The sequence below is a fragment of the Lysobacter antibioticus HS124 genome, from assembly GCF_000336385.2.
Lineage (GTDB): Bacteria > Pseudomonadota > Gammaproteobacteria > Xanthomonadales > Xanthomonadaceae > Lysobacter > Lysobacter firmicutimachus.
Genome location: NZ_HG424458.1, coordinates 1 through 57,671, shown reverse-complemented (window position 1 = coordinate 57,671; position 57,671 = coordinate 1). Strand labels below are relative to the sequence as shown.

Sequence of the window (57,671 nt, the reverse complement as noted above, 5' to 3'; positions counted from 1 at the left end):
TCCGCACCGGCAGGCCGAAGTAGGTGGCGAGGATCTGCTGCAAGCCTTCCGGATTGCGGGTCTGGCGGCTCAAATGCCCGGCCATGAACAACTTGGCGTGATCGGGCACGCGGTCACGCTCGCGCAAGCCGGGCTGGCCCAGGTGGATCAGGCTGGCCACGTAGTCGCCGAAGCGGGCGCCGCCGCGCAAGCCGCGGTCGAGGCTGGTGGTCGCCTGCGCGTCGGCCCAGGCGCGATAGAACAGCAGGAGCAGACGATGGTGGAACAGATCGGCGAAGCGGCTCATCGTCGGGTCGTTGTGGTGCCGGGCGCGATCGCGCGCGTACTCGGTCAGGTGCAGCGGCAGCGGGCCGTTGGGGCCGAACAGGCCGAAGCTGAAGACCGATAGCCTGGGGACCGAACCGACGCCCCGTTCGACTCCGGCCAGGGTCGAGGGCGCGAAGGCCAGGCTGGGCTCCTGGCCCAGACGCAGCGGTTCTTCGGCCGGGCGTGCCGCGCGGCCCAGCGGTGTGCGGTGCTCCATGCGCGCATCCAACCAGCGTAGCAGGTGATACAGGTCGTATTCGTGCGGCGCTTGCGCGAGGCGTTGCCAGACGTCGGCTGAGCACGCACCGGCATTGCGGTCGATGACCGGCGCGGGATCGAGCGGAGCCCATTCGGTCGCGGCGTTCATGCCACCGGCCTCCGTCCCAGCCGCGGCGGCCACTGGTGCACCGGACCGCGCTGCAAGCTGTGCAAGGCCAGCTCGACGAAACTGTTCAAGGCCACATGGCGGGCCAGGAATTGCTCCAGAACCGAGCCGAACAGGTAGGGGCTGGTGCCGCTGAACGCGGTTTCGTCCAGGCTCAGCTCGATGCGCACGCCGCGCGCCAGCACGATCGGCCCGAGCGCGGGCATCGGCCGATGCACCGGTTCCAGGCGCACGGACCGCAGTCCTTGGATCTGCCGATCCAGCGCCGATCCGGGCCGGCCGGCATAGAGTCCCAGCAGTTCGCGCAAGGCTTGCGCGCCCTGAACCTCGTCCAGGTCGGTCAAAGTCAGATGATTCAGGCCGAGATGGCTGATCAGGCGCCACGCCGCTTCGCCTTCGGCCAACGCCGGTCGCGGCGGGGTCGGGCCGTGCAGAAGTCGGATCGATGCCACCGGGGCCGACACGCGCAAGCTCAAGCCGTGTTCGGCCGGTCGCAGGCGCATCGGCAGGTCGCGATTGCTGCACCACATCTCCACCGACAACTGACGCAAATCGTCGGCGTGCGGGGCTTCCTGCGCATCGACCAGGCTCAGGAACACCTCGCTGCCGGCATAGCCGGAGCGGTGCTGCGTCGCCTGCGTGGGCGCACCGGCGATGCGCGGCTCGCGACGCAGGGAGAAGAACCGGCCCTGCTCGCTGCCGTCGCGCAGGCAACTGTAGAAGGGGTGGAACGCCCACTTCTCGCCGCTTCGGGCGCCGTGGCCGACCACCTTGTCGACGCTGTAGACCTCGTAGTCGAGCGGCTTGGTCCGGTCCGGGACCAAGTGGTGTTCGTAGCGCTGAGTCGATACCGGAATACGGTCGCTGGTCCTGCGCTGCAGGTTTATGACCGGGGTGCAATGCAGGGCCAGGCTATGCGTGCCGATGCTCGCCTCCAACTCGGCGTCGGCGGCGTCGAACAGCACGCTGATCTCCATCGCCTGGCCCTGCGCGCGTTGGATGGCGGCGTCGAGCCCATGCAGGCTGCAGAACAGGCCACGCGCCGGCATGGCGAAGTACTCCTGCAGAATCCGATAGCCCTGGAAGCCGCGAGGCCCGGTCGGCAGCAACGCTTCGTCGGCGTCGAAGCCATCGTGGCGCAGCGTGTCGGCGGCCAGGGCCTGGTGCCAGCGCAGCGGGCGCTCCGGATCGTGGCAGACCACCGCTACGGTGCGGCACAGCAGCCATTCCAGCAGGCGCGAGGCCTCGCGGTCCGGGCCGCTGAGATGCAGTGCCAGGCGTTCCAGCGACAGCTCGCGCAAGGGCATCGAGCCCTGGGTCTCCAGACGCAGGCGCAGGCAACCGCGCACCCGTCGCGCCAGCCCAAGCGCCGCCAGCGGCAGGTCGCCCGGCTCGCCCGAGAACGAGACCGCGCTCAGCCGCAGTGGCCACATGGTGACGGCATGAGCGGTCCGGAACTCACAGGCGGTCTGGCGTTCGTTGTCGGGCTTGGCCTGCACGGCGGTGCCGGCGGGCAGGGTGAAGCCGGCGCGCAGATTGCCTTCGCGCACATTCGGTTCGAATGCGACGATGGCCATCGACGGCGTCGGCGCCAGATAGCCGGGGTAGACCACGTCGAGCAGGCGCTGCGAGAAGCGCGGGAACTCCGCATCCATCTTCAGCTGGATGCGCGCGGTCAGGAAGCAGAAGCCCTCCAGCAGGCGTTCGACGTAAGGGTCGGCGCTTTCGCCCTCGCCCAGGCCGAGCCGTCCGGCGACCTTGGGATGGAGCTGCGCGAACTCGGCGCCGAGTTCGCGCAGATAGCCCAGCTCGCGGTTGTAGTAGTGCAACAGGCGCGCGTCCATGTCACTCGGCCCGTTGTGCGCGCAGGGAAATATGACCGCTTTCCAGGTCGATCTCGGAGCGGAACGAGAAGGCGGTGGCGCGGTCGGGCGATATCACGTCGCCCTGGATCAGCAAGCTCAGTACGTTTCCGGTCGCGCGCGGGCCGGTTTCCGACAGGCAGCGCACCTGCAACGAGCGGGCGCAGATGCGTGGTTCGAAGCCGACGATGGCCGCGCGCAAGGTGCGTTCGATGTCTTCCCACTCGACTTCGGACATGCGCCTGCCGGCCAGGGCGCTGATGCCGAAATTGACCACCGAACGGCGCGCATGCGGATACGCGGCGAAGTCGACGTCCGCTTCCAGATTGCTGGTGTTGAGCAGCCAGCTCAAGTCGCGCAGCAGCGCATCGCGCAGCCGCGATGGCGCCGACGGGTCGATGTCGGGCGCGCCCTGGCGCTCGACCGAGCGATCGGTGAGGCGGTCGAGCAGGCTGGCCTCGCCGCCGGCCTTGCGGGCCGGAACGGTCGGGGTCGGTGCTGGCGCCAATGGATTCATGCGATCGACTCGGATCAGGGCGGGACGGATGGGGGAGGGCGATGGAGCGACGGGGAGGGAGCGAAACAGGATCCGGAACGGTGCCGACGGCAGCCTCCGGCGACGCCGGATCGGGTCCGGCGGTCGGCGACCGTCTTTTCGGGGCGGCCGCAAGATGCGGCCCGGCGACACCGTCCCGGAGTCCCGGAACGCACTGGACCCGACCCGGTCCAGCCTTCGATGCATGTGCGGCAGCGGGGGGCCGATGCCGTGCGGGTCGGAAACAGCGGTACTTACATTTCGCGGTTCTGCTTGATGTCCCAAGTCAGCACGCTTTCGCCGCCGCGAGTGCCCTGGTCGGTCTGCTCCCAGTACTGCTTGGTGACCTTGGCGGCCTGGAAGGTGTAGTCCATCAGGATCGCGTCGCTGTCGTGATCGGCGTTGTGCTCGACCGCGGTCACCAGCACTTCGTTGAGGGTGATGCGCAGGTACTCGACCTGGGTGCCGCCGGCCTTGCATACCGAGATCTCGACCGACGGCAGATGGCGGCCGTTGGCGCAGTACTTGAGGATCGCCGGCGAGGCCTTGTCGATCACCGCGGTGACCTTGAGGTCGTTGAAGCTGGCCTTGCCGGTGCCGCCGCCGGAGCCGGTGGCCATGCTGCCGGGCTGCTTGGCGCCCCAGGCATAGGAGCGCACGTTGCTCCAGCCGCGGTGGTTGGCGTCTTTGGCTTCGCCGACGACGCCGTCGACGCGCAGATACATGTCGATTGCCATTTCGTTTCCTCTTCAGTGAGTGATTGCTTGCAATGGCGTCTCAGGCGACGCCTTCCTTCAGCGAGGGGAGCTTGGACACCAACCGCAACGAAACCGTCAGGCCTTCCAGCTGGTAATGCGGGCGCAGGAAGAACTTCGCGTTGTAGTAGCCAGGGTTGTCTTCGACTTCCTCCACGATGACTTCGGCCGAGGCCAGCGGCTTGCGGGCCTTGGTGTCCTGGGACGAATTCGCCGGGTCTCCATCGACGTAGCCCATGATCCAGTCGTTGAGCCAGGTCTCCATCTCGGTGCGCTCGCGGAATGCGCCGACCTTGTCGCGGACGATGCACTTCAGATAGTGGGCGAATCGGCAGCAGGCGAACAGGTAGGGCAGGCGCGCGGACAGCTTGGCGTTGTCGGTCGCCTCCGCATCCGTGTATTCGAACGGACGCTGCAGCGACTGGGCGCCGATGAAGGCGGCGAAATCGGAGTTCTTGCGGTAGACGAAGGGCATGAAGCCGTTCTTCGCCAGTTCGGCCTCGCGCCGGTCGCTGATCGCGATCTCGGTGGGGCATTTGATGTCCACGCCGCCGTCGTCGGTCGGGAACGTATGGGTCGGCAGATTTTCGACCGCGCCGCCGGATTCGACGCCGCGGATCGAGGTGCACCAGCCGTAGGACTTGAACGAGCGGTTGATGTTGGTCGCCATCGCGTAGGCCGAGTTGATCCAGGCGTAGCGGCCGTGGCTGGCGCCCTCGGTGTCCTCTTCGAAATCGAAGTCGTCGACCGGGCTGGTGCGGATGCCGTAGGGCAGGCGGGCCAGGAAGCGCGGCATGGCCAGGCCGATGTAGCGCGAGTCCTCGGATTCGCGCAGGCTGCGCCAGGAGGCGTACTCGGTGTTCTGGAAGATCTTGGTCAGATCGCGCGGATTGGCCAGTTCCTGCCAGGAGTCCATCTGCATCACCGCCGGCGACGCACCGGCGATGAAGGGACAGTGCGCGGCCGCGGCGATCTTGGCCATCTCGCCCAGGGTCTCCACGTCCTGCGGACTGTGGTCGAAGTAGAAATCGCCCACCAGGCAGCCGAACGGCTCGCCGCCGAACTGGCCGTACTCTTCTTCGTAGATCTTCTTGAAGATCGCGCTCTGGTCCCAGCCGATGCCCTTGTAGCGCTTGAGCACGCGGCTGAGTTCCTTCTTGCTGATCGGCATGCAGCGGATCTTCAGGGTCTCGCTGGTCTCGGTGTTGTTGACCAGGTAGTGCAGGCCGCGCCAGGCCGATTCCAGTTGCTGGAACTCCGGGTGGTGGAGGATGGCGTTGATCTGTTCGGACAGCTTGCGATCGATCTCGGCGATGATCGCCTGCACGGTCTGGTAGGTGTCGGAGGACACGGTGACGGTGTTCTCCAGCGCCTGCTGCGCGAGCGTGCGCACAGCGCTTTCCACGGCCTGCTTGGCCTGATCGGTCTTGGGTCGCAGTTCGCGGTACAGCAGGCTGGAGAAGTCGTCCGCCTGCAGGGCGTCGGCGGCGTGCGCCGCCTGGGCGACGGCGTTCTTCTCGATCGATTGGGTCTGGGTCTTCATCGGCGGTGTCCTGGCTCAGCGGCGGTGGCGCAGCGGTGCGTGGTTCAGTCGACGCTGTCGTCGCCGGCGGGCGCGGAGGCATCGACAGCGGCCGCGGGCTTGGGCGCATTGGCCAGGGCCGCCAGCAGCGCCGGTTCGCGCAGCGCGCGCGCGATCAGTTCTTCGGCGGCGTTTTTGCCGTCCATGTAGGACAACAGATTGGCCAGCTGCACACGGGCTTCGAGCAGGCGGCTCAGCGGCTCGACCTTGCGCGCGACCTGGGCGGGCGAGAAGTCGTCCATGCTTTCGAAGGTGACGTCGACCAGGAGGTCGTCGCCTTCGGTGAGCTTGTTCGGCACCTGAAACGCCACGCGCGGCGCCACTGACTTGAGCCGCTCGTCGAAATTGTCGACGTCCACTTCCAGGAACTGGCGTTGTTCCAAATTCTTCGGCGGCGTTTTAGACTTGCCGGCCAGATCGGCCATCACGCCCATCACGAAGGGGATCTCGACCTTGCGCTCGCTGCCGTACAGTTCGACGTCGTACTCGATCTGGACGCGCGGCGCGCGATTGCGGCCGATGAATTTCTGGCCGCCGGACTTTTGCTTGAGTCCCTTCTTGACGTTGGTGTTGACCACGGCGATTCCTCTGGTTCGGCTTGAAAGGGCGGGGTGGAGCGGTACGAGCGCCGGTCAGTCGGCGGGCGCGGGTGCGATGCCGGCGACGGTTTCGATCTGGGCCAGCGAGGCCGGGGCGAGTTCGCGCACGATGTCGTAGAAGCTCATGTCCATCAGCCGCAGCGCGCGGCGGATCAGCAGCGGAGCGGGGTGGCTGGGTTCGTGGCGTTCGAGGTAGGCGCTCGCCATCTCGAGCACCGTGGCGACGTCGCGACGCGAGCGCAGCTGCAAGAGCGCGGCGTTGGACGGCGCCGCGGCGGCGTCGGCGGCGATTTCGCTCTCGCAGTTCGCGACGGCGTCGGCGGCGATCGAAGCCGGCGATTCGTCGGCAACGGCGCAAGCGGTTTCGATCGCATGCAGCGGTTGCTCGATCGCGCCGAAATCGGGAATGAAGCCGGTGCCGAGTTCGAGCGCGAAGCGGGCCTTTATCCGCGCCAGCGACGCCAGTACGGCCGGAATGCCGGCGATGTCGGCTTGGCCGTCGGCGTGGGCGCGGCGCAGTTGCCCGATCAGCATGCCCTGTTCGGTAGTGGCCACGGCGGTCGAGTTGACCAGCGCGATGGCGGCTGCAGCGTCGCGGACGCTGACCGTAGCGCCGCGCCGGTCGCGCAACAGCGTTGCATTGCGCAGCGAACGCACCATCCCTTCGGGCGCGTTCAAGGCGGCGACGGCGTTGAGGCGCGGCAGAGGATCGTGCTCGTCGAGCGCGTCCAGGCGCGGATGCAGTTCGGTCCAGTAGCGGTCCAGCCAGGCGGCGGTCAGTTCCAAGCCTTGGGCCAGCCCCGGCACCCCCTCGCATTCCAGCTTGGCCCGTGCGATCAGCAGGGCGATGCGCAGATCTTTGGTGCGCGCGCTGAGCTGCAGTGCGCGCCGTTCGACCTCGTTCCAGTCCGGCGGCTCGGCCGGAATGACCGCCGTGCCGGATTGGCGCTCCTCGCGGCCGGCGGCGAGGCGGAGAATATGCAGATATTCCTCGTCATATTCCAAGTCGTCCCCGCACGGGGAGTCCGAGCGGGAATGTTCGTTGATCAGCGTATTCCACTCGCTGCCGTCGTGAAGCGACATCTCCTTTCCCCTGTCCGCGCCGTGATCGAGCAATCGGTCGTCTGTTGGTATGGATAACAATCGCGGTGTCGGCTCGGCAATGAGTGCGACGGGGTGGACGAATGCGACGCAAATCACCCTTCATGAGGCTGAATGTATATTGTTAGCTAGTGATGAACTTGGTTGATTTATTGCTTATGGTTGAAGAAGTGCGCACTTTAATTTGAAATTAATGGCATTTATTAGATCGACATTGCTCGTTGAAGAGGCTGGGTCAGGGCGCACGCCGATCTTGTCAAATTTGGTCATATGAATTTCTACTGAATAGTCATTGATGTCTATTATTTCCCTGCGCCAGCGCACGGTGGCGTATTTGTGATCGAGTAAGTAATTAATTATTCGGCACATATTGATTGGGCTCCAGCGCTATTTTCTTTCCGATTAACTGAGGCGCTCGGTCGTCGTCGGGGCTATCGGTTTGGCCGACAAGCCGATCGGCGAGCTGCATGCCGCGTTGCGGGCGATGGGGCCCCAGGTCTTGCAGGAGGTCGCGACCACCGGCATGCCGTTGCGCGATCGAGACCCCGCGGCCGAACGTGGTGGTCGTCGAGTCGGCTCGCCCTCGCGCGATGCGCTGCAGCCGTCGGCGATGCATGCGAATGCGAATGCGCATGCGCCCATGCGCCCATGCGCAGCCGGCGGTGACGTCCTCCGCCGACGGCGGCGAGGGTTTGATCCATCGTTCGATATAGAACCGGTACAGGTAGGAATCGATCCAGTCGCCGTCGCCGAATCGCAGGACCATGCCGTCTTTCAGCGAATCCGCTGTTCGTCGATGCAGCCTTCGTCGATACACAGGCCGGCCGGGCGCAACGGCGGCCGCGCAGGTCGCGGACGGCGTGGTTGCCGACAGGGCGCCAAGCATGCGAGTGCTGCGCCGGATCGTCGGCAGCGGCGTCGAGCCGATGCATAACGGCGTCGAAAATCGTCGAACTCGGGCCCGCGGGGCGCGCCGGCCCGCGCATCGGCGCTGGCGCGAGCGGTGCCGGCGCAGATGGCGGTGCGCTTGCGCCGCGGTGCGGCGGCGGCTAGCGTGGCGGCGGCCCGCGCTATGCGCATTCGCTCGCTGATCCTCATGACGTCACGTCGCCGTTTCCTGCAACAGTCCTTGCTCGCCGCGTCGGCCGCCGCTTTGCCGGCCGCGCTGCCGGCGTCCGGCGGCGCGAGCGCTGCGCTGCGCGACGGTGCCCGCGTGGTCTCGACCTGGGATTTCGGCGTCGGTGCCAACCAGGCGGCCTGGCCGGTACTGGAAGCAGGCGGTTCCGCGCTCGATGCGGTCGAGGCCGGTGCGCGTTGGGCCGAGGCCGACCTGTGCAACAGCACGGTCGGCCGCTGCGGCAATCCCGATCGCGACGGCGTGCTGACCCTGGACGCCAGCATCATGGACGGCGACGGCCGCTGCGGCGCGGTCGCCGCGCTGGAGGACATCGCCCATCCGGTCAGCGTGGCGCGGCGGGTGATGGAACGTACCCCGCACGTGTTGCTGGTCGGCGCCGGCGCGCAGCAGTTCGCGATCGAACAGGGGTTTCCCAAGCAAGCCTTGCTGACCGACAAGGCGCGCGCGGCTTGGAACGAGTGGCGCAAGACGTCCAAGTATCAGCCGGTGATCAACGCCGAGCGCCTGGACAACGCCAAGCCCGGCGACAAGAGCAACCACGACACCCTGGGCATCCTGGCCATCGACCGCCAAGGCAAGCTGGCCGGCGCCTGCACCACCAGCGGCATGGCCTGGAAGCTGCGCGGCCGGGTCGGCGACAGCCCGATCGTCGGCGCCGGGCTGTACGTCGACAACGAGGTCGGTGCGGCGACGGCGTCCGGCGTGGGCGAAGAAATGCTGCGCAACGCCGCCAGTTTCCTGGTGGTCGAACTGATGCGCCAGGGACGCAGCCCGGACGAGGCCTGCCGCGAGGCGATCGAGCGGGTGGTGCGCAAGCGGCCGCAGGCCAGCAAGACCCTGCAGGTCTGTTTCCTGGCGATCAACAAGCACGGCGAGGTCGGCGCGCACGCTCTGCACCGCGGTTTCGTCTATGCGGTCTGTGACGCGGGCAGGCGCGACGCGCTGCGGGACGCGCGCTCGGTCTACACGACCGAGCAGACCTGAGGCCGGCATGGGCGCCAAGCTGCTGGAAATCTCGGCCAATTCGCTGGCCTCCGCGCTGGCCGCGCAGGCCGGCGGCGCCGACCGGGTCGAGCTGTGCGAGAACCTGGGCGAGGGCGGCACCACCCCGTCCTACGGCGCGATCGCGATCGCGCGCGATCGCCTGCGGATTCCGCTGTACGTGCTGATCCGCCCGCGCGGCGGCGATTTTCTCTACTCCGCCGATGAGCGCGCGGCGATGCGCGCCGACGTGGAAGCCTGCGTACGGCTGGGGTGCGACGGAGTGGTGATCGGCGCGCTCGACGCCGACGGCGAAGTGGATACCGCGGTGTGCGCCGAGTTGATCGCCGCCGCCGGCCCGCTGGGCGTCACCTTCCACCGCGCCTTCGATGCGGCGGCCGATCAGGGCCGCGCATTGGACGCGGCGGTCGCGCTGGGTTGCGAACGCATCCTGACCTCGGGCGGCGCGGCCGACGCGGTCGCCGGCGCGCCGCGCATCGCCGCGCTGGTCGCTCAGGCGGCCGGACGCATCGCGCTGATGGCCGGGGCCGGCCTCACCGCCGACAACATCGTCGCCACGGCGCAGCGTTGCGGCGTCGAACAAGTGCACGCCTCGGCCAAGGCGCCGCGACGCTCGGCGATGCGCCATCGCAACGACGATCTGCCCGGCCTGTCGGCGGATTGGGTGCAGAGCGACGAAGCCCGGGTACGGGCGCTGGTGCGGGCGCTGCGCGGATAAGAGGCCGGAGCGTCGGACGATGGGTTACGAATACAAGGCGATGCCCGACGATCCCGCCGACTACCGGCGGCGGCGCGAGGCCCTGTTGCTGCAGGTCGCGTCCCTGCCGACCTTCGCCGGCCGCGGCGGACCCAATCAGGTCGGGCTGGACGACGCTCCGCAGCCGCTGCGCAACCGGCGCTGGGGCGATCCGGTGCAACTGTGGTTCGAGCCCGATCACGTGCACGTGCTCTGTGCCGGCGCCTTGAGCGAGGCCTTGCGCGTCGATTTGCGCGAGCTGTTGCGGATGATCGGCGGGCGTTACTTGGACGACGACGGCGAGCCTGCGGCGTTCTGAGTCCGACCCGAGGCAGGGGGCGAGGACCGTCGCGGCTGCCAACGGTTCAGGCCGGCGTCGCGAACGGATCCGCCGCGCCCTCCCAGGTGCACAGGATCAACCAAGCGCCTTCGTCGCCGGCATCGGCGACGAAGGCGTCCCAGACCGCGCCCAGCGCTGGACGCAGCGGCGCGTGGATATCGCGCGACAGACGCCGCCAGCGCGGCGCTGCGCCGGCCAGCGCATCCAGGCGAGCGACGAACTCGTCGAACAGCGCGCCGTTGAGCCAGGACTGGGTCGCCGCGCCGCGCATCGGCTTGAGCAGCCAGCGGCGCAGATCGTCCGGCGCCTGCGGCTGCGCCGGGGCCAGCGCGCAGTCGCGCGGGCTCAACCGCAACAGGGCGCAGACTTCGCCCAGCCGGTCGGGCGCCCGGGGGCGCAGATCCAGGCAGTGGAAACGGCTGCCGTCGTCCTTGCGCGCTGCGATCGCGTCCAGCAGCCGGCCGAGCCGGTCGGTCGGAGTAGGGCTCAGTGCGCTCATCGTCGTGCCGGAGGCGAGGGCGGGATTTCATTGTCGACGATGCGGCCCGGTACGGACAGCGGCGGCGAGATTTCGCGCGAGTAAACGGTTACCTGCGCGGGGGCGAGTGCGCGCCCGTGCAAGGGCGTGGGCGCGAGTGCCTGCGGCCAAGCTCGGCAAAACAAGGGCTTGGCGGCGATCGCAGCTCGGGACCGAGACCTAGCACAGCTGTATTGCTGCGCCGCGTCATGCAAGGCCCAAGTCGGTTGTGGTTAATTTAGATCGATCCAATTTGGGGGTTGGGTATGCCGCTTCGGCTTGTCGTACTGACGAAGGTCGGCATTTAGATCGATAGAAATTCAGTCCGGGGCCAGGGACGGTCGCCTTTGCAGTCCACTTTCTCTCTTGGGGAGCACCGCGTATGAGCCATTCCACCTTGCGACGCAGCGCGCTGACCGGCGCCTTGCTGTCGATCCTGTTTGCGCCCGTCGTCGCCCAAGCCCAGACGGGCGAGGCGGCCGCGACCGGCGCCGAGGCCGGCGCGCAAGCCGGCAAGCCTACCGAAATCGACAAGGTCACCGTGACCGGCTCGCGCATCAAGCGCGCCGAGATCGAAGGTCCGGCGCCAGTGTTCACCATCACCGCCGCGCAGATCGAGAAGGAAGGCTTCACCACCGTCTACGACGCGCTGACCACGCTGACCGAAGCGATGGGCACGGTCGAATCCGACATCGCCTGGGGCCAGCACACCGTCAACGCCAGCCCGCTCAACCTGCGCAACATGGGCCCGGGCCGCAGTTTGCTGCTGATCAACGGCCGCCGCGTGGTCGACTACCCGCTGCCGTACCAGGGCAAGAGCAACTTCGCCAACTACAACAACATCCCGACCGCGATCGTCGAGCGGATCGAAGTGCTGGCCAGCGGCGCTTCGGCCATCTACGGCTCCGACGCGGTCGCGGGCGTGATCAACGTGATCCTCAAGAAGGAATTCCAGGGCGACCAGGTCAAGTTGCGCGGCGGCACCTCGACCCGCGGCGGCCGCGACCAGATGGACCTGTCCTGGGCCGGCGGCCGCAGCGGCGACAACTGGAACGTGACCTACGCGCTGCAGTGGTTCCATCGCGAGGCGCTGCCGGCCGGCGAACGTCCGTTCATGGATTCGGATTTCGACGCACCGCCGCAGTCGCTGAACCCACAGGACCGCAAGGTCGGCATCCTGCCCTCGGTCGGCATCCGCATGTTCAACGCCGGCACCGGCCTGCGCATGATGCCGCCGCCCGGCGCCTGCGATCAGTACGGCAACGAGTTCTTCCTGCAGAACCGCCGAACCTACAACCGCAACACCAACCGCATCAGCGACACCGGCTGGCAGTGCGGCCAGCTCGCGGCCTACCAGCACTGGACCCTGCGCAACGGCAGCGACGACAAGTCCGGCTACGTCTACGGCAACTACGACTTCGAAAACGGCATGCAGGGCTGGGCCAGCCTCGGCGTGTGGAGCTCGCGCGGCGAGAACATGACCTTCATGCCGGCGTGGAGCTCCAACGGCACCTACCGCGATGTCGGCCTCAACGCCAACCTCGATCTGGTCAAGCGCTTCACCCCGCAGGAAATCGGCGGTGCCGAAGGCGGCTACACCCATTCCGACGAATTGTCCTGGGACGTGTCGGCCGGCCTGCGCGGCCAGTTCGGCGACCGCTTCGACTGGGATTTCAGCATCGGCCGCGCCGAGTACCGGGTCGACGAGAAGTTCCCGGCGATCGTCTACGCCGACGCCGACCGCTACTTCCTCGGGCCGAACCGCGACCGCCTGGATCAGGGCCGGTTCTGGAATCCGATCTCGCCGCAGGACTACGCATCGATCTCGACCCGCGGCAAGAACCGCGCCGAATCCTGGCTGACCTCGGCCAACTTCATCGTCAGCGGCGACCTGTTCGAAGGCTGGGCCGGCCCGATCGGCTTCGCCGCGCAGTTGGAAGCGGCCAAGCAGGGCTACCGCCTGGCGCCCGATCCGAACACTCTCGGCGCCAACCCGAAGTACGACCAGACCGCCAACATCGACCTGGGCTCGGGCTCGCGCAACCACTATGCCGCCGGCGTCGAGTTCAAGATCCCGCTGCTGGAGTCGCTGACCGCCTCGCTGGCCGCGCGCTACGACAAGTACGACGCGGTCTCCGGCGACGCCGCCACGACCTACAACGCCGGCCTGGAATGGCGTCCGTTCAGCAACCTGCTGGTGCGCGGCACCTACGCCACCAGCTTCCGCGCGCCGGACATGCATTTCGTCTACGCGACCCCGAGCACCTCGGTGTCCGACCAGACCGACTACCTGAACTGCCTGCGCGCGGGCCAGCAGGGCAACTGCACCTGGGACGCCGGCTTCAAGGTCGAAGACGCCGACATCTCGCGTCAGGGCACGCCCGACCTGAAGTACGAAACCGGCAACTCGTGGACCGCCGGCTTCGTCTGGGACATCGCCGAAGGCCTGTCGGTGTCGACCGACTATTGGCGGATCGAGCTGGAAGACGAAATCGACGACGTCGGCGCCAACGACGTGCTGCTCGACGAGGCCTACTGCCTGACCGGCAAGACGCCGACCGGCGAACCGCGCATCGGCGCGCCCAGCGCCGACCGCTGCAAGCTGCAGATCGGCCGCGTGACCCGCGCCGCCGATCCGGACGGTGCCGGCCCGCTGCTCGGCCAGGTCACCGAGATCCGCACCGGACCGGTCAACCGCGCCGCGCGCAACGTCGAAGGCGTCGACGCTTCGTTGAAGTATCGCCTGCCGACCCAGCGCTGGGGCGATTTCACCTTCGGCCTGAACTACACCAACCTGCTCAAGCTCGAGACCCGGGCCGACGCCAGCGAGGAAATGCAGGACAAGCGCAACGACGAGCCGCGCAGCAAGTTCCGCGGCAGCGTCAACTGGCAGCGCGACAAGTGGAACGCGACCGTCTACGCCGACCGCGTGGGCAGCGTGCCGAGCGTGCGCTTCAACGGCTGCCTGCCGTTCGCCGACGGCTACGTGCCCAGCTCGGACAACTGCCTGGACAACGACGCCGGCAGCCCGACCTTCGGTCAGAGCACCAAGAAGTACTACGGCCGTGTCGGACCGGCGATCACCTGGAACGTCAGCGCGGGCTACCAGCTGACCGAAAAGGCGCGCGTCAACGTCTACGTCAGCAATCTGTTCGACCGGGTCAACGAAGACAAGGACCCGTACAAGAAGGACTTCGCCTTCATCGCCGACCGCATCTTCAGCCCGGTCGGCCGCGAGTTCGCGATCGAGTACGTGCTGGACTTCAACTGATGCGGTAATGCCCGTCGCGGCGGCCCTGCGGGGCCGTCGCGACGGATTCTTTTCCAACCGATGTTTCCAAGCGACGGCAGGGCGCAACCACGATGACTCGTACTCCGGTGAGGCAAGGGCAGGCTTCGATCTTCGGCAACGGCGCGGCGACGCGGCGCAGCGGCGGAAACGGCAAGGCCTGGCTGACCGGAGCGACCGCCTTGTCCCTGGCCCTGGTCAGCGCGCTGGCCGTTGCGGCCGCGCCGGCGACCGAGAGAGCGGCCGACCCGGCGGCGGAGGTCAACACCTTCATCGGCAGCAAGGACGACGGCAACACCTTCCCCGGCGCGTCGGCGCCGTTCGGCCTGATCCAGGTCAGCCCGATCGGCGATCACTACAGCGGCTGGCGCTATGACGATCCCAAGATCCGCGGCTTCGGCCATTCCTTCCTGTCCGGCGCCGGTTGCTGGGAGCAGGGCGGCCAGTTGTCGGTGCTGCCGACCACCGGCGCGATCGGCCCGGGCCAGCGTTTCGACACCAAGAGTCCCAAGGCCTTCGATCACAAGGCCTATGCCTCGACCTACACCCACGATGGCGAAGTCGGCCAGGCCGGCTATTACAAGGTGCGCCTGACCGGCGAAGCGGCCGGCCCGATCGACGCCGAAGCCACCGCACTGACCCGCGCCGCGGCCGAGCGCTACACCTTCCCGGCCGGCGCCGCGCAGGGCACGATCCTGGTCAACACCGGCCAGGCCAACGAACGCCATCTGGTGGTCGGCAGCAATATCGAGGTGGTCGGCGACCGCGCCGTGGAAGGCAAGATCGTCACCAAGAGCTTCTGCGGCGGGCAGCAGTACACGACCTGGTTCCGGATGGAATTCGACCGGGCCTTCGCCAGCCATGGCGTGTGGGACGAAACCGGCGGCCATCCCGGCGGCCGGGTCAGCATGCAGGGCGACACCCGTCCGCACGGCGCCTGGTTCACCTTCGACACCGCCAAGGGCAAATCGGTGACCGCGCTGAGCGCGATCTCGCACGTCGACATCGAAGGCGCGCGCCGCAACCTGCGCGACGAGGCCAGCCGCGGCGGCAAGCCGTTGAGCTTCGAGGCGATGCGCAAGCAGTCCCAGGACGCCTGGCGCCAGGAGCTGAACTCGGTGCGCGTCAAGGGCGGCAGCGGCGACGACCGCACCGTGTTCTACACCGCGTTGTATCACTCGCTGCTGCAGCCGCTGACCGGCAGCGACAGCGACGGCCGCTATCGCGGGTACGACACCGAAATCCACAAGGCCGAGGGCTGGACGTACTACGAGTACTTCTCGTTGTGGGACACCTACCGCTCGCAGAATCAGTTGCTGGCGATGCTGCGGCCGCAGCGGGCGCGCGACATCGCCCAGTCGGTGCTGAAGATCCACGAGCAGAACGGCTGGCTGCCGCGCTGGGGCTACGCCAACTACGACAGCAACGTCATGACCGGCGATCCGGCGACCCCGTTCCTGGTCGATCTGTGGCGTTTCGGCGCGCTCGAAGGCCGCGAGCAGCAGGCCTACGCGGCGCTGCGCGAGAACGCCTACGGCCTGCCGCCGGCGCTGGTGCGCAGCCAGGGCCGCGCCGGCAACCCGAGTTACCTGAGCCGCGGTTTCGTCCAGTACGACCGCGCTTTCCCGGCCAAGAGCATGGACGTGGACCCGCATCACGGCGGCTCCTCGACCCTGGAATACGCGCTGGCCGATTGCTCGCTGGCGCAGATGGCGCAGGCGCTGGGCAAAGACCAGGATGCGGCGACGTTGCGCGAGCGCGGCCGCAACTGGCGCAAGGTCTGGGACGCCGACGCCGCCGATCCGGAGCTGGGTTTCCGCGGCTTCCCGCGTCCGCGCCTGGACGACGGCCGGTTCTATGTCGAGGCCGACGGCGGTTACAGCCCGCGTTCGCACCACGGCTTCCATGAAGGCACCGCCTGGCAGTACCAGTGGCTGGTGCAGCAGGACGTCAGCGGCCTGGTCGAGGCCATGGGCGGCGCCGAGCAGACCGGCAAGCGCCTGGATGCGTTCTTCGCCTACGACCAGCTGTTGGCCGACCCGCTCAACGCGGCGCGCAAGCAGTGGGTGGTCGGGCCGTACAGCTACTACAACCAGTACCGCTACAACCCGAACAACGAACCCGATCTGCACAGCCCGTGGATGTACACGCTGATCGGCCAGCCGTGGAAGACCGCGACCGTGTTGCGTTCGGCCCAGGCGCTGTTCACCAACGCACCCAACGGCGTCACCGGCAACGACGACCTCGGCACCATGTCGGCCTGGTATCTGTTCAGCGCGATCGGCCTGTACCCGGCGGTGCCGGGCACCGGCGAGTTGCTGCTGCACACGCCGCGCTTCGAACAGGTCGAACTCGACCTGGGCAACGGCAAGACCCTGCGCATCGAAGCGCCCGGCGCCGACGGCCGCCGCGTGCAGTACGTGCAAGGCGCCGAGTTCGAGGGCAAGGCCCAGGACAAGGTGTGGCTGGACTGGAGCGCGCTGCGCAACGGCGGCACCCTGCGTTTCGATCTCGGCACCCAGCCCGCGCCGGCCTGGGGCACCCAGGCCGCGGCGCTGCCGGCCTCAGCCTGCGCGGCATCGAACTGAGGCGATGAACGCGATGACCTCCCGGGCTGCCGCCGCCGTGTCGCGCCTTTCCTCTGCGCGAGACAGGCGCAGGCGCGCATCCCGACGCCGGGGCGATCGCAATGACGCGCTGAACCTTCAGGGACCCCGCTTGGGCGGGGGGGAGGCCTGGGAGGATGGTGCAGATCTGTCCGCGGGCGGTCATTTCCGCGAGCGAGGGAATCCGGGGTTTCAACGCGGCTTTGCTGCATTCCGCGGCATGCCCGCATGGCTCGAGGCCCGCTCATGAAACGAACCTTGGCGAAACTGTCCCGTGCGCGCTTGCCTTGGTTGCTGTTCGGCTTGATCGGCACGGCGCTCGCTCCGGTTGCGAGCGCCGCCGATGGCGCCGCGCCGCATGCGCAGGCGTTGGAATTGGGGCCGGAATTGGTGCCGCGGCCGGCGCAGGTGCAGGTGGGCGAGGGCACGTTCACGCTCGATGCGGACACCACGATTTACGCCAACAATGCCGAAGCCCGCGCCGTCGCGCGCTTGTTGCGCGACGAACTCGCATCGCGCCAAGGCCTGAACCTGGCGGTGCGCGACGGCGCGCCCAAGCCGCGCAGGGGCGAGGACGAAGCTTCGGCCTATGTGCAGTTGGTCGCCGAGCCCGCGACCGGCGGCCGCGACGCGCGAGCCGACGAACGCTATCGGCTCGAGGTCACCGATCGCGGCATCCGCCTCGCTGGTCCGCCGGCGGGGCTGTTCTACGGCTATCAGACCCTGCGCCAGTTGTTGCCGGCCGCACGCCAGGCGGCGCCGCTGCGCCTGCGCTCGCTGAGCATCGACGATGCGCCGCGTTTCGCCTATCGCGGCATGCACTTGGACGTCGGCCGGCACCTGTACCCGGTCGCCTTCGTCAAGCGCTACATCGACCTGATGGCGCAGTACAAACTCAACACCTTCCACTGGCACCTGACCGAGGACCAGGGCTGGCGGATCGAGATCAAGCGCTATCCGCGCCTGACCGGCGTCGGCGCGCAGCGCAAGGAGACCGTGCTCGGCCGCAACATCGATCCCTATGTCGGCGACGGCAAGCCCTACGGCGGCTTCTACACCCAGGACGAAGTGCGCGAGATCGTGGCCTACGCCCGCGAACGCCACATCGCGGTGATCCCGGAAATCGAGATGCCCGGGCATTCGCTGGCCGCGCTGGCGGCGTACCCCGAGCTGGCCTGCACGCCGGGGCCGTTCGAGGTCGGCACCAACTGGGGCGTGTACGACGACATCTACTGTCCCAAGGAAGAGACCTTCCAGTTCCTGGAGAACGTGCTCGACGAAGTGGTCGCGCTGTTCCCGGCGCCGTATCTGCACATCGGCGGCGACGAAGCGCCGAAGACGCGCTGGAAGAGCAGCGAAGTCGCGCAGGCGGTGATGCGCCGCGAAGGCCTCAAGGACGAGCACGAACTGCAGAGCTATTTCATCCGCCGGATGGAGAAGTTCCTGCACACCCGCGGCAAGCGCATCATCGGTTGGGACGAGATCCTCGAAGGCGGCTTGGCGCCCGACGCGACGGTCATGTCCTGGCGCGGCGAGGCCGGCGGGATAGCGGCGGCGCAGCAGGGCCACGACGTGATCATGACCCCGACCCAGTGCTGCTACTTCGATTACGGCCAGGGGCCGTCGAAGTACGAGCAATGGAACCTCGGCGGCGAACTGACCCTGTCCCGGGTCTACGGCTACGACCCGGTACCGGCGGCGCTGAACCCCGAGCAGGCGCGGCATGTGCTCGGCGTGCAGGGCAATGTCTGGACCGAGCACCTCAAGACCGAGGCGATGGTCGAGTACATGGTGTTTCCGCGCCTGCTGGCCTTGGCCGAGGTCGGCTGGACGCCGCAGACCGAGCGCGACTACGCCGATTTCGAGCGGCGCCTGCGCGGGCAGTTTCCGCACCTGGACCGGCAGGGCGTCGGCTATCGCATTCCGGCGCCGCATGGCCTGGCCGACGTGATGCGGGTGCAGGAAGCGGGCGAGGGCGACGAATACCGGCACCGTTTCGCGCTGGTTCCGGCGGTGCCGGGCGCGAAGATCCGCTACACCCTCGACGGCAGCGAGCCGGACGCGCGATCGGCGCTCATCGACGGACCGCTCGAGGTCGTCGTCGCGCTCGGCCAGAGCCGTACTTTGCGCACCGTCACCGAACTCGCCGACGGCCGCCGCAGTGGGGTGCATGAGGCGGTGCTGCGTTATCGAGGGTATCTGCCGGCGTCCGTGCCGCCGCGGCCCTCCCGCGTGGGCCTGGGCTATCGCTTGTACGAAGGCAGTTACGCTTCGCTGGACGAGTTCGCCCGTGCCGGCGAGCCGTCGAAGCAGGGCGCCGCGACTTCGCTGGACGTCGAAGGCTACGGCTTGCTGCGTCGCTACGGCCTGCGCTTCGACGGCTATGTCGAAGCGCAGGCGGACGGGGTGTACCGCTTCGCCTTGCAGGGCGACGACCGTTCGGCCTTGTACGTGGACGGAGAACCGGTGATCCGCAACGACAGCTACGACCAGACCTTGCACGCGCAGGTGCCGCTCAAGCGCGGCTGGCATCGCCTGCGCCTGGATTGGTACCAGCGCGACGGCGGGCGCGGTCTGCGCCTGCAGTGGGCTGCGCCGGGCGCGCCGTTGCGCGATCTGGATGCGCAGGCCGCGCGCCACTGAAGTTTTTTTTCGACAAAAAGTTTAGATCGATCCAAAGACGCCGGCGACAGAACCGGCACCGACACGCCACGAACCGCCGCTGCACACCGCAACAGACCACACGAACGCAACCTTGGCCGAAGCCCGGCCGCGATTTGGGAGGGGTAAGCAGGTGAACCAGAGCAAGCAGTCCAACTTCGAGCAGCCGGCTTTTGCGCAGCGCGCCGACGCCGCCCGATCGCGCCGCGCGCGCCGCAACGCCTTGACCGCGGCGATGCTGGCCGCGTTGTACCTGCCCGGTCTCGCCGCCGCGCAGGACGCGGCCGCGCCGGGCGAGGAGGTCAAGTCGATCGACAAGATCACCGTGACCGGTTCGCGCATCAAGCGCGCCGAGATCGAAGGCCCGGCGCCGGTGACCGTGATCAGTTCCGACCAGATCAAGCGCGAGGGCTTCGCCACCGTGTACGAGGCGTTGAGCACGCTGACCGAGGTCACCGGTTCGGTGCAGGCCGACGTCAACAAGGGCCCGACGCCCAATGCCAGCCCGCTCAACCTGCGCAACCTCGGTCCCGGCCGCACCCTGCTGCTGATCGACGGCCGCCGTGTCGCCGATTACCCGTTGCCTTACGAGGGCCGCGGCAACTTCGCCAACTTCAACAACATCCCGATGTCCGCGGTGGAGCGGATCGAGGTGTTGGCCAGCGGCGGCTCGGCGATCTACGGCTCCGACGCGATGGCCGGCGTGATCAACATCATCATGAAGAAGAACTTCAACGGCGATGAGGTCCGCATCAAGGGCGGCACCACCAGCCGCGGCGGCGGCGACTCGTTCGATCTGTCCTGGACCGGCGGCCGCACCGGCGAGAAGTGGAGCGCGACTTACGGCGTGCAGTGGAGCGGTCGCGAAACCATCTTCGCCGGCCAGCGCGGCTTCCTGGCGTCCGACCTGGAGCCGGCGGCCACGGTCAAGCCGCTGGTCAACGACCCCTGGCCCTGGGTGTGGGGCGTGGAGCTGATCGACAGCGCCGCCAAGCGCCGCGTCACTCCGCCGGCCGGCGCCTGCGACCGCTTCGAAGACCTGCCGCTGCACAACTTCCTCGGCAACGAGGGCAATCCGCCCGAGTTCCCCGGCTACAGCTGCACCCAGGCGCGCGGCAACGCGCTGTGGAGCCTGCGCAACGGTTCCAACAACCTGTCGGCGTTCGGCAATTTCAGCTACGACTTCGATAACGGCATGCAGGCCTGGGTGAGCGCGTCGGTGTGGGACAGCGAAGGCGAGTCGCGCCAGGACGAGGCGCTGCGCTTCGAACTCAACCGCGGCGGCGCGTTCTACGACCAGAACACCGGCCGCAGCTACCAGGCCCGGCGCGCGTTCACCGTGCCCGAGGCCGGCGGCCGCGATCCGTTCCTGTTCTATACCAACGAGCGCTCCTGGGATCTGGCCGCCGGCCTGCGCGGCCGGTTCGGCGAGCGCTTCAACTGGGATGCCACCGTCGGCCGCACCGAGTACGAAGTCGACTTCAGCTTCCCGGCGGTGGTGCAAAGCGCGGTGGATGAGTACTTCCTCGGCCCGCAAATGGGCACTAATGGCGGCCTGCCGGCCTACCGGCTGGACATGAACCGGTTCTGGAACCCCATGGACATCGCCACCTTCCAGAAGCTGACCACCCACGGCCACAGCAGCGCCAAGTCGTGGATGAACCAGGCCCAGTTCGCGGTCAGCGGCGACCTGTTCGACCTGCCGGCCGGTCCGGTCGGCTTCGCCGCGGTGCTGGAAGCCGGTTCGCAGGGGTACCGGCTCAGCCCCGACCCGCTGACGTACGGCCCGAACAAGCAGTACGACCAGCCCGGCGGCACCAACCTCGGCGGCGGCGACCGCAAGCGCTACGCCGCTGGCGTCGAGTTCAAGCTGCCGTTGTTCAAGACCCTGGACCTGACCACCGCCGGCCGCTTCGACCGCTACGACGACGACAGCCGCAAGGAAAGCAATTTCACCTGGAACGCCGGCCTGGAGTGGCGGCCGATCGACAGCCTGCTGCTGCGCGGCGCCTACAACACCACGTTCCGCGCGCCGGACATGCACTACCTGTTCGCCACCAGCGGCACCGGCACCCAGGAAGACGCGGACGTGGCCACCTGCATCGCCCGCGGCCTCGGTCCGAACTGCGGTTCGCAGGCGCTGTACTACCGCCACAACATCAGCCGCACCGGCAACCTCAAGCTCGACAGCGAGACGGGCAAGTCGTGGAGCGCCGGCCTGGTGTGGGACGCGACCGACAATCTGTCGTTCAGCGCCGACTACTGGCGCATGACCATCGACAACCAGGTGCGCGACTTCAACATCGCCGACATCCTGGAACTGGAAAGCCAGTGCATCAACGGCAAGCCGCGCCGTCCGGAAGACCGCATGCAGGTCGCGCCGGGCTCGTCGACCTGCGCCAGCATCCAGTCGCGAGTGACCCGCAGCGCACCGGGCACCAACGCCGCCGGGGTCGCCGATCCGAACTATCCGCTCGGCCAGGTGCTGTCGGTCAGCAGCGGCCCGATCAACATCGCCTACCGCGAGGTGGCCGGCGTCGACGTGTCCGCGCGCTACAAGCTGCCGGCCACGCGATGGGGCGATTTCAGCTTCCAGCTCAACTACACCAACCAGCTCAAGAACAACGAACAGCGCGACCCGGGCGCGCCGATGCAGGAGAACCGCGACAACGACGTGCGCACCTTCGCCCGCGCCAGCGCCAGCTGGAGCCGCGGTCCCTGGAACGCGACCTTGTTCGCCAACCGCGTCGGCCACGTCAACGGCGACAACTACAACCGTTGCGCGCCGATCCTGCCGGGCCAGACCGACACCTCCTGCCGCATGGTCGGCAAGCTCAAGGCGCCGGTGTTCTTCAACCTGACCGCCGGCTACCAGCTGACCGAGCAGGCGCGGGTCAACCTTTACATCGACAACCTGTTCGACGAGGCCGATTACAAGGACCCGTACAAGATGTTCTTCGCTTACGCCAACGAGCGGGTGTTCCCGCGCGTGGGTCGTGAAATCTCGGCCGAATTCGTTTACAAGTTCGACTGATCGCGATGCGGTTCAAGAATCGGATGCAGGGGCCGCCCGGGCCCCTGCGTTCGGCGGCAACCCCGCCGCCGGGCCGGCGCGCCACCCACCGGTGGCGTTACGGCACGGCGGCGGACCTCCCGGGCAAGGCGGTGTACCCCCTCGCGGCCACCCTCGGAAAGCGTGCCGCGAGGTCTTGTCCGGACCTCGGAACGGGAGCGCGGGAATGCGCGCTCCCGTTTTTTTCGGCGGGCCTCCCGCCCGATCGTTTTCGCCGCCGTCACGGCCGCCCCCACCGCGCGGGTGCGGCCCAGGATTCGCGCACGGCCCGGCGCCGGCCGGCCTGCCGCCCCCTTTTCGACAGGTGACTCCATGCCCCAGACCGCAAGGCCCTCGTCCCCCTGGCGCTCGCTCGCCGCCCTCGTCCTGATGCTGCTGGCGGTCGCTGCCGCGTGGTCGGCCCAGGCCGCACCGCTGGCCAGCCGCGAGCTGCACGCCGGCTGGCAGTTCCGCCTGCTGCCCGACGATCCCGAGGCGGCCGCGCATCGCGATGCGACCCAATGGCGCAGTGCACGCGTGCCGGGCCACGTCCACACCGACCTGCTCGCCGCCGGGCTGATCGTCGACCCTTACGTCGGCGCGCCGGAGGCGCAGCTGCAATGGATCGGCCTGGCCGGTTGGGAGTACCGCACCGGCTTCGACCTGGACCGCGCCACGCTCGCTCGCGCGCGCAACGAATTGGTGTTCGATGGCCTGGACACGTTCGCCACCGTCTATCTCAACGGCCGCGAACTGTTGCGCGCCGACAACAGCTTCCGCACCTGGCGCGTGCCGGTCGACGGCCGCCTGCGCGAACGCGGCAACGAGTTGCGGGTGGTGTTCGCCTCGCCGATCCGCAAGCTGCTGCCGCAGGTGCAGGCGATGCCGAACAAGATCGCCGGCAACTATCCGTCGCCCTACGGCGACGAGCCCAAGGACGCGATGACCGGCAACTTCGCGCGCAAGCCGGGCTACCACTACGGCTGGGACTGGGGCCCGCGCTACGTCGGCGCCGGGATCTGGCGCGGCGTGCGCCTGGAGAGCTGGGACCGCCTGCGCCTGGCCGATCTGCACCTGCAACCGCGGCGTATCGGGCGCGACGCGGCCGAGCTGTCGGCCGAGCTGGAGATCGTCGGCGCCCAAGCCGGCGAGGCCTCGGTCGAGCTCGAATACACCGCGCCCGACGGCGCCCGCCGAGTGCTGCGCCAGCAAGCCCGGCTGAGCGCGGGCCTCAACCGGGTGTCGATCCCGCTGCGCATCGAACGGCCGCAGTTGTGGTACCCGGTCGGCTACGGCGCGCAACCCCTGTACGCGTTCCGTGCCACGGTCCGCGACGGCGACGCGGTGCTGGCGCAGGCCAGCCGACGTACCGGTCTGCGCACGGTCGAGATCAAGCGGGAGAAGGATGGGCACGGCCAAGGCTTCGCCTTCGTCGTCAACGGCGTGGAGGTGTTCGCCAAGGGCGCCAACGCGATTCCGTTCGACGCGTTTCCGGCGCGGGTGAGCCGCGAGCGCCTGCGTCGCGACCTGCAGTCGGCGCGCGACGCCAACATGAACATGATCCGCAACTGGGGCGGCGGCTATTACGAGTCGGACGACTTTTTCGATATCGCCGACGAACTCGGGCTGATGGTCTGGCAGGACTTCATGTTCGGCGGCGGCATGCCGCCCGCGTACGACGCGGCGTTCCGCGCCAACGTGGTCGCCGAGGCGCGCGACAACGTGCGCCGGCTGCGCAATCACCCCAGCATCGTGCTGTGGTGCGGCAACAACGAAGAGGAGACCGCCTGGAAGGACTGGGGCCACGGCAAGAAACTCAAGGAGGCCGATCCGGCCTTCGCCCAGACCGTGTGGGACGGTTACGTCGCGCTGTTCGGCAAGGACCTGCGCCAGGTCGTGGCCGAGGAGGGCGCAGGCGTGCCGTACTGGTCGAGCTCGCCGAGCAACGATCTGGCCGAGAAGGCCAACGATTCCAACCACGGCGACAAGCATTACTGGGACGTGTGGGGCGGTCCGGCGCTGCCGGCCACGGCTTATCTGGACGAGACTCCGCGCTTCATGTCCGAATACGGACTGCAGGGCTGGCCCTCGTTGCGCACCATCGGCGCATTCGCCAAGCCGGAAGAGCAGGGCATCGACACGCCGGTGATCCGCGCCCACCAGAAGTTCCTCGCCGGCGACGGCAATACCCGCCTGCTCAAGTACATCCGCGGCGAGTACGGCGAGCCGCGCGACTTCGCCGATTTCGTCTACCTCAGCCAGCAGGTCCAGGCCGAGGGCATCGAACTGGCGGCGTTGCATCACCGCGCCTCGCGGCCGCGCACCATGGGCTCGCTGTATTGGCAGTTGAACGACGTCTGGCCGGGTGCGTCCTGGGCCAGCCTGGACTACTTCGGACGCTGGAAGCCGTTGCATTTCCACGCCAAGCGCTTCTTCGCCGAACTGGCCGTCGCGCCGCTGCGGCGGCCGGCGGCGGCGCGCACCGAGTTGAATCTGATCTCCGACCGGCAGGACGCCGTACCGGCGCAGTGGCGCCTGCGGGTGGTGGACTTCGCCGGCAAGGTGCACCGCGACGAACGCCATCCGGCGACCCTGGCCGCGGCCGCGTCCACCGCGGCCGGCGCCTGGAGCGACCAGGACTTGTTGCGCGGCGCCGACCCCCAGCGCACCGCGGCGGTGTTCGACCTGATCGTCGACGGCCGCAGCGTGTCGCGGCGTGCGGTCTATTTCGGCGAAGCCAAGACCCTGGCCTGGCCGGACCCGAAGCTGCGCGCCGAACTGCGCCGGGAGGGCGCCGGGTACGTGCTGAGCCTGCATGCCGGCGCCTTCGCACGCGCTGTGTGGATCGACTTCGGCGAACGCGATGCGACCCTGTCCGACAACGCATTGACCTTGTTGCCGGGCGAGAGCATCGAGATCGCGCTGACCTCGACCGCCGGGCTGGACGAACTGCGTCAAGCCTTGCAGTTGCGCTCCCTGCATCGCCCCTGAGCCATAGCCCCGGGGAGGGGCGGCGCAGGCCGCGAGCGCGCGCTCGCAGGCGGCGGCGCGGGCGGGAGCAAGAGCAAATTCCCAGCCCCCCCCTTTTCAACGAGGGGGCGCAACAGCGGACTCGCAATCGGGAACGGCGCCGACGCCCGGGGCAATACCGGCGTCGCGCGCTCCCCGTACCCGCGGCGCAAGCGGTGGCCCCAGCCACCGCACCGGCCCGGGCAGTGGCGGCGCAAGCCGCGACCGGCGACTGCGTGGGGCCGCGCGCTTCGTGGCGCTTGCCGCGCCGGTCGGTATCGTCGAAGCTGGCGCAGCCGCGGCGTCGCCGTCGGCATGGAAGCCTCACCCCTTTCGCGCAGTTCGCGCGTTGAGGGATTCGACCCCGCCATAAGGAAGCGCCTCCGGTGAAACTCCCCTTTGTGCCCGCCGTGCTCGCCGGCCTGCTGCTGAGCCTGCCCTTGGGACTGGCCGGACTGGCCGGCGCGCAGACGCCCGGGCACTTGACCGCCCCGCCGTTGCCGCCGCTGCTGCGGGTCGCCGGTGCGGAAACCCCAATCGAACTGGAATCGGCGCGGGTCGACGGCGAAATCGTCGGCGGCCTGGCGCGGACCTCGATCGAACTGGTGTTCCGCAATCCGAACGCGCGGGTGCTGGAGGGCGAACTGCAGTTCCCCCTGCAGCCCGGCCAGCAAGTCGCCGGCTTCGCCCTCGATATCGGCGGCGCGATGCGCGATGCGGTGCCGGTGCCGAAGGCGCAGGGGCGGCAGGTGTTCGAGGCGATCGAGCGGCGCGGCATCGACCCGGGCCTGCTCGAGCAGACCGCCGGCAATCAGTTCAAGCTGCGGGTCTATCCGATCCCGGCCGGCGGTACCCGGCGGGTGCGGCTGGACCTGGTCGAATCGCTGCGTCGCGACGGCGAGGCCTGGCAGTACCAACTGCCGCTGCGTTTCGCCGACGGCGCCGGCCGTTTCGAAGGCGAATTGCGCACGGCGCAGAAGCCCGAACCGCTGGGGCTGGCGCGCGCGCTCAAAGCCGAGCGGCACGGCCGCGGTTACCGCCTGGCATTGAGCGCGCGTCCGCCGGGTGAGGTGTTGAGCCTGCGTCTGCCGCGCGCCGAACGGGCCGAGAGTTATGTCCAGGATTTCGCCGGCGAGCGCTATTTCCTCGCCGAAGTGCCGCTGAGCGGCGCCTCGGCGCCGCGCCGGTTGCCGCAGACGGTGGGGTTGCTGTGGGACAGTTCGGCTTCGCGCCGCAAACGCGATCACCCAGGCGAACTCAATTTGCTCGATCGCTATTTTCGCGCTGCCGGCACAGTGCAGGTGCGCCTGATCCGCTTGCGCGACCGCGCCGAGCCCGCGCAGACCTTCCAAGTGCGCGGCGGCGACTGGTCGGCGCTGCGCCGCGAGCTGGACGACACGGTCTACGACGGTGCCACCGATCCGGGCGGCTGGAACGCCGAGGCCGAGATCGGCGAGTACCTGCTCGTCAGCGACGGCCTGTTCAACTACGGCGATCAGCGCTTGCCCGAACTGGGGCCGCAGCAACGCCTGTACGCGCTCAATTCGGCCGGCGCCAACGGCGACAACGACCGTCTGCGCGCGCTGGCCCAGGCTCACGGTGGCCGCCTGGTCGCCTGGAGCCGCGCCGGCGAACTCGAGCGCGCCGCGCGCGAGTTGCTCGAACAAGCTCCGCAATTGCTTTCGGCGAGCGGCGCCGGAATCGCCGATGCGGCGGCCGAGTCGGCCTTCGCCGACGGCGGCTTGCTGCGCATCGCCGGGCGCTTGCGCGATGCGCCGGCGACGCTGCGCCTGCGGGTGCGCGACGCCGAAGGCGAGCGCGAACTGAGCCTGCCGATCGCCGCCGATGCGCCGGCCAGCGCATTTCCCGCGACGTTGTGGGCGCAGTACTCGATCCGCGCACTGCAGGCCGATCCTGAGCGCCATCGGGCCGAGATCGCCCGGCTCGGCCAGCGTCACGGCCTGGTCACCGCCGAGACCTCGCTGATCGTGCTGGAAGAAACGGCCGACTACGCACGCTATCGGATCGAACCTCCGGCGCCCTTGCGCGAGGAATACCGTCGCCTGCTGTCGGCGCAGGACGAGGCCGTCGCCGGCGAGCGCCGCATCCACCTCGACCTGGTCGCGGGCAGCTACCAGCAGCGCATCGACTGGTGGCAACGCGATTTCCCCAAGGGCAAGCCGCCGGCGGCGCTGGGCGGGAACGAACGCTATCGGCTGGCCGAGGCGGCGCCGGCGGCGGCCGCGGGGATCGCGCCCATGCCCGCGCTGCCGGCACCGCCGGACTCCGCCCGGGAGCCCACCACCCTGGACAGCGTGGAGATGCCGGCGGAGGCTGCGGCGGCCGACGCGGGCATGGATCGAATCGTAGTCACCGCCAGCCGGATCGCGCACGACGATCAGGCCGGCCCGTCCGGCCCCGTCCAACGCCCCGCCCGCATCGCCCTGCAGGCCTGGGAGCCCGACTCGCCCTATGCCCGCCGCTTGCGCAAGGCCGACGCCGGCAGCGCCTACGCGATCTACCTGGACGAACGCGATTCCTATGCCGGCAGCACCGCGTTCTACCTCGACGCCGCCGATGTGCTGTTCGAAAAGGGCCGCCCGGAGCTGGCCCTGCGGGTGCTGTCCAATCTGGCCGAACTCGACTTGGAAAACCGCCATGTCCTGCGCGTGCTCGGCTACCGGCTGATGCAGGCCGGGCAACCGGCGCTGGCGGCGCAGGTGTTGGAGCGGGTGCTGGCGATGGCCGAGGAGGAGCCGCAGAGCTTCCGCGACCTGGGCCTGGCCTACGCCGCCGCCGGCCGTCCGCAAGAGGCGGTCGACCGTCTGTACGAGGTCGCGCTGCGCGCTTGGGACGGTCGCTTCGACGGCATCGAAGAGATCGCCCTGGCCGAGCTCAACGCGATCGCCGCCGCGCATCCGGACCGGGTCGACCTGAGCCGGGTCGACCCGCGCCTGCGCCGCAACCTGCCGCTGGCCCTGCGCGCGGTGCTGAGCTGGGACAGCGACAACAGCGACATGGACCTGTGGGTCACCGACCCGAACGGGGAGAAGTGCTACTACGGCAATCCGCTGACCTACCAGGGCGGGCGCATCACCGACGATTTCACCGGCGGCTACGGACCGGAGGAGTTCGCCCTGCGCCGGGCCAAGCCGGGCAAATACAAGGTCGAGGCGCAGTTCTTCGGCGACCGCCAGCCACTGGTGACCGGCGCGACCACCCTGAATCTGCGCCTGAGCACCGGCTTCGGCGGCCCCGGCCAGCAGGACCGGCAGGTGACCCTGCGGCTGAAAGACGCCAAGGAGCAGATCCTGGTCGGCGAGTTCGAGGTGCGCTGAACGGCCGCGGCCGGCGGGCGCCGCGGCGCCCGTGCAGGCCGGAACGGTGCCGGCCGGGGCGGCGGAGCCCGCGGCCGGGCAGGGCGGGGCGGCCGCCGGGCTGCTAGAATCGCCGGTTCATCCGCATCAAGACCACTCGGACATGATCGAACTCAATCCCGTCCGCCAGCGCATCGCCGACCTCAAGGGTCGGCTGGATGCGCTGAGGGGGTATCTTTGACTACGACAGCAAAGTCGAACGTCTGGAAGAAGTAAACCGCGAGCTGGAAAGCCCCGACGTCTGGAACGACGCCGAACGCGCCCAAGGCCTGGGCCGGGAGCGCGCCTCGCTGGACAAGGTGGTGACCGGCATCCGCAGCCTCACCGACGGCCTGATCGGCGGACTGGAATTGCTGGAACTGGCCGAGATGGAGGACGACGAGTCCACCGCGCTGGCCGTGGTCGACGACGTCGAGCGCTACAGCAAGGACGTGGAGAAGCTGGAGTTCCAGCGCATGTTCTCCGGACAGATGGACGGCGCTTCGGCGTTCGTCGACATCCAGGCCGGCGCCGGCGGCACCGAAGCCCAGGACTGGGCGGAAATGCTGCTGCGCATGTACCTGCGCTGGGCCGAATCGCGCGGCTGGAAGACCGAGTTGCTGGAAGTCTCCGGCGGCGAAGTCGCGGGCATCAAGTCGGCGACCTTCCGCGTCGAGGGCGATTTCGCCTACGGCTGGCTCAAGACCGAAACCGGCGTGCATCGGCTGGTGCGCAAGTCGCCGTTCGACTCCGACAACCGCCGCCACACCAGTTTCACCTCGGTGTTCGTGTCGCCGGAAGTCGACGACAAGATCGACATCGAGATCAACCCCGCCGACCTCAAGACCGACGTGTACCGGTCTTCGGGCGCGGGCGGCCAGCACGTCAACAAGACCGAATCGGCGGTGCGCATCACCCACGTGCCCAGCGGCATTGTGGTGGCCTGCCAGACCGAACGCAGCCAGCACGCCAACCGCGACCGCGCCATGAAGATGCTCGCGGCGAAGTTGTACGAGCTGGAAATGCAGAAGCGCAACGCCGAGCGCGACGCGGTCGAGGCGACCAAGTCCGACATCGGCTGGGGCAGCCAGATCCGCAACTACGTACTGGACCAGAGCCGGATCAAGGACCTGCGCACCGGCATCGAGCGCAGCGACACCCAGAAAGTGCTCGACGGCGATCTCGACGAGTTCGTCGAAGCCAGCCTGAAGTCCGGTCTGGAAGTCGGCTCCAAACGTTCCGACGCCGTCTGAGGCGGCTGCGCCGCCTCGGGGATTCGGGATGAGGGATTCGGGATTGGCCAACGCCGGTCCCGCCCGCTCCCGGAATCCCTGCTCCAGGGGATTCGGGATCGGGGATTGGGGATTGGCCAACGCCGACCCCGCCCGCTCCCGAAATCCCTGCTTGAATCCCCAATCTCCAATCCCGAATCCCAAAACCGCAATGACCGACAACGACCTGCCGCCCATCGACGAGAACCACCTGATCGCCGAGCGCCGCGGCAAACTCAAGGCGCTGCGTGAGGGGGGGATCGCGTTCCCGAACGACTTCCGCCGCGCCGATTACGTCGGCGACCTGCAGGCGCAGTACGCCGACGCCGAGACCTGGACCCAGGAGGCGCTCGACGCTCGCGGCCAGCGCGTCGCGGTGGCCGGCCGCATCCTGCTCAAGCGGGTCATGGGCAAGGCCAGCTTCGTCCAGATCCAGGACGAGTCCGGCCGCATCCAGCTGTTCCTGCAGGCCAATGCGCTCGGCGAGACCTACGACCAGTTCAAGGGCTGGGACGTCGGCGACATCGTCGCCGCGCAAGGCCCGCTGACCCGAACCAAGACCGGCGAGCTGTCGATCAAGGCCGAATCGCTGCGCCTGCTGACCAAGGCGCTGCGCCCGCTGCCGGACAAGTTCCACGGCCTCAGCGACGTCGAACAGCGCTACCGCCAGCGCTACGTCGACCTGATCGTGTCGCCGGACGCGCGCGAGGTGTTCGTCAAGCGCTCCAAGATCATCCGCGCCATGCGCGCCTGGCTCGACGCGCGCCGCTTCCTGGAAGTGGAAACGCCGATGATGCATTACATCCCCGGCGGCGCCGCGGCCAAGCCTTTCGTCACCCATCACAATGCGCTCGACCTGCAGTTGTACCTGCGCGTGGCGCCGGAGCTGTACCTCAAGCGCCTGGTGGTCGGCGGCCTGGAGCGGGTCTACGAGATCAACCGCAACTTCCGCAACGAAGGCGTGTCGACCCGGCACAACCCCGAGTTCACCATGCTCGAGTTGTACGAGGCCTACGCCACCTACACCGAGATCATGGACCTGACCGAGGCGGTGATCCGCCATGCCGCGCAGGACGTGCTCGGCACGACTCGGGTCGAATGGGACGGCAGCGTCATCGACCTGGGACCGGGCTTCCGCCGCTGGTCGATGACCGACGCGGTGCTGGAGCACAACCCGGAGATCAAGCGTGAGGAACTGCGCGACCTCGCCGCCATGCGCGCTCACTGCGCGCGGCTGAAGATCCCGGTCAAGCCGGCGTACGGCTGGGGCAAGCTGCTGCTGGAGATCTTCGAGAAGACCGTCGAGCACACGCTGATCCAGCCGACCTTCATCACCGACCACCCGGTCGAAGTCAGTCCGCTGGCGCGCGCCAACGACATCGACCCGGAACTGACCGACCGTTTCGAACTGTTCATCGGCGGCAAGGAACTGGCCAACGGCTTTTCCGAGCTCAACGATCCGGAAGATCAGGCCGCGCGCTTCCAGGCCCAGGTCGACCAGAAGGAAGGCGGCGACGACGAGGCCATGCACTACGACGCCGACTACATCCGCGCGCTCGAGGTCGGCTTGCCGCCGACCGGCGGCCTCGGCATCGGCATCGACCGCCTGGTGATGATGCTCACCGGCAGCTCCTCGATCCGCGACGTGTTGCTGTTCCCCTACATGCGTCCGGAAGCCGGCGGCTGAGTCTCGCCCGGGTTCGCGAACGGGCGCCCGCTGCCCAACGCGACCGGCGCCCGCGAACGGCCAGCATCCGCTGGCCGTTTTCGTTATGGGGCTGCGTAGAAACCGTGATGAACCGCGCGCATTGCTGCGGCGGACGGCGGTCCGCAGATTTGCGACGGGCTATGTGTGGAAGTGTTCTAGGTTTGCCACTTGGGACCTTAGACGGCTGTCACGGGCATCGCGGCGGGGTATGCTCGCGGATCGGCCGCCACAGGGGGCGGCCTCACTACGGATACCGGTGTGAACGTCGTTATCGTCGATGACCAAACGTCCGCGCGGACCATGCTGCGCCACATCATCGAGGACATAGCGCCCGAGCTGTCGGTGCACGATTTCGGCGAACCCGAGGCCGCGCTCGCCTGGTGCGAAACGCATCAGCCCGACCTGTTGCTGCTCGATTACCGCATGCCGGGCATCGACGGCCTGGAGTTCGCGCGCCGTTTCCGCCGCCTGCCGATGCATCGCGACATTCCGATCATTCTGGTCACCGTGGTCGGCGACGAACCGGTGCGCCAGGCCGCGCTGGAAGCCGGCGTGATCGACTTCCTGGTCAAGCCGGTGCGTCCGCGCGAACTGCGCGCACGTTGCCGCAACCTGCTGCAGCTGCGCCAGCAGTCGGAGAACGTCAAGCAGCGTGCGCTGTCGCTGGAACAGCGCCTGCTGTCGAGCATGCACGAGGTCGAAGAGCGCGAGCGCGAAACCTTGTCGCGGCTGGCGCGCGCGATCGAGTACCGCGACGCCGGCACCAGCGCCTACCTGGAGCGCATGTCGCACATCGCCGGACTGATCGCCGAACAGCTGGGCATGTTCGAAGACGAGATCCGGGTGATCGAGATGGCCGCGCCGCTGCACGACATCGGCAAGATCGCCATTCCCGACTCGGTGCTGATGAAGCCCGGCCCGCTGACCGAGGAGGAGACGGCGGTCATGCGCCGCCACCCCAAGATCGGCTACGAACTGCTCAGCGGCAGCCAGAACCGCTTCATCCAGGCCGGGGCCCTGATCGCCCTGCGCCATCACGAGCGCTACGATGGCAGCGGCTATCCCGACGGCCTGGTCGGGGAGCAGATCCCGCTGGAGGCGCGGATCGTGGCGGTCGCCGACGTGTTCGACGCCCTGATTTCGCCCCGCCCCTATAAGAAAGCCTGGGACGTGGAAGAGGCTTTGGAGTATATGTACGCCCAGCGGGGCCGCCTGTTCGACCCGCGGTGCGTGGACGCGCTGATCCGCAGCCGCGCCCGTCTCGACGAAATTTGCGACAGATACTCCGCCAGTTTTCCTCGTCCCGGCTTGGAGTAGCCGATGGCTTCCATCCTGCGCTTGCTGAAAGAGCGCCTATCCAACCGCCCGGACAGCGAGCACGGGCAGGCCCTGGTGCGTCTGATCATCGCCTGCCTGATCGTGGCCTATCTGCTCGGGCTGCAGGCCTTCGAGCAGGACAGCCGGGCGACCCAGACCATGCTCTGGGTGATGTCCGCCGAATCGCTGGTGGGGCTGGGGCTGTTGGCCGGGATCGTGCGCTGGCCCGGGGTCTCGCACCTTCGACGCTGGATCGGCATGATCGCCGACTACTCGACCCTGGCGGCGCTGATGTCGCTGGACGCGCCCTCGCTGGCGCCGCTGTACGTGATCGTCCTGTGGGTCACCATCGGCAACGGCCTGCGCTACGGCACCCGTTATCTGTACACCTCCGCCTCGCTGGCAGGCGCTTCGTTCCTGGCGGTGATCCTGGCCAATCCGTACTGGCGCGACCAGCCCTATTTGAGCGCCGGCCTGTGGCTGGGCCTGGTGGCGATTCCGGCCTATCTGTCCTCGCTGCTGCGCAGCCTGCAGAAGGCCACCGAGGACGCGCGCCGGGCCAACGAGGCCAAGAGCCGCTTCCTGGCCAACATGAGCCACGAACTGCGCACGCCGCTGAACGGCATCATCGGCATGGCCGAGCTCATGCACGGCACCCGCCTGGCGCCGGAGCAGCGCGAGTACGCCGACGTCATCCATACCTCGGCGCAATCGCTGTTGCTGCTGGTCAACGACGTGCTCGACATCTCGGCGATCGAGGCCGGCAAGCTGCAGCGCCGCGACGTCGACTTCAACCTGCAGGAGGTGATGAAGCGCCTGCAGAAGATGCTGCAGCCGCTGGCCGCGGCCAAGGGCCTGACCCTCAAGATCGACGTCGAGCAGGACGTGCCGCTGCGCTTGAACGGCGACAGCGCGCTATTGACTCAGGTGCTGCTGAACCTGCTGCACAACGCAGTCAAGTTCACCGAGAAGGGCGGCGTGTCGCTGGTGACCCGGATCGCCGACGGCGGCGCGCCGGCGCCGCTGCCCGGCGGCGGTCGCCAGGCGCGCTTGCGCTTCTCGGTCCGCGACACCGGCATCGGCATTCCCAGCGCGGACCAGGAGCGGATCTTCCAGGCCTTCGAGCAGGTCGACAACGGCCCGACCCGGCGCTTCGGCGGCACCGGTCTGGGCACCACCATCGCCAAGACCCTGACCCAGTTGCTCGGCGGCCAGATCGGCCTGGAAGGCAATCCGGGCGGCGGCAGCCACTTCTGGATCGAACTGCCGCTGCGGCTGGAGGAGGCCGCGCCGCAGACCCACGAGGCCGAGCCGCAGGAAAGCGGCAAGGTGGTCTCGTTCGAAGACCCGTTCATCCGCCACAAGACCCGGGTGCGCGGCCTCAAGGTGCTGATCGCCGACGACCAGTCGGCCAACCGCACCGTGCTGACCCGCATCCTCGAACGCGCCGGCCACCGCGTGCAGGCGGTCAACGACGGCGAGGAGGCGCTGGACCAACTCGAGACCGGCCAGTTCGAACTGGCCATCCTGGACATGCACATGCCCGGCCTGAGCGGCCTGGACGTGATCCGCCAGCTGCGCTTCATGCAGGCCGGCAACAGCCGCCGCACGCCGACCATCATCCTCAGCGCCGACGCCACCCTGCAGGCTTCGGAGGCGGCCAGCGAAGCCGGCGCCATGGCCTTCCTGACCAAGCCGATCGTGGTCGGGCGCCTGCTGGAAACCATCGCCGACGTGGTCGACACCCAGCGTCTGCCGGCGGTGCGCGCGATCAGCGACGTCAGCCGTCCGCTGACCAATCCGGCGGTGCTCGCCGAGCTGGCGGAAATGGGGTTGGGCGATCAGTTCCTGCGCGACTTCGTCGAGCAATGCCTCAAGGACGCCGCGGCCTGTCAGACCAATCTCGCTGCGGCCGGCCTGGCCCAGCAGTGGGACGAATTCCGCGAGGTCGCGCATGCCTACAAGGGCGTGTGCGAAAACCTGGGTGCGCACTCCATCGCCGAACGCTGCTCGCAGATCATGCGGGCCGGCGACGATGCGCTGGCGCGCGAACACGGCAAACTCGTCAGCGAACTCGCCGGTCAGCTGGCGGCGGTCGCCGACCTCAGCCGTCAGGAAGTCGCGCGCCTCAGCCGGGGCGGCGGGCGCGGCAAGGACGTCCCCGACGTATCGTGACGTTGCATCCTGCCACGCAGGACGCGTGGCAGGCTCCCCCCTGCAAGACGATCATGCCAGCGCCAGATTCAGCGCGGCCGAGCCGGCCCGGCGCTGCTGCGCGCGCACCAGACGGTCCATGGTCTTGAGCCCGCGGTCGCTGAGGCGCATGGCGGCGTCGACCCATTCGGTGGTGACCGACAGCAGCTCCTCGAGGCTGACCGGACGGCAGGCCTGGCGCACGGTGTTCATCGCCCGCAGCGCGTTGCCCATGCGCTGGTTGCGCTTGATCGTGTCGTGCGCCGCCTGCAGGCCGCAGCCGCGCGGCACCACCTGGTCGACCACGCCCATGCGCAGCAGCTCTTCGACCGGATAGACGCGGGCGTTGAGCATCATGTGCTCGGCCTGGGCCGGCGAAACGCGCCGGGTCAGGAAGGTGTAGGCGCCCATGCCCGGGAACAGGTCGAACAGCACCTCCGGGAAGCCCATGCCGGTGCCGGCCTCGGCGATGATGGTGTGGCAGCACAGCGCCGCCTCGAAACCGCCGCCGAGCGCGTCGCCCTGGATCACCGCGATGCTGTGCACGCGGTCTTCGTGCAGCTGATAGAGATTGAACGCGACTTCGATGCACAGGCGCGCGTAATCGAGCAGGCGCTCGCGATCGTTTTCGCGGATCAGGCGCGAGAACAGGGCCAGGTCGCCGCCGAGATTGAACACATCGGCTTCCGAGCCGAGGACGAAATGGCGGATGCCGGCGCGCGGATCGGTGTCGGCGGCCAGTTCGCGGCGGATGCGTTCCTGCACCCGCTTCATGTCGTCGAGCAGGCGGATCGAGAAGCAGGGCGAATAGACCGCGTCCGCTCCATGGACGAGCTCGGGCTGGGCGTGCATGTAGCCCCAATCGACGCTGCCCGCGGCATCGGCCACATGACGGAACAGGCTGGCTTCGGCGGCCGGGAAACGGACGGAAGCGGCTTCGGCGATGGGGAAACGAGCGGAGATGGACATGGCGGACTCCTGGAGGTCGGTGGCGGGAAAAAAGTCCCGCAATTCGATGCTACACCTCGTTCCTAGTGTGTTCAGACAAGCCCGAGTTCGCGTTTTGCCTGCGTTGGCGCGCACAAAAAAGCCCCTGCCGGGCAGGGGCTCCTGAATGCGGCAATGGCCGGTCGTAGCGCGCGGCGCTGCGACCGGCTCACCCAAACTCACGTCTTGGCGTTGTCGCGCAACTCGCGGCGCAGGATCTTGCCGACGTTGGTCTTGGGCAGTTCGGTGCGGAACTCGACGTAGCGGGGGTGCTTGTAGCCGGTGAGGTTGGCGCGCGCGTGGGCCTTGACCTCGTCGGCGGTCAGCGCGGGGTCCTTCTTCACGATCACCACCTTCACCGCTTCGCCGGACTTCTCGTCCGGCACGCCGACGGCGGCCACTTCCAGCACTCCCGGCATCATCGCGATCACGTCCTCGACTTCGTTCGGATACACGTTGAAGCCGGACACCAGGATCATGTCCTTCTTGCGGTCGACGATGTAGAAGAAGCCTTGCTCGTCCATGCGCGCCATGTCGCCGGTGTGCAGCCAGCCGTCGGCGTCGATGACTTGTGCGGTCTCTTCGGGCCGCTGCCAATAGCCCTTCATCACCTGCGGGCCCTTGATGCACAGTTCGCCGACTTCGCCGATCGGCAGCATGCGGCCTTCCTCGTCCTTGACGCAGGCGTCGGTGGAGGAGATCGGCAGGCCGATCGCGCCGTTGTACTCGGGCAGGTCCATCGGATTGATGCAGGCCGCGGGCGAGGTCTCGGTCAGACCGTAGGCCTCGACCAGGGTCACGCCGGTGACCTGCTTCCAGCGTTCGGCGACCGAGCGCTGCACCGCCATGCCGCCGCCCAGGGTCAGGTGCAGGCGCGAGAAATCCACCTGATCGAAACCGGGCGTGTTGAGCAGGCCGTTGAACAGCGTGTTGACCCCGGTGATCGCGGTGAACGGCGTGTTCTTGAGTTCCTTGACGAAGCCCGCCATGTCGCGCGGGTTGGTGATCATGTGGTTGAGTCCGCCGAACTTCATGAACACCAGGCCGTTCGCGGTCAAGGCGAAGATGTGGTACAGCGGCAGCGCGGTGATGATGACTTCCTGGCCGTACTTGACGTTGGCCCCGACCCAGGCCGCGGCTTGCTGCATGTTGGCGGCCAGGTTGCGGTGGGTCAGCATCGCGCCCTTGGCCAGTCCGGTGGTGCCGCCGGTGTACTGCAGGAAGGCGATGTCGTCGGGCGAGATCTCCACCTCGGGCAGCTTGTGCATCTGGCCCAGGGTGAGGGTGTCGCGGAAGCGCACGGCGCCGGGGATGTCGTAGTCCGGCACCATCTTCTTCACGTACTTCAGCACGAAGTTCATGATCGGGCCCTTGAGCCCGCCGATCATGTCGCCCAAGCCGGTGGTGATGACCTGCTTGACCTGGGTGTCGGCGACGACTTCGGCCACGGTCTTGCCGAAGTTGTCGAGCACCAAGATCACCGACGCGCCGGAATCGACGAGTTGGTGCTTGAGCTCGCGCGGGGTGTACATCGGATTGGTGTTGACCACGCTCAGGCCGGCGCGCAGCACGCCGAAGGTGGCGATCGGATACTGCAGGCAGTTGGGCATCATGATCGCGACGCGATCGCCCTTCTTGAGCTTGAGCTCGCCGAGCAGGTAAGCGGCGAACTGGGCGCTGAGCCGGTCGATGTCGCCGTAGGTGAGGACCTTGCCGAAATTCGAGAAGGCCGGGCGATCGCGGTATTTGTCGATCGCGTTCTGCAGCACCGAGACCACCGACGGGAATTCGTCGACGTCGATCTGTGCGGGCACGCCTTGCGGATACTGGGCAAGCCAAGGACGTTCCAAACTCATCGCGATCCCCTCTTTAATCGCTTAGATATCGGCGCAGGCGGCTGTGTGCGCCGCCGTACGGTGTTTGATCGATTGGAGCATAGGCTCTACCCACTGGCAAGGAGGCGGCGCAGCGTTCGCGCAGGCGTTGTCGGCAGCGGCGCGGACCTGTCAGGATCGCAGTCGGACACGGCCGATTGAACGGTCGTGCGATTTTCCGCCACCGGTGTTTTTCCGCCATGCGCAGCGTGCTAGCGACCTTCCCGATCCCGACCGTCCGGACCGCTCCCGGCGCCGATTCGCCGCGGCCGGCGCGCGGCGGGCGCGGCTGGGCATGGGGCGCGCTGCTTGGGCTGGGCTTGGCCGGCTGCGCCGAACGGCCGGCGCCGGAACAGCGCCTGCGCGCTTCGATGGAGCAATTGCAGGCGGCGATCGATGCCCGCGATGCGGCCGCGATCGAGGCCCAACTGGCCGAGGATTTCATCGGTCCGGAAGGCATGGACCGGGCCGGCGCGCGGCGCCTGGCGGTGGCCGGTTTCCTGCGTTATCGCTCGGTCTGGGTCAAGCTCGGCAAGGTCGACATCGCGCTGCAGGATGGCCACGCACGCGTGCGTTTCGAGGCCGCGCTCGGCGGTGGGGCGGGGCAGCCCTTGCCCGAAGCGGCGCAGTGGTATTCGGTGCAGACCGGTTGGCGCGACCAAGACGGCCAGTGGCGCATGACCTCGGCGCAATGGCAGCCACGGCTGTGACCGCGATCGGGGGCGGCGGCGCGCCCTGGGCGTGTGAGATCGCCTTCGGCGGTTCTGCGCGTATGCAAAAGACGATCGCCTGTCGGAGGGCTTCGGACGCGGCCGGGCGGGGCCGCATCTGGGTGCGCGGGTCCGTCCCAGGCGGGGCCAAACCGGCGTGGGTGGGTCGCGACTTGCGGCGCTTCTGCCTCGGGGGCGGTTTCGAGCGGCGCCGCCGCTGCATCCCGCTTGCGGGAGAAGGTGCTCCGAAGGGGCGGATGAGGGCACGCGGGCCGTCGAGGCCCTCACCCTAGCCCCTCTCTCACAAGCGGGAGAAGGGAACGCGACTCACCCGCCCCGTCCGGAGCCTGTCAGGCGGTCTTTTTCGCCGCCAACTGGCGCAGCACGTAATGCAGGATGCCGCCGTGGCGGGGGCTTCCGCTCCGTCCGGAGCCTGTCAGGCGGCCTTTTTCGCCGCCAACTGGCGCAGCACGTAATGCAGGATGCCGCCGTGGCGGAAGTACTCGACTTCCTTCGGCGTCAGCAGCAGCACCTTGACCTCGAAGCGCTTCTCGCTGCCGTCGGCCTTCTTCGCCGTCACCGTCGCAGTCTTGGCCTTGCCGTCGTCCAGACCGGTCACGCTGATCGTTTCCGAACCGTCCAAGCCGTGGCTCTGGGCGTTCTCGCCGTCCTTGAACTGCAGCGGCAGCACGCCCATGCCGACCAGGTTGGAGCGGTGGATGCGCTCGAAGCTCTCGGCGATCACCGCCTTGACCCCGAGCAGGTTGGTGCCTTTGGCGGCCCAGTCGCGCGAGGAGCCGGTGCCGTATTCCTTGCCGGCGAACACCACCAGCGGCACGCCGTCGGCCTTGTACTTCATCGCGGCGTCGTAAATGGCCAGCTTCTCCGGCGCGGCGCCGTTGCCGCCGTAGTACAGGGTGTTGCCGCCTTCCTCGCCGCCGAACATCAGGTTCTTGATGCGGATGTTGGCGAAGGTGCCGCGCACCATCACGTCGTCGTTGCCGCGGCGGCTGCCGTAGCTGTTGAAGTCGACCGGCTGCACGCCGCGCCCGATCAGGTAGCGGCCGGCCGGCGAATCCTTCTTGATGTTGCCGGCCGGCGAGATGTGGTCGGTGGTGATCGAATCGCCGAACAGGCCCATGATCCGGGCGCCATGGACGTCGTCGATGCTGCCGACCTGCATGGTCATGCCGTCGAAGTAGGGCGGGTTCTTGATGTAGGTCGAGGCTTCGTCCCAGGCGAAAGACTCGCCGTCCGGCGAAGCGATCTGGTTCCAGCGCGTATCGCCCTTGAACACGTCGGCGTAGTTCTGCGCGAACAGCTCCGGGCCGACCGTCGCGGCGATGACGTCGCCGATTTCCTTGTTGCTCGGCCAGATGTCGCGCAGGTACACGTCTTGGCCGTCGCTGCCCTTGCCGATCGGCTGCTGGGTCAGGTCGATGTTGACCGTGCCGGCGATCGCGTAGGCGACCACCAGCGGCGGCGAGGCCAGGTAGTTGGCCTTCACTTCCGGATGCACGCGGCCTTCGAAGTTGCGGTTGCCCGACAGCACCGAGGCCACCACCAGCTCGTTTTCCGCGATGCCCTTGGAGACTTCGTCCGGCAGCGGGCCGGAGTTGCCGATGCAGGTGGTGCAACCGTAGCCGACCACGTAGAAGCCGAGCTTCTCCAGGTCGTCGAGCACGCCGGCCTTCTTCAGGTAGTCGGTGACCACCAGCGAGCCCGGGCCGAGCGAGGTCTTGACCCAGGGCTTGGATTTCAGGCCCAGCCGGGCGGCGTTGCGCGCCAACAGGCCGGCGCCGAGCATCACCGCCGGGTTGGAGGTGTTGGTGCAGGAAGTGATCGCGGCGATCACCACCGAGCCGTCGGACAGTTCGGCGTCCTGTTCCTGGATGCGGATCTTCGACACCGGCTTGGCCGCCAGGTGTTCGGCCTGCGGCTGGGCGCCGCCTTCGCCGTTGAGTTCCTCGATCGCGCAACCCACGCCCTTGGGCTTACGGTTGGCGATCAACGGGCCGAGGTTGTCGTTGAAGTTGCTGTGCACGTTTTCCAGCAGCACCCGGTCCTGCGGACGCTTGGGGCCGGCCAGCGAGGGCCTGACGTCGCGCAGGTCGAGCTCGAGCGTGGTCGAGTAGGTCGCGTGCGGCTGGCCCGGCTCGTGCCACAGGCCCTGGGCCTTGGCGTAGGCCTCGACCAGGGCGATTTGCTCTTCCGAGCGGCCGGACAGGCGCAGGTAGTTCACCGCCTCGGCGTCGATCGGGAAGATGCCGCAGGTGGCGCCGTACTCCGGGGCCATGTTGGCGATGGTGGCGCGGTCGGCCAGCGGCAGGTGCTGCAGGCCGTCGCCGTAGAACTCGACGAACTTGCCGACCACGCCGAGCTTGCGCAGCATCTGGGTCACGGTCAGCACCAGGTCGGTGGCGGTGGTGCCTTCCGGCAGCTGGCCGCTGAGCTTGAAGCCGACCACCTGCGGGATCAGCATCGACGAGGGCTGGCCGAGCATGGCCGCCTCGGCCTCGATGCCGCCCACGCCCCAGCCGAGCACGCCGATGCCGTTGATCATCGTGGTGTGGCTGTCGGTGCCGAACACGGTGTCGGGGAAGGCCAGCAGGGCGCCGTCGACCTCGCGGCCGACCACCACCCGGGCCAGGTTTTCCAGATTGACCTGGTGGACGATGCCGGTGTTCGGCGGCACCACCTTGAAGTTCTCGAACGACTTCTGGCCCCAGCGCAGGAAGCTGTAGCGCTCCTTGTTGCGGTCGAACTCGATCTTGCCGTTCAGGTCCAGCGCGTCCGGGCGGCCGAACACGTCGACCTGGACCGAATGGTCGATGACCAGTTCGGAGGGGATCAGCGGGTTGATCTGCTTCGGGTTGCCGCCGAGCTTGCCGACCGCGTCGCGCATCGCCGCCAGGTCGACCACGCAGGGCACGCCGGTGAAGTCCTGCAGCACCACCCGCGCCGGCATGAAGGCGATCTCGGTATCGGGTTCCTTGGCCGCGTCCCATTGCGCCACCGCCTCGATGTGCTCCTTGCCGACCGTGGCGCCGCCGTCCTCGTGGCGCAGCAGGTTCTCCAGCAGGATCTTCATCGAATAGGGCAGGCGGGCGATATCGAAGCGCTCGCCCAGGGCCGGCAGGCTGAAGTAGGTGTAGTCGCGGCCGTTGACGGTCAGTTTGCGACGGGTGGCGTAGGAGTCGGGCATGTCGTTGGAGCTCCTTGATGCGGCTGGCGTGCGTGAGGCACGGCACGGTGGCTGGCTTAGCGCCGATCGACCGTGCGGTCGGGCGTGGCGCCGATTATCGCTTTATCGGGTTCAGGTAGCGTGCAGACAATGGTCTAAGCGGGCTACAGCGTTCCGCCGCAAGCGTATGGACGGATCGCGCAAAGCCTTGCCCGGCGGGGCCGGGCGCCGCCCTCGCCGCGTTGCCCGAAGGCGCCTTTGAAGGCAAAATACGCGGTCGAGGCCGAGCCCCTGGCGGGCGCCTGAGGCCTCGCCCCCAAGCCGCCACGCAATCCGCCCGGTCCGCCGAGCGGACCACGCAACGGTACGGCGTCTTTCCGCTCCACTCCGACGGGACTCTCCATGCTCTCCAGCTATCGCCAACACGTTGCCGAGCGCGCCGCGCTGGGCATTCCGCCGCTGCCGCTGACCGCCCAGCAGACCGCCGAGGTCATCGAGCTGCTGAAGAACCCGCCGGCGGGCGAGGAAGAGTTCCTGCTCGACCTGATCACCCACCGCGTCCCGGCCGGCGTCGACGACGCCGCCAAGGTCAAGGCTTCCTATCTGGCCGCGGTCGCCTTCGGCAGCGAGAAGAACGCGCTGATCTCGCGCGCCCGCGCCACCGAACTGCTGGGCACCATGCTCGGCGGCTACAACATCCATCCGCTGATCGAACTGCTCGACGACGCCGAAGTCGGCGCGGTCGCCGCCGACGCGCTCAAGCACACCCTGCTGATGTTCGACGCCTTCCACGACGTGCAGGAGAAGGCCGAGAAGGGCAACGCCAACGCCAAGGCCGTGCTGCAGAGCTGGGCCGACGCCGAGTGGTTCACCAGCAAGCCGGAAGTGCCGCAGTCGATGACCGTCACCGTGTTCAAGGTGACCGGCGAGACCAACACCGACGACCTGTCGCCGGCCCCGGACGCGACCACCCGCCCGGACATCCCGCTGCACGCGCTGGCGATGCTCAAGAACAAGCGCGACGGCATCGAGCCGGAAGAGGACGGCAAGCGCGGCCCGGTCGCCTTCATCGAGTCGCTGAAGGACAAGGGCCACCTGGTCGCTTATGTCGGCGACGTGGTCGGTACCGGCTCCAGCCGCAAGTCGGCGACCAACTCGGTGCTGTGGTTCACCGGCGAGGACATCCCGTTCATTCCGAACAAGCGCTTCGGCGGCGTGTGCCTGGGCTCGAAGATCGCGCCGATCTTCTACAACACGATGGAAGACGCCGGCGCGCTGCCGATCGAACTCGACGTGTCGCAGATGAACATGGGCGACGTGGTCGAGCTGCGTCCGTACGAGGGCAAGGCGTTCAAGAACGGCGAGCTGATCGCCGAGTTCGCGCTCAAGTCCGACGTGCTGCTGGACGAAGTCCGCGCCGGCGGCCGCATCCCGCTGATCGTCGGCCGCGGCCTGACCGCCAAGGCCCGCGAAGCCCTGGGCCTGGCCCCGTCGACCCTGTTCCGCCTGCCGCAGAATCCGGCCGACACCGGCAAGGGCTACTCGCTGGCGCAGAAGATGGTCGGCCGCGCCTGCGGCCTGGCGGAAGGCCAGGGCATCCGCCCGGGCACCTACTGCGAGCCGAAGATGACCTCGGTGGGGTCGCAGGACACCACCGGCCCGATGACCCGCGACGAGCTCAAGGATCTGGCCTGCCTGGGCTTCTCGGCCGATCTGGTGATGCAGTCGTTCTGCCACACCGCGGCCTACCCGAAGCCGGTCGACGTCAAGACCCATCACGAACTGCCGGCCTTCATCAGCAACCGCGGCGGCATTGCGCTGCGTCCGGGCGACGGCGTGATCCACAGCTGGCTCAACCGCATGCTGATGCCTGACACCGTCGGCACCGGCGGCGACTCGCACACCCGTTTCCCGGTCGGCATCTCGTTCCCGGCCGGCTCGGGCCTGGTCGCGTTCGCCGCGGCCACCGGCGTCATGCCGCTGGACATGCCGGAGTCGGTGCTGGTGCGCTTCAAGGGCACCATGCAGCCCGGCGTGACCCTGCGCGACCTGGTCAACGCGATCCCGCTGGCCGCGATCAAGCAGGGCCTGCTGACCGTCGCCAAGCAGGGCAAGAAGAACATCTTCTCCGGCCGCATCCTCGAGATCGAAGGCCTGCCGCAGCTCAAGGTCGAACAGGCGTTCGAACTCTCCGACGCCTCGGCCGAGCGTTCGGCCGCCGGCTGCACGGTCAAGCTGGACAAGGAGCCGATCGTCGAGTACCTGACCAGCAACATCACCCTGCTGAAGTGGATGATCGCCGAAGGCTACGCCGACGCCCGCTCGCTGCAGCGCCGGATCAAGGCGATGGAAGGCTGGCTGGCCGACCCGCAGCTGCTGGAAGGCGACGCCGACGCCGAATACGCGGCGGTGATCGAGATCGATTTGGACCAGATCGTCGAGCCGATCGTGGCCTGCCCGAACGACCCGGACGATGTGAAGACCCTGTCCGACGTCGCCGGCGCGGTCATCGACGAAGTCTTCATCGGCTCGTGCATGACCAACATCGGCCACTTCCGCGCCGCCGCCAAGCTGCTGGAAGGCAAGCGCGACATCCCGACTCGCCTGTGGGTCGCGCCGCCGACCAAGATGGACGCCTCCGAGCTGACCAAGGAAGGCCACTACGGCACCTTCGGCACCGCCGGCGCGCGCATGGAAATGCCGGGCTGCTCGCTGTGCATGGGCAACCAGGCGCAGGCGCGCGAGGGCGCGACCGTGTTCTCGACCTCGACCCGCAACTTCCCCAACCGTCTGGGCCGCAACACCAACGTGTATCTGGGTTCGGCCGAGCTGGCCGCGATCTGCTCGCGTCTGGGCCGCATCCCGACCCGCGAGGAGTACATGGCGGACATCGGCGTGATCAACGCCAACGGCGACAAGATCTACCGCTACATGAACTTCGACCAGATCGAAGATTACAAGCAGGTCGCCGATACCGTCGCTGCCTGATTCGAGCGGCGACGCGTCACGAGAAACCCCGGCTCCGGCCGGGGTTTCTTTGTCTCGCGCCCCGTGGCGAGCGCTTTGGGGCGCTTTCCAGGCCCTGTCGGCGACGCGCCGGCGAACGCCCGCTTCGTCGCTGTATCGGGGCGCAGTCTTCCGCGGCGAGGTTGCGTGAGGCGCGGCAGCGCCGCTGTCTAGCGAGAGAGGGCGCGGCGATGGCCGCCCGCCGTCGCGCAGCGCGTGACGATCAATGAAGGGATCGCCGCGGCCGCGCCTTGCTGGCCGCGAAAGGATAGGGACATGAAAGCGACGCACAAACCGGCCCGCGCCGACCGGATAGAGCAGGCCATGCGCTGGACCCTGGCAGTGGCCCTGATCGTGGCCGTGGCGTGGGCCTGGGGGCATGGCGGGGCAGGCGGCCCGTTCGCAGGCTGACGGCCGCCGGGCGCATCCGCCCCAAAAGGGTCCCGGCGCCGCAGCAACGGTCCCGGCGCTGCAGCGCCCCCCTCGGTAGGAGCAGCGTAAGCCGCGACGGCCGCCGCGACGAGCGCGAGCGACCGCTTCGAAGACAGGAACGGCATGCAGATATCGATAATTAACCGATCCGCCGGGCTGCGGAGGCCGCGCTTGCGTCCACCTTTGCGATTGTCGCGGCCTACGCCGCTCCTACACAAAGCCGGCGCGCGGCTGCAAAGGGGGTGCGGCGCCAGCAGCGGGGCAAGCCGCGCCGCTCAGTCCAGCCGCGCCTCGATCGCGTCGAGCATCGCGCGGCGACGCAGCAGGAAGTCCCAGTAGCTGCCGCCGAGCTGGCGCCACAGCACTGCCGAGCGCACCGCGGCGAGCAGGGTCGCGCGCACTTCGGCGACCACGCCGGTCTGGCCGAGGTAATGCGGGTTGCCCTGCACCAGCACGCGCGGGCGCAGGTGGCTCAGGGTCTCGGCGTACAGGGCGCCGAGCGCGGCGATCACGTCGGGGTGACTGCTGCCGAGGCGGTAGGCGTCACCGGCCTGGGCGTGGATGCCGCGCAACACCTTGTCGGCGACGGCGCGGTCGCGGACGAAGCGGCGCTCCAGTTGCAGTACCGACAGAGCCAGCCGCGGCAGGTGCTCGTCGGCGGGGCGATTGACGAAATAGTCCTGCAGCAGCACCAGTCCCGGGCGCAGATTGGCCGCGCCGCCGTAGACCGCTGCCGGCGAGGACGCGTCGATGCGGAACACCGAGTCCAGCGCGGTCGACAGCACGGCGGCATTGGCCTGGCCGGTGTCGGCGATGCGCCGCACCTGGGCCAGGGCCTGGGCGAGGCCGGCGAGGGCGAGGACGCGTTCGGAGAGATCGGCCATTACGGGGTCTGATCCTGGTTCGAATGAGGGGAGGGCGGACCGCAGGCCGGTGCGTCGGTGGCGGCGATCACCGCGCCGCCGAGGCAGGCCTCGCCGTCGTACAGCACCAGCGACTGGCCCGGCGTCACCGCGCGCTGCGGCTCGGCGAAACGCACCCGCAGGCGGCCATCGTCGAGCACCTCCACTTCGCAGGCCTGGTCCGGCTGGCGATAGCGGGTCTGCGCGGTGCAGGCGAACCGGCGCGACGGCGGCGATCCGTCGATCCAATGCGCGGCTTCCGACCACAGGGTCTGCGAGCGCAGCCAGGGGCTGTCGCTGCCCTGGTCGACGTAGAGCACGTTGCCGGCGACGTCCTTGCCGACGACGTACCACGGCGCCGGTTCGAAGCCGCGCACGCCGCCGATGTTGAGCCCTTCGCGCTGGCCGAGGGTGAAATAGAACACCCCCGGATGGCGCCCGACCACCCGCCCGTCCGGGCTGCGGATCTCGCCCTCGCGCGCGGGCAGGTAGCGCGACAGGAACTCGCGGAAGTCGCGTTCGCCGATGAAGCAGATGCCGGTGGAGTCCTTCTTGGCCGCGGTCGGCAGGCCGGCGGCGCGGGCCATCTCGCGCACGTCGCGCTTGAGCAGGTCGCCGAGCGGGAACCGGGTCGCGGCCAACTGGGCCTGGCCGAGCTGGTGCAGGAAGTAGCTCTGGTCCTTGCTGCGGTCGACCGCCCGCAGCAGGCGGTAGCGGCCGCCGTCGCCTTCGACCCGGGCGTAGTGGCCGGTGGCGATGAACTCCGCACCGAGGTCGCGCGCGGCGTCGAGGAAGTGCTTGAACTTGATCTCGCGGTTGCACAGCACGTCCGGATTGGGCGTGCGCCCGGCCGCGTACTCGGCCAGGAAGTGCTCGAACACCCCGGCCCAGTACTCGCCGGAGAAATCGCGGAAATGGATCGGCAGGCCGAGCCGGCCGGACACCGCCACCGCGTCGCGGCGGTCGTCTTCGGCGCGGCAGTCGCCGCTGCCGTCGTCGGCCCAGTTCTGCATGAACAACCCGGCCACCGCCTCGCCCGCGTCGCGCAGGCGCAATGCCGCGACCGAGGAGTCGACCCCGCCCGACATGCCTACGATGGTGCGTACCGACCCGCCCATGACGATCAGCCCGCTGCGTCGTCCGCGGCGGGCAAGGCCAGGTGCTGCAGCAGGTCGAGCGAGTGCCGGCGTCCGCCGAGGAAATCGGCCGCGACCCGCCAGACCAGCGGGCTGCGGTGTTGGTCCGCACGCGCCTGCAGTTCGGCCGGGCTCATCCACAACGCCTGCACGATGCCCTCGTCGAGGGCGCGGCCGGGGTGGTGGCGGACCGGTTCGGCGGCGAAGGCAAAACGCAGGTAATGGCGCCCGCCGCTGCCGTCGGCCTGCAACGGTGCTTTCCACTGGTAGGCACCGACGAAGGCGGTCAGGCGCACGTCCCAGCCGGTTTCCTCCAGGGTCTCGCGCAGGGCGGCGTCGAGCAGGCTTTCGTCGGGCTCCAGGTGGCCCGCCGGCTGGTTGAGCACCCGCCGGCCGCCGACCGATTCCTCGACCATCAGCAGGCGCCCGCCGTCGACCACGACCGTGGCGACGGTGACGTCGGGTTGCCAGAAGCGGCCTTGGCGGTAGCTCACGTCAGAATTCGTCCTGGCCGGGGGAGAGTTCGGCCTCCATCTCGTCGGCGGCGCGGACCACGTAGTCGATCGCGTCGTCGAGATCCTCGCCGCTGGCCGCGGCGTCGAGCTTGACCACGAACACGGCCACCGAGTCCTGCTTGACCCAGCCGCCCATCTTGCTGAGCTGACTGTCCTCGAGCAGGCGGTTGGCGACGTCGGCCGGGAACTGCTTGGCCGACGTGCGATAGGCCGGCGACCAGACCTCGCGCACCTGCAGCTTGCCGTAGCGCTCCGTGCGCGACAGCACGTAGGCCATCTGGCTGCGGTCGCCCTCCAGGCCGAAGGTCAGCGCGTAGTCGCCGTCCTCGTCGACCTCGTACTTGTAGCCCAGCTTGTCGAGCTGCTCGCGGATGCGCGGGTCGGCCGCCGCCGGCGGGGCGGCGGTCCGAGCCGGTTCGGTCGCGGGCGCGGCCGGGGCCAGGGCCGGCAGCAGGGACAGCGTCAGGGCGGTAAGCAGGCAGCGGCCGTAGCGGGGCATGTGGGTCCTTGAGTCGCAATGCCGGCGCACAGCGACCGGCCTGCCGCCCGAGATGGCGGCACGACGGCATTTTGCAATGCGGCCGCGGATGCGTCCATGACGCAGCGCGGGCGCATGGCCCGGACGCGACAGCGGTCTATAATCGAACGATGGCTAAACAGACCGAACACGAACACAGTCATGGCGTGCTGGTGGAGCCGGGAAAACCCGAGCTGGCCCGCCCGCCGTTGTACTCCGTCCTGCTGCTCAACGACGACTACACGCCGATGGACTTCGTGGTCGAGGTCCTGATGCGGTTCTTCCCCATGAACGTCGAGAAGGCGACCCAGATCATGCTCCACGTCCATACCCGCGGACGGGGCGTTTGCGGGGTCTTCACGCGCGAGGTGGCGGAGTCCAAGGTTGCACAAGTGAACGAATTTTCAAGGATGCATCAGCACCCCTTGCTGTGCACGATGGAAAAGGCCTAAAAGGGGGCTGTAAGGGTCCCGTTGGGGCGGGGCATGGAAAAGCCGGCGAGCGCCCCCACGTAGCGTGCATACGTTCTGGAGGCTCCGCCCCATGTTCAGCAAGGATCTCGAATACAGCATCGGCCAGTGCTACAAGCGCGCCCGCGAGGCGCGCCATGAGTACATGACGGTCGAACACCTGCTGCTCGCACTGCTCGACAACCCCTCCGCCGAGGCCGTGCTCAAAGCCACCGGCGCCGACTTCGCCCGCCTGCGCACCGATCTGGAGCAGGCCATCGCGACCTCGGTCCAGGTGCTGCCGGACGACGTCGACCGCGATACCCAGCCGACCCTGGGCTTCCAGCGGGTGCTGCAGCGCGCGGTCTACCACGTCCAGTCCTCGGGCAAGAAGGAAGTGACCGGCGCCAACGTGCTGGTCGCGATCTTCGGCGAGAAGGACTCGCACGCGGTCTACTTCCTCAACCAGCAGGACGTGGCCCGGCTCGACGTGGTCAATTACCTGTCCCACGGCATCGTCAAGCACAGCGCCGAGGACAGCCACGGCCACCACGAGGAAAGCGAATCCAAGCCGGCCGAGGGCGGCGAGGGCGAGGGCAAGTCCGACGCCCTGGCCGAGTTCGCCAGCAACCTCAACCAACTCGCCCGCGAAGGCAAGATCGACCCGCTGGTCGGTCGCGCCGACGAGGTCGAGCGCACCATCCAGGTGCTGTGCCGGCGGCGCAAGAACAACCCGCTGTACGTGGGCGAGGCCGGCGTCGGCAAGACCGCCATCGCCGAAGGCCTGGCCAAGCGCATCGTCGACGGCGAAGTGCCGGACGTGCTGCGCAACGCCACCATCTTCGCCCTCGACCTGGGCGCGCTGGTCGCCGGCACCAAGTACCGCGGCGACTTCGAAAAGCGGCTGAAGGCGGTGCTGGCCCAGCTCAAGCGCCAGCCCGAGGCGATCCTGTTCGTCGACGAGATCCACACCATCATCGGCGCCGGCTCGGCCAGCGGCGGCACCATGGACGCCAGCAACCTGATCAAGCCGGCGCTGTCCTCCGGCGAGTTGCGCTGCATCGGTTCGACCACGTTCCAGGAATACCGCGGCATCTTCGAAAAGGACCGCGCTCTGGCGCGGCGCTTCCAGAAGATCGACATCGTCGAGCCGACCGTCGGCGAGACCTACCAGATCCTGCAGGGGCTCAAGCCCAAGTACGAGTCGCACCACGGCGTGACCTACGCCGATGAGGCGCTGCAGGCCGCGGTCGACCTGTCGGTCAAGCACATCGGCGACCGCCTGCTGCCGGACAAGGCCATCGACGTCATCGACGAGGCCGGCGCGCGCCAGCGGCTGCTGCCGGACGGCGTGCGCAAGCAGCTGATCGACATCGAAGAGATCGAGACCATCGTGGCCAAGATGGCGCGCATCCCGACCAAGCAGGTCTCGGCCAGCGACAAGGACGTGCTCAAGAACCTCGAGCGCAACCTCAAGATGGTGATCTTCGGCCAGGACCCGGCGATCGAGACCCTGGCCTCGGCGATCAAGCTGGCGCGTTCGGGCCTGGGCAATCCGGACAAGCCGATCGGCAACTTCCTGTTCGCCGGCCCGACCGGCGTCGGCAAGACCGAGGTCACCAAGCAGCTGGCGCTGCAGCTCGGCATCGAGCTGGTGCGCTTCGACATGTCCGAGTACATGGAGCCGCATTCGGTCAGCCGCCTGATCGGCGCGCCTCCGGGCTACGTCGGCTTCGACCAGGGCGGCCTGCTGACCGAGAAGATCGTCAAGACGCCGCACTGCGTGCTGCTGCTCGACGAAGTGGAAAAGGCGCATCCGGACATCTTCAACATCCTGCTGCAGGTCATGGACCGCGGCACGCTGACCGACACCAACGGCCGCGAAGCCAACTTCAAGAACGTGGTGCTGGTGATGACCACCAACGCCGGCGCGGCCCAGGCGGCGCGGCGTTCGATCGGCTTCACCAAGCAGGACCACTCCACCGACGCGATGGAGACCATCCGCAAGAGCTTCAGCCCCGAGTTCCGCAACCGCCTGGACGCGGTGGTGCAGTTCCAGGCGCTGGGCTTCGAGCACATCCTGCGCGTGGTCGACAAGTTCCTGATCGAGCTGGAAGCCCAGCTGCACGAGAAGAACGTCACCCTGACCGCGACCCCCACCGCGCGCGACTGGCTGGCCCAGCACGGCTTCGACCCGCTGATGGGCGCGCGGCCGATGGCGCGGGTGATCCAGGACAAGGTCAAGCGGCCGCTCGCCGACGAACTGCTGTTCGGCAAGCTGGTCGACGGCGGCCGGGTCACCATCGACGTGCAGGACGACGAACTGGTCGTGCGTACCCAGGCCGAGCCGGAGCGGCTGCTGCCGGTGTCGGTCTGATCCGCGCCGGCGGCCGTGCCGGATCGGACGGGCGCGCCCGGTCCGGAGCCGCGCCCGCTCCGCCTTCCCATGCCGTGCGGCCGCCCAGTGCGGCCGCACTCGTTTGCGCGCCGGGCGCCTGCCGGCCTGCGGCGACGGGCGCCGCCATTGCGTGAGCCAGGGCGCGGATCGGCGCCGGGCACCTGTCCAAATGCGCAGTAGGCCGTAAATCCGCCGGGTGGGCGGTGCTAGCGTCGCCGCTGGTCCGCAAGCACGCGGACCGACGGTCCACGGCGGATCGTCCACTGCGATCGGGAGTCGGTCCATGAGAGTGTCCATGCTGTCTCGGGCGGCGTTCGCCGCCTTCGTGTTCGCCTGCGGCGCGGCGACGGCGTTTTCCGCCGAGAACCCCTGCCAGACCTGCTATGCGACCTACGACCGCTGCCAACGGCTCGGTCTGGAGAACTGCGAAGCCAGGCTCGACCTGTGCCTGCGCCGCAATAACTGTCCATTGCAGTAAACGCCACCGTCGGTCCGCTCCGGCGCGCCCGCACGGGCGTTCCGCCGGCCGCGCCGCGCGCGGGACGACGCCATCGCAAGACTCACAAGGAAGGAGCCAACGCATGCCGTTTCGCAAGTTGTCGTTGACCGTCGCCGCCGCGTTCGCATTCGCCGCTTCGGCGGTCGCCGCGACCCGCATCCCGGTTTCGCCGTGCCAGGTCTGCCGGGCGGCCTATCAGCAATGCATGCTCGATCCCACTTTGGAATGCGAGTCGGAATTCAGCCGCTGCCTGATTCAGGCCGGTTGCCCGCTCGAATGAAGCGCGGCGCCGGCCGTCGCCCACCATCGCCACCGAGAGAGAAGGAATTCGCCATGAAGCTACGCCGTGTGACCCTGGCCGCCGTCGCGGCCTTCGTGTTCTCCAGCGCCGCGGCCCTGAGCGCGGTCGCCGCCGATCCCTGCGACACCTGCTGGCAGCGCTACAACCGCTGCATCGAGGTCGGTTCCGATCCGGGCTACTGCGAATACCGGGTGACCCAGTGCCTGGCCGCAGCCGGTTGCCCGGCGCCGCCGTTCTGAGGGGCGCAGATTCGGGATTGGGGATTCGGGATTCGCCGAGCGGTTGCGGTTGATCCCGGTTGGGCGGCGCGCTGCGCATCGAGCCCCGGACATGGAAAAGGCGGCCATTCGGCCGCCTTTTCCTCATGCGCTGCGATCAACCGATCGGCCGATCAGCGACGGCGGCGGTAACGGTCGTAGGTCTCCTGGTCGATCTTGTCGACCGCGCCGACCGCGCAGGTGTCGCGCTGGGTCTTGACCACGCTGCCGCTCGGGCACAGGCGGTTGGCCTGCTGCTCGCTGGAGATCTCCATCTTGTTGGTGATGCTGAGGTCGGCGCAGGTGTTGCGGAAACCGACGCGGTAGTAATCCTCGGCATGCTTGACCACGACGAACTGGGCGCCGGCGCGCGCGACCTGCGATTCGCTGCCGAGATCGATGCAGGCATCGAGCTTCTGTTGCGCCGCATTGGCCGCGGTGGCGGACAGGCAGAGCAGGCTGGTCAGGGCGATCTTGCGGAACAGCGACATGGGGGCATCCTCGGTTGTGCCGGCTCGGTATTGAGCTTGCGGCGAAGTTTGATCGGACACGACGCGGGCGAAATCTGGAGAAAGTCGTTATGACCTTCGTCACTGCATGACCTTCGGCCTAAACGTTTCGCCTGCTTCGTGCATCCGGTTTCCATAGATGCGGCAACGGCGCGGCCGGTTGCAGCGATTGGCGTACCGGTTTAATCGGTTCGCAGCGGACGCGCTCGCCGTCGCGACGAAGCGCGGCGAATGAGCGACGAAACCCGCCTTCGCGCCGCCGGGCCAGCGCGGCGGCCGGCATCATGCGCGCGATGTATGGCGCGATGTTTACTGCGGCGCGGCGACATGCGATGAGTCGCTGTCGGCGTCGCATTGCGGTGTCGTCGATTGCGGTGCGCGATGGGCGTGCGGGCGTCGGGCGCGCAGTGTCGTTCCGCCGAATGCGCGGTGTAAGTTCGGCCGTGCATCGTCCGCGGCGTGCCGCTTGTTCGGGCGCGCCGCCGGCTTCATGGCGGTGCCGCGGCCGGGAGCGGCGTCCCGCGGGATGTCCTGCGGCGCCAGGCCGCGAACGCCGCAGCGATTAAGGCAAGGGATCGCTGCCGAAGGCTGCGTTCGACACGGTGCGCCGAGAGCGGTCGGGGCCGAGGCTGGTGGAGCGGGCTTCCAGGCGCTGCGCGCGCCGGCACCGCTGCGCCGCCCGCTGCCGCCCCGGCGCGGGTTGCTTCGGTCTGCGGCGTCGGTGCGGCCGCCGCTCGTTCCACGCCCGGCTTGCGCCGCTCCTGCCGGGGCGAAGCGCGCCGCGAGGGGCGCAAGTCGCGACCGCATGCGGCGGCGCCGATCAGCGGCCATTGCGCCGCTAGCCATCGGGCGGGCACGAAAAAGGCGGCCAACGGCCGCCTTTTTCAATAACTTACCGCAATTACTTCATGCGGTAGGTGATGCGACCCTTGGTCAGGTCGTAAGGGGTCATCTCGACCTTGACCTTGTCGCCGGTCAGGATGCGGATGTAGTTCTTGCGCATGCGACCCGAGATATGGGCGATGATCTCGTGCCCGTTTTCGAGACGCACGCGGAACATGGTGTTCGGAAGGGTTTCCGCCACCGTGCCCTCGAATTCGATCACGTCGTCTTTTGCCATGTGTTTCCCGAAAGGAATCGCTGCAGTCGCGAAGGGTGGGCGCCGAGCGCCCGCGAAGCCGCGCATTCTGCCACGCCGGAGCCGCGAGAGCAAAAATGCGTTAATCGCAGCGCCCGTCGCGACCGCGTCGGCGGGCGGAGGCCGCTGCGCTCAGGCCTCGGCGATGGGGCCGGCGGACGCTGGGTCGGCCAGGCGCGACGCCGGCCAATCGCCGAAGCGCTCGGCCCAGGAACCGGGCGGCTCGGCGATCGCGCACAACGCGGCGACCTGGGCCAGGAACCGCGGCCGCGGCATCGATTCGGCGCCCAGGCCGAGCAGATGCGGGTTCTCGACCTGGCCGTCGAGCAGCGGCCAGCCCCATTCGTGCAGGCGCCGGGCCAGGGCGGCGAGGGCGACTTTGGAGCCGCCGCTGCATGCGCTGAACATGCTTTCGCCGAAGAACATGCGCCCGATCGCGACCCCGTAGATGCCGCCGACCAGGGCGTCGCCGGCATAGACCTCGACCGAATGGGCGTGGCCGAGCCGGTGCAGGCGCAGATAGGCGGCCTCCATTTCGGGCGTGATCCAGGTCCCGCCCTGGCCGCGCCGCGGCGCCCGCGCGCAGGCCGCGATCACCTCGGCGAAGGCGGTGTCGGCGCGTACGATCCAGTCGCAGCGGCGCAGGCTGCGGCGGAACTTGCCGCCCAGGCGCACGCCGTCGGTGCGGAACACGGTGCGCGGGTCCGGGCACCACCACAGCAGCGGATAGCCCTCGCTGGGCCAGGGGAAGATGCCGTGGCGGTAGGCATTGAGCAGCCGTTCCGGGCTCAGGTCGCCGCCGACCGCGAGCAGGCCGTCGGGCTCGTCCAGGGCGCATTCGGCCGGAGGGAACGGCGCCAGTGGATCGGGCGAGAGCAGGGCCGGCAGGCGTTTCACGGCGCCGGCTCCACCGCGGCGGCCGACGCTTCGGCCTGCTTGAACGGCGAATGCGCGGCCAGGGTCGCGGCGTAGCGGCGCACCGAGGCGGCCTCGTCGCGGCACCACTCGCGCAGGGCGCGGCCGAAACCCGGATGGGCCAGCCAGTGCCGGCTGCGCACTTCGGCGGGCAGGAAGCCGCGGGCGATCTTGTGCTCGCCCTGGGCGCCGGGTTCGAACCGGCTCAGGCCTTCGCGCAGGCAGTAGTCGATGCCCTGGTAGTAGCAGGTCTCGAAATGCAGGCCGGGCAGGGCCAGGTCCGCGCCCCAGTAGCGCCCGTACAAAGTGTCGCCGCCGCGCAGGCACCAGGCGCCGGCGATCGCGGCGCCGTCGCGCCGGGCGAGGAACAGCACCAGCGCCTGCGGCATTTCGCGTGCCAGATGGCGCAGGAAATCCAGGCTCAACGCCGGATGGTTGCCGTACTCGGCGAAGGTATTGCGATAGAAACCGTGCATCGTCGCCAGATCGTCGTCGCTGGCGCTGTCGCCGTCGACGACCCGGTACGTCACCCCGGCGCGGGCGACCTTGGCCCGCTCCTGGCGGATGTTCTTGCGGTGCTTGTGGTCGAGCGCGGCGAGAAAACCGTCGAAGTCGCGCCAGCGCCGGCCTTGCGCGTCGGGTTCGTTGCGCCAGTGGTACTGCACGTCGATGCGCTGCAGCCAGTCGCCGTCGAAGCAGGCGTCCTCGTCGTCGCGATGGAAGTTGACGTGCACCGAGGACAGCCCCTGGCGTTCGCACAGCTGTGCCAGCGCCTGCAGCAGCAGGCGGCGGTCGCCGTCGTTGCGGGCCAGCAGGCGCGGACCGGTGACCGGCGAGTAGGGCACCGCCGCGAGCCACTTCGGGAAGTAGTCCAGCCCGTGTTGGGCGTAAGCCTGGGCCCAGGCGTGGTCGAACACGAACTCGCCGTGCGAGTTCTGTTTCAGGTAGGCGGGCGCCGCCGCGATCAATTCCTCGTCGCGCCACAAGGTCAGATGGTGCGGCGTCCAGCCCCAGTCCGGGCGCAGGCAGCCGTGCCGTTCCAGGCCGTGCAGGAAGGCGTGGGCGAGGAAGGGGTTGCGGCCGTCGTGCAGGCCGTCCCATTGCGCCGGCGCGATCGTCGCCAGCGAGTCGAGCAACCGCGCCGTGACCGCGTCGCCGGCGCTCATCGCGGCGGCGTCGCGACGGACACGAGCAAGCGCGGGCCGGGCAAGGCGGGAGCGGCCGCGTCGCCGACGCCGTCGATCCCGCCCATCGCTCAGGCGTCCTTGTCGAGGAACTTCTCGGCGTCGAGCGCGGCCATGCAGCCGAAGCCGGCCGAGGTGATCGCCTGGCGATAGACCTGGTCGGCGACGTCGCCGGCGGCGAATACGCCTTCGACCGAGGTCTGGGTGGCGCTGCCGTCGAGGCCGGTCTTGATCACCAGGTAGCCGTTCTTCATGTCCAGCTGGCCGTCGAACAGCGAGGTGTTCGGGGTGTGGCCGATGGCGACGAACAGGCCGTGGACCGCCAGCTCGCGGGTCGAGCCGTCCTGCACCGACTTGACCCGCACCCCGGTCACGCCGGCGTCGTTGCCGAGCACTTCGTCGACGGTGTGGTGCCACACCGGCTCGATCTTGCCGGCCTGGATCTTGGCCTGCAGTTTGTCCTGCATGATCTTTTCCGCGCGCAGGGTGTCGCGGCGATGCACCAGATAGACCTTGCGCGCGATGTTCGACAGATACAGCGCTTCCTCGACCGCGGTGTTGCCGCCGCCGATCACCGCCACGTCCTGGTCTTTGTAGAAGAAGCCGTCGCAGGTGGCGCAGGCCGACACGCCGCGGCCCTTGTATTCCTCTTCCGACGGCAGGCCGAGGTACTTGGCGGTGGCGCCGGTGGCCAGGATCAGCGCGTCGGCGGTGTAGTCGCCGTTGTCGCCCTTGAGCCGGAACGGGCGCTTGGACAGGTCGGCGGTGTGGATGTGGTCGAACACGACTTCGGTGTCGAAGCGTTCGGCGTGCGCCTGCATGCGCGCCATCAGGTCCGGGCCCATCAGGCCGTGCGCGTCGCCGGGCCAGTTGTCGACCTCGGTGGTGGTCATCAGCTGACCGCCCATCTGCAGGCCCGTGATCACCAGCGGCTTCAGGTTCGCGCGAGCGGCGTACACGGCGGCGGTCCAGCCGGCCGGGCCGGAACCGAGGATGACGACGCGGGAGTGCTTCGAAGGGGTCATGTATATAATCGCGGGCAGTTGGGAGCGCGCTCTGCGCAAAAAGAATCTTCGCCCTCCGGCCATACGCCGGCGTGTTGAAGATTCCGGGGCAGGGCATAGCTTGGAGGCGCGGTCACGGCAAAACAAGGCGTGCCGCGCGGACGCATCGTTGCGATCCGCGCGAACCGCCCGATGCCGGATAACGCGCCGCCGGCAGCCGGTGTATCCAGACGCCGCACGGACGCAGCATCGACGCACCGGACCGGCCGGGCCGCTCCCCGTGAGCTTCCGCGATCGGCCACCGCGATCGGCAATACCGTGTTTTAGCGCACCACCCACCACACATCGCTCGAACTAACTACAACAGGGCTTGGGGCGCCGCGCATGCGGCGTTTTTTCTGGGCCGCACTGGAGACTGCAATGCGTATCGGCGT

At 68.4% G+C, this 57,671-nt stretch carries 42 protein-coding genes (1 of these 42 running past the window's edge); 21 read left to right on the top strand and 21 right to left on the bottom strand.

Annotated elements, in window-relative coordinates; all coding sequences use genetic code 11:
- The 8 genes from tssG to TX83_RS04385 all read right to left on the bottom strand — a co-directional run.
- A protein-coding gene (tssG, locus tag TX83_RS04420) for a type VI secretion system baseplate subunit TssG (RefSeq protein WP_079248044.1) crosses the window boundary here: on the bottom strand, positions 1-673 show its 5' portion. It extends 440 nt beyond the left edge of the window; the window shows 673 of its 1,113 coding nt (coding positions 1-673); the start codon lies at positions 671-673; its stop codon lies beyond the left edge, outside the window.
- Positions 670-2,535 carry a type VI secretion system baseplate subunit TssF gene (gene tssF / locus TX83_RS04415; RefSeq protein ID WP_064746721.1) on the bottom strand — a complete coding sequence of 622 codons (1,866 nt, stop codon included), beginning with the start codon at positions 2,533-2,535 and terminating at the stop codon, positions 670-672. Before tssF ends, tssG begins: the two co-directional genes overlap by 4 nt.
- 1 nt (position 2,536) lies before the next feature.
- Positions 2,537-3,070, bottom strand: a complete 534-nt coding sequence (gene tssE / locus TX83_RS04410; RefSeq protein ID WP_222423712.1) for a type VI secretion system baseplate subunit TssE — start codon at positions 3,068-3,070, stop codon at positions 2,537-2,539.
- 272 nt (positions 3,071-3,342) lie between these two features.
- Positions 3,343-3,825 carry an Hcp family type VI secretion system effector gene (locus TX83_RS04405; RefSeq protein WP_064746720.1) on the bottom strand — a complete coding sequence of 161 codons (483 nt, stop codon included), beginning with the start codon at positions 3,823-3,825 and terminating at the stop codon, positions 3,343-3,345.
- A gap of 40 nt (positions 3,826-3,865) precedes the next feature.
- Complete coding sequence (gene tssC, locus TX83_RS04400) at positions 3,866-5,386, bottom strand: type VI secretion system contractile sheath large subunit (RefSeq protein WP_064746719.1); 1,521 nt, start codon at positions 5,384-5,386, stop codon at positions 3,866-3,868.
- A 44-nt stretch (positions 5,387-5,430) separates the two neighbouring features.
- The gene (tssB, locus tag TX83_RS04395) at positions 5,431-6,003 is read right to left on the bottom strand and encodes a type VI secretion system contractile sheath small subunit (protein ID WP_064746718.1); all 573 of its coding nucleotides are present in this window, start codon (positions 6,001-6,003) and stop codon (positions 5,431-5,433) included.
- A 54-nt stretch (positions 6,004-6,057) separates the two neighbouring features.
- Positions 6,058-7,107 (bottom strand): type VI secretion system protein TssA, encoded by a 1,050-nt coding sequence (gene tssA / locus TX83_RS04390; RefSeq protein ID WP_064746717.1) that lies wholly within the window; start codon positions 7,105-7,107, stop codon positions 6,058-6,060.
- A gap of 370 nt (positions 7,108-7,477) precedes the next feature.
- The gene (locus TX83_RS04385) at positions 7,478-8,011 is read right to left on the bottom strand and encodes a hypothetical protein (RefSeq protein WP_141233346.1); all 534 of its coding nucleotides are present in this window, start codon (positions 8,009-8,011) and stop codon (positions 7,478-7,480) included.
- Between the two features lie 210 nt (positions 8,012-8,221).
- Between TX83_RS04385 and TX83_RS04380 the strand changes: the two genes are divergently transcribed.
- The 3 genes from TX83_RS04380 to TX83_RS04370 are packed head-to-tail and all read left to right on the top strand — an operon-like array spanning position 8,222 to position 10,320.
- On the top strand, positions 8,222-9,247 hold the full coding sequence (locus tag TX83_RS04380) for a N(4)-(beta-N-acetylglucosaminyl)-L-asparaginase (RefSeq protein ID WP_064746753.1): 1,026 nt from the start codon (positions 8,222-8,224) through the stop codon (positions 9,245-9,247).
- Between the two features lie 7 nt (positions 9,248-9,254).
- Entirely contained in the window at positions 9,255-9,983 is a 729-nt protein-coding gene (locus TX83_RS04375) for a copper homeostasis protein CutC (protein WP_064746715.1), read from the top strand.
- A gap of 19 nt (positions 9,984-10,002) precedes the next feature.
- Positions 10,003-10,320 (top strand): hypothetical protein, encoded by a 318-nt coding sequence (locus TX83_RS04370; protein WP_064746714.1) that lies wholly within the window; start codon positions 10,003-10,005, stop codon positions 10,318-10,320.
- A 46-nt stretch (positions 10,321-10,366) separates the two neighbouring features.
- Here the strand turns inward: TX83_RS04370 and TX83_RS04365 are convergent, their stop codons facing one another.
- Entirely contained in the window at positions 10,367-10,840 is a 474-nt protein-coding gene (locus TX83_RS04365) for a hypothetical protein (RefSeq protein ID WP_064746713.1), read from the bottom strand.
- A gap of 400 nt (positions 10,841-11,240) precedes the next feature.
- Between TX83_RS04365 and TX83_RS04360 the strand changes: the two genes are divergently transcribed.
- The 10 genes from TX83_RS04360 to TX83_RS04315 all read left to right on the top strand — a co-directional run bounded on the left by TX83_RS04360 (position 11,241) and on the right by TX83_RS04315 (position 35,302).
- Complete coding sequence (locus tag TX83_RS04360; protein ID WP_075574990.1) at positions 11,241-14,129, top strand: TonB-dependent receptor plug domain-containing protein; 2,889 nt, start codon at positions 11,241-11,243, stop codon at positions 14,127-14,129.
- Positions 14,130-14,221: 92 nt separating this feature from the next.
- Positions 14,222-16,735 (top strand): GH92 family glycosyl hydrolase, encoded by a 2,514-nt coding sequence (locus tag TX83_RS04355; RefSeq protein ID WP_079248043.1) that lies wholly within the window; start codon positions 14,222-14,224, stop codon positions 16,733-16,735.
- Between the two features lie 264 nt (positions 16,736-16,999).
- Complete coding sequence (locus TX83_RS04350) at positions 17,000-19,396, top strand: family 20 glycosylhydrolase (RefSeq protein WP_064746712.1); 2,397 nt, start codon at positions 17,000-17,002, stop codon at positions 19,394-19,396.
- 151 nt (positions 19,397-19,547) lie between these two features.
- On the top strand, positions 19,548-22,448 hold the full coding sequence (locus TX83_RS04345; protein ID WP_064746711.1) for a TonB-dependent receptor plug domain-containing protein: 2,901 nt from the start codon (positions 19,548-19,550) through the stop codon (positions 22,446-22,448).
- A 351-nt stretch (positions 22,449-22,799) separates the two neighbouring features.
- On the top strand, positions 22,800-25,457 hold the full coding sequence (locus tag TX83_RS04340; protein ID WP_064746710.1) for a beta-mannosidase: 2,658 nt from the start codon (positions 22,800-22,802) through the stop codon (positions 25,455-25,457).
- A 404-nt stretch (positions 25,458-25,861) separates the two neighbouring features.
- On the top strand, positions 25,862-28,813 hold the full coding sequence (locus TX83_RS04335) for a VIT domain-containing protein (RefSeq protein WP_261370012.1): 2,952 nt from the start codon (positions 25,862-25,864) through the stop codon (positions 28,811-28,813).
- A 142-nt stretch (positions 28,814-28,955) separates the two neighbouring features.
- Positions 28,956-30,084 (top strand): peptide chain release factor 2 gene (gene prfB, locus TX83_RS04330; RefSeq protein ID WP_141233345.1). Its coding sequence is split into 2 segments (ribosomal slippage): positions 28,956-29,030 and positions 29,032-30,084, totalling 1,128 coding nucleotides; the frame shifts between segments, so codons are not numbered across the junction.
- Positions 30,085-30,274: 190 nt separating this feature from the next.
- Entirely contained in the window at positions 30,275-31,789 is a 1,515-nt protein-coding gene (lysS, locus tag TX83_RS04325) for a lysine--tRNA ligase (protein ID WP_064746707.1), read from the top strand.
- A gap of 216 nt (positions 31,790-32,005) precedes the next feature.
- Positions 32,006-33,127, top strand: coding sequence for a response regulator (locus tag TX83_RS04320; RefSeq protein WP_064746705.1), 1,122 nt, complete (start codon positions 32,006-32,008; stop codon positions 33,125-33,127).
- A gap of 3 nt (positions 33,128-33,130) precedes the next feature.
- Positions 33,131-35,302, top strand: a complete 2,172-nt coding sequence (locus tag TX83_RS04315; RefSeq protein ID WP_064746704.1) for a response regulator — start codon at positions 33,131-33,133, stop codon at positions 35,300-35,302.
- A 51-nt stretch (positions 35,303-35,353) separates the two neighbouring features.
- Here TX83_RS04315 and TX83_RS04310 read toward each other — a convergent pair whose 3' ends face one another.
- Entirely contained in the window at positions 35,354-36,289 is a 936-nt protein-coding gene (locus TX83_RS04310) for a crotonase/enoyl-CoA hydratase family protein (protein ID WP_079248042.1), read from the bottom strand.
- 197 nt (positions 36,290-36,486) lie between these two features.
- Positions 36,487-38,163 (bottom strand): long-chain fatty acid--CoA ligase, encoded by a 1,677-nt coding sequence (locus TX83_RS04305; RefSeq protein WP_064746703.1) that lies wholly within the window; start codon positions 38,161-38,163, stop codon positions 36,487-36,489.
- 218 nt (positions 38,164-38,381) lie between these two features.
- On the opposite strand from TX83_RS04305, the gene TX83_RS04300 reads away from it, so the two are divergent.
- Complete coding sequence (locus tag TX83_RS04300) at positions 38,382-38,891, top strand: DUF4440 domain-containing protein (protein ID WP_064746702.1); 510 nt, start codon at positions 38,382-38,384, stop codon at positions 38,889-38,891.
- Between the two features lie 436 nt (positions 38,892-39,327).
- On the opposite strand, the gene acnA is transcribed toward TX83_RS04300, so the two are convergent.
- Complete coding sequence (gene acnA, locus TX83_RS04295; RefSeq protein ID WP_064746701.1) at positions 39,328-42,096, bottom strand: aconitate hydratase AcnA; 2,769 nt, start codon at positions 42,094-42,096, stop codon at positions 39,328-39,330.
- A gap of 381 nt (positions 42,097-42,477) precedes the next feature.
- Between acnA and acnB the strand changes: the two genes are divergently transcribed.
- Together acnB and TX83_RS23755 are read left to right on the top strand one after the other, a co-directional pair.
- Positions 42,478-45,063, top strand: a complete 2,586-nt coding sequence (gene acnB, locus TX83_RS04290) for a bifunctional aconitate hydratase 2/2-methylisocitrate dehydratase (protein WP_064746700.1) — start codon at positions 42,478-42,480, stop codon at positions 45,061-45,063.
- Between the two features lie 294 nt (positions 45,064-45,357).
- Positions 45,358-45,492, top strand: a complete 135-nt coding sequence (locus TX83_RS23755; protein WP_261370011.1) for a hypothetical protein — start codon at positions 45,358-45,360, stop codon at positions 45,490-45,492.
- Positions 45,493-45,788: 296 nt separating this feature from the next.
- Here the strand turns inward: TX83_RS23755 and hflD are convergent, their stop codons facing one another.
- Genes hflD through TX83_RS04270 form a run of 4 tightly spaced genes read right to left on the bottom strand, consistent with a single transcriptional unit; the run spans position 45,789 to position 48,532 of the window.
- Positions 45,789-46,397: a high frequency lysogenization protein HflD gene (gene hflD / locus TX83_RS04285; RefSeq protein ID WP_064746699.1), complete on the bottom strand. Its 609-nt coding sequence runs from the start codon at positions 46,395-46,397 to the stop codon at positions 45,789-45,791.
- Positions 46,397-47,533 carry a tRNA 2-thiouridine(34) synthase MnmA gene (mnmA, locus tag TX83_RS04280; RefSeq protein WP_064746698.1) on the bottom strand — a complete coding sequence of 379 codons (1,137 nt, stop codon included), beginning with the start codon at positions 47,531-47,533 and terminating at the stop codon, positions 46,397-46,399. Before mnmA ends, hflD begins: the two co-directional genes overlap by 1 nt.
- A gap of 5 nt (positions 47,534-47,538) precedes the next feature.
- Positions 47,539-48,045, bottom strand: coding sequence for an NUDIX hydrolase (locus TX83_RS04275; protein WP_064746697.1), 507 nt, complete (start codon positions 48,043-48,045; stop codon positions 47,539-47,541).
- 1 nt (position 48,046) lies between these two features.
- Positions 48,047-48,532: a YbjN domain-containing protein gene (locus TX83_RS04270; protein WP_425606105.1), complete on the bottom strand. Its 486-nt coding sequence runs from the start codon at positions 48,530-48,532 to the stop codon at positions 48,047-48,049.
- A gap of 182 nt (positions 48,533-48,714) precedes the next feature.
- Here TX83_RS04270 and clpS point away from each other — a divergent pair, with 182 nt between their 5' ends.
- The 5 genes from clpS (at position 48,715) to TX83_RS04245 (ending at position 52,469) form a co-directional block, all read left to right on the top strand.
- Complete coding sequence (clpS, locus tag TX83_RS04265) at positions 48,715-49,035, top strand: ATP-dependent Clp protease adapter ClpS (protein WP_064746695.1); 321 nt, start codon at positions 48,715-48,717, stop codon at positions 49,033-49,035.
- Between the two features lie 91 nt (positions 49,036-49,126).
- The gene (gene clpA / locus TX83_RS04260; protein ID WP_064746694.1) at positions 49,127-51,409 is read left to right on the top strand and encodes an ATP-dependent Clp protease ATP-binding subunit ClpA; all 2,283 of its coding nucleotides are present in this window, start codon (positions 49,127-49,129) and stop codon (positions 51,407-51,409) included.
- Positions 51,410-51,713: 304 nt separating this feature from the next.
- Positions 51,714-51,908 (top strand): hypothetical protein, encoded by a 195-nt coding sequence (locus TX83_RS04255; RefSeq protein WP_141233344.1) that lies wholly within the window; start codon positions 51,714-51,716, stop codon positions 51,906-51,908.
- A 103-nt stretch (positions 51,909-52,011) separates the two neighbouring features.
- Positions 52,012-52,209 (top strand): hypothetical protein, encoded by a 198-nt coding sequence (locus tag TX83_RS04250; RefSeq protein ID WP_064746692.1) that lies wholly within the window; start codon positions 52,012-52,014, stop codon positions 52,207-52,209.
- Positions 52,210-52,262: 53 nt separating this feature from the next.
- On the top strand, positions 52,263-52,469 hold the full coding sequence (locus TX83_RS04245; protein ID WP_064746691.1) for a hypothetical protein: 207 nt from the start codon (positions 52,263-52,265) through the stop codon (positions 52,467-52,469).
- Between the two features lie 152 nt (positions 52,470-52,621).
- Here TX83_RS04245 and TX83_RS04240 read toward each other — a convergent pair whose 3' ends face one another.
- The 5 genes from TX83_RS04240 to trxB form a co-directional block, all read right to left on the bottom strand.
- Positions 52,622-52,978: a hypothetical protein gene (locus TX83_RS04240; protein ID WP_064746690.1), complete on the bottom strand. Its 357-nt coding sequence runs from the start codon at positions 52,976-52,978 to the stop codon at positions 52,622-52,624.
- Positions 52,979-53,897: 919 nt separating this feature from the next.
- On the bottom strand, positions 53,898-54,116 hold the full coding sequence (gene infA, locus TX83_RS04235; protein WP_031372296.1) for a translation initiation factor IF-1: 219 nt from the start codon (positions 54,114-54,116) through the stop codon (positions 53,898-53,900).
- A gap of 150 nt (positions 54,117-54,266) precedes the next feature.
- Positions 54,267-55,031: a leucyl/phenylalanyl-tRNA--protein transferase gene (aat, locus tag TX83_RS04230; RefSeq protein WP_064746689.1), complete on the bottom strand. Its 765-nt coding sequence runs from the start codon at positions 55,029-55,031 to the stop codon at positions 54,267-54,269.
- Positions 55,028-56,215, bottom strand: coding sequence for a GNAT family N-acetyltransferase (locus TX83_RS04225; protein WP_064746688.1), 1,188 nt, complete (start codon positions 56,213-56,215; stop codon positions 55,028-55,030). Before TX83_RS04225 ends, aat begins: the two co-directional genes overlap by 4 nt.
- Positions 56,216-56,304: 89 nt before the next feature.
- Positions 56,305-57,258, bottom strand: a complete 954-nt coding sequence (trxB, locus tag TX83_RS04220) for a thioredoxin-disulfide reductase (RefSeq protein WP_064746687.1) — start codon at positions 57,256-57,258, stop codon at positions 56,305-56,307.
- Between the last annotated feature and the right edge of the window lie 413 nt (positions 57,259-57,671).

Bases quoted from the DNA above. Each gene is read 5' to 3' on its own strand.
- tssF (WP_064746721.1), bottom strand. From the start codon at position 2,535: ATGGACGCGCGCCTGTTGCACTACTACAACCGCGAGCTGGGCTATCTG.
- tssE (WP_222423712.1), bottom strand. From the start codon at position 3,070: ATGAATCCATTGGCGCCAGCACCGACCCCGACCGTTCCGGCCCGCAAG.
- TX83_RS04405 (WP_064746720.1), bottom strand. From the start codon at position 3,825: ATGGCAATCGACATGTATCTGCGCGTCGACGGCGTCGTCGGCGAAGCC.
- tssC (WP_064746719.1), bottom strand. From the start codon at position 5,386: ATGAAGACCCAGACCCAATCGATCGAGAAGAACGCCGTCGCCCAGGCG.
- tssA (WP_064746717.1), bottom strand. From the start codon at position 7,107: ATGTCGCTTCACGACGGCAGCGAGTGGAATACGCTGATCAACGAACAT.
- TX83_RS04385 (WP_141233346.1), bottom strand. From the start codon at position 8,011: ATGCTTGGCGCCCTGTCGGCAACCACGCCGTCCGCGACCTGCGCGGCC.
- TX83_RS04380 (WP_064746753.1), top strand. From the start codon at position 8,222: ATGACGTCACGTCGCCGTTTCCTGCAACAGTCCTTGCTCGCCGCGTCG.
- TX83_RS04375 (WP_064746715.1), top strand. From the start codon at position 9,255: ATGGGCGCCAAGCTGCTGGAAATCTCGGCCAATTCGCTGGCCTCCGCG.
- TX83_RS04370 (WP_064746714.1), top strand. From the start codon at position 10,003: ATGGGTTACGAATACAAGGCGATGCCCGACGATCCCGCCGACTACCGG.
- TX83_RS04365 (WP_064746713.1), bottom strand. From the start codon at position 10,840: ATGAGCGCACTGAGCCCTACTCCGACCGACCGGCTCGGCCGGCTGCTG.
- TX83_RS04360 (WP_075574990.1), top strand. From the start codon at position 11,241: ATGAGCCATTCCACCTTGCGACGCAGCGCGCTGACCGGCGCCTTGCTG.
- TX83_RS04355 (WP_079248043.1), top strand. From the start codon at position 14,222: ATGACTCGTACTCCGGTGAGGCAAGGGCAGGCTTCGATCTTCGGCAAC.
- TX83_RS04350 (WP_064746712.1), top strand. From the start codon at position 17,000: ATGAAACGAACCTTGGCGAAACTGTCCCGTGCGCGCTTGCCTTGGTTG.
- TX83_RS04340 (WP_064746710.1), top strand. From the start codon at position 22,800: ATGCCCCAGACCGCAAGGCCCTCGTCCCCCTGGCGCTCGCTCGCCGCC.
- lysS (WP_064746707.1), top strand. From the start codon at position 30,275: ATGACCGACAACGACCTGCCGCCCATCGACGAGAACCACCTGATCGCC.
- TX83_RS04315 (WP_064746704.1), top strand. From the start codon at position 33,131: ATGGCTTCCATCCTGCGCTTGCTGAAAGAGCGCCTATCCAACCGCCCG.
- TX83_RS04310 (WP_079248042.1), bottom strand. From the start codon at position 36,289: ATGTCCATCTCCGCTCGTTTCCCCATCGCCGAAGCCGCTTCCGTCCGT.
- TX83_RS04305 (WP_064746703.1), bottom strand. From the start codon at position 38,163: ATGAGTTTGGAACGTCCTTGGCTTGCCCAGTATCCGCAAGGCGTGCCC.
- TX83_RS04300 (WP_064746702.1), top strand. From the start codon at position 38,382: ATGCGCAGCGTGCTAGCGACCTTCCCGATCCCGACCGTCCGGACCGCT.
- acnA (WP_064746701.1), bottom strand. From the start codon at position 42,096: ATGCCCGACTCCTACGCCACCCGTCGCAAACTGACCGTCAACGGCCGC.
- acnB (WP_064746700.1), top strand. From the start codon at position 42,478: ATGCTCTCCAGCTATCGCCAACACGTTGCCGAGCGCGCCGCGCTGGGC.
- TX83_RS23755 (WP_261370011.1), top strand. From the start codon at position 45,358: ATGAAAGCGACGCACAAACCGGCCCGCGCCGACCGGATAGAGCAGGCC.
- hflD (WP_064746699.1), bottom strand. From the start codon at position 46,397: ATGGCCGATCTCTCCGAACGCGTCCTCGCCCTCGCCGGCCTCGCCCAG.
- mnmA (WP_064746698.1), bottom strand. From the start codon at position 47,533: ATGGGCGGGTCGGTACGCACCATCGTAGGCATGTCGGGCGGGGTCGAC.
- clpS (WP_064746695.1), top strand. From the start codon at position 48,715: ATGGCTAAACAGACCGAACACGAACACAGTCATGGCGTGCTGGTGGAG.
- clpA (WP_064746694.1), top strand. From the start codon at position 49,127: ATGTTCAGCAAGGATCTCGAATACAGCATCGGCCAGTGCTACAAGCGC.
- TX83_RS04255 (WP_141233344.1), top strand. From the start codon at position 51,714: ATGAGAGTGTCCATGCTGTCTCGGGCGGCGTTCGCCGCCTTCGTGTTC.
- TX83_RS04250 (WP_064746692.1), top strand. From the start codon at position 52,012: ATGCCGTTTCGCAAGTTGTCGTTGACCGTCGCCGCCGCGTTCGCATTC.
- TX83_RS04245 (WP_064746691.1), top strand. From the start codon at position 52,263: ATGAAGCTACGCCGTGTGACCCTGGCCGCCGTCGCGGCCTTCGTGTTC.
- TX83_RS04240 (WP_064746690.1), bottom strand. From the start codon at position 52,978: ATGTCGCTGTTCCGCAAGATCGCCCTGACCAGCCTGCTCTGCCTGTCC.
- infA (WP_031372296.1), bottom strand. From the start codon at position 54,116: ATGGCAAAAGACGACGTGATCGAATTCGAGGGCACGGTGGCGGAAACC.
- TX83_RS04225 (WP_064746688.1), bottom strand. From the start codon at position 56,215: ATGAGCGCCGGCGACGCGGTCACGGCGCGGTTGCTCGACTCGCTGGCG.
- trxB (WP_064746687.1), bottom strand. From the start codon at position 57,258: ATGACCCCTTCGAAGCACTCCCGCGTCGTCATCCTCGGTTCCGGCCCG.